Source organism: Pseudoalteromonas sp. SR44-5 (genome assembly GCF_014163675.1).
GTDB lineage: Bacteria > Pseudomonadota > Gammaproteobacteria > Enterobacterales > Alteromonadaceae > Pseudoalteromonas > Pseudoalteromonas rhizosphaerae.
Genome location: NZ_JACJDT010000024.1, coordinates 1 through 57,671 on the forward strand (window position 1 = coordinate 1; position 57,671 = coordinate 57,671).

Sequence of the window (57,671 nt, forward strand, 5' to 3'; positions counted from 1 at the left end):
TAACAATTTACCGTGGGTGAATAATATCTATTAGATCACAGCGGACAGGTAGATTCAAGGTTAGAAAACAATCAAGCCGAATATGTAAAATCAGTTCCTAGAAAGAGTAATTCTACAGCCTCAACAGCTTATTCAAAGGATCTAAACCCACAAGTTGCAGAGAGAAAATCCTTTGAGTTTTTTAATACTTTCAGTCTAACTCTGTATCTAAATGTAAATCAAGGGATTTATATTTGTTGTTTTTTTGTTGTTGTAAAATACAAGAAATAATCCCGCGAGTTGTTGAAAAAAAATACAACGACTGTTTATTTATGGTTATGTTGTAGTTAAGTGTGGCAAGGCGAGAATTCATTTTATAAAGCCTCTTTTATCCATGTTTGATCTGAGAATTCCGTGTTATCTTCCATGGTTCTAAACCAACTCAGATAACTCTCAATATAGTCAGTATCTAATTCGTGTGAATCGCAATGTGGACAATGAGATATTGTTTCTTCATGGTCAGCAATGGCTTGACCCAGTTGGTTATTAGCAATATTAGATTCAAATTCATGACGGAGTTTTTTAGTTGGGAGTAGTTTAAGTTAATAACGTGACGTAATACATTTTGAAACTGCTTTTAAGCCATACAGCATCTGCCATTGTTGGGTTTCAGTACATTAAGTATAGTTCACCAACAAATCTTGACTTCAGATATCAAAATTCTTAACTGTCCGCTTCACGCTTAATCCCGCTGCTCAGATCGTCACGGACAACTAATTAAATACCACTACATACGACTAAGTACCACACACCATAAAACCGGGATTCCCCCCACGGCAATTTTTACTTTGAATTTAAGTGCTTTTTGTATAGCTTTGAGTTTTTCGCGGTCGTCGCCTTGTATTTCGATGATGCCGTCTTTTATTGCTCCGCATTAGCCCCTTTGGCTTTGCTGCTATCTATTAGTTTATTTTGACCTGAATTTAGCACCACATTTATGGCAGAGTTTAGGTCTGATTTCTACGCCTTCACTACCTGATGCAAATGGAATCGAGTTACATTTTGGACACCTGTAATACAACCAAATACCAATGTTAAATACGAGCACTCCGATTAATGCACCATAAAAAGGATTTAGAAACTCAATATCAAAATATTGAAGAATAAAGCCACTTGAAAAGCATACAACAGTTAATAGCAATATGAGATAAAACCGTTTATTTACTGATTTAAATTGCTTCGATACATCATCCATAATTGAGTGTTGCTCCAGTTAAATTAACGCTGCAATTGGCGGTAAAATGAGAGTGGCTAAATCGCGAGGAACAAGCGAAGCAAGTTACCACGCTACTTTATTACTTTGTTTTATTGTATCAACAGCACGGATAAAATTTTGTGCTATTCATATTCGCTGAATACTTGGTGTACCCTTGCTGGTGTTATTTTATTAAAGTCATCTTGGTAGTAGTCCTTCGCATACTCAATAAAACATTCTGGAGTTATAGTGATTGCAGGGAGCAGCCAACTAGCTCCGTTATCTTCATTGTTTTGGAAATTAACTGTTCCTTGTTGCCATGACCCTGAGTTGGAAGTACGCCAAAAACAAAAGGTCACATGAGCTATTTCGAAGAAATCGTTATCTAAAACGCAGAGCAGTTCTTCAGGAGCCCCTTCATACATCCCTGGCCAAATTCTAAACTCTTCTTGAGCATGAGGACTAACTTCTGATTCATGATCGAAACCTTTAATTAAAATAGCATCACCTTTTATGACAATGACGATTTCATCACCACCACCATTTTCATATGAAGCAACGTCTATCCCTGGCGCCCAATTAGCTTTGTAAGAAAAGCACCTCAGGTATTCGTCTTCACAAAGCTCTATATCCAAAGCTGCACTAGCTTTTAGAGCAGAGACTAGTTTTTTATTGGGTAGATTATCTAATATCATTTAAGCTCTCTTTGTGTGGGAGTAGACAATTTTATCTCCGATGTTTTTCTTTGTATTACAATATATTGATCATAAATTAAGAAAGTACATATATGCAATTAGGTCATCAAGTCTCTGCTTTTTATAGGCAAGCCGGCGGCTCACCCTCCGGCAATTTTCACTTTGAATTTGAGTGCTTCGAGGATGGCTTTGAGTTTTTCGCGGTCGTCGCCTTGTACTTCAATGATGCCGTCTTTTAAAGCGCCGCCTTGGCCCATTTTACTTTTAATGGTTTTGGCGAGTTTTTTTAAATCGTGTTGCTCGCTGTCAATACCAGTTACCAACATAACACCTTTACCTTTACGGCCTTTGGTTTGGCGTTCGATGCGCAGGGCGCCGTCTTTAAATACTTTACTAGCCACTTCTGTGCTTGGTTTTGGTTGGCTGATACGGCCTGTTTCGGTTGAATAAACGAGATTATTATCACTCATGCTTAACCTGCATTTAAAAAGTTAAATAAACAATGGCCTAGATAATATCAAATCTAAAACAAATTTGTGCATAGGGTGTTTTATTTTTGGTGATTTATCATTAACAAGTTATATTTAATACTAATTAAGAATGGATAATCTGAGCAGGAGTTAACTAATGGGTCTAAGTAAGAGTGCATCAGCAGATGGTGCTACACTGACTATTCAAATTAAAGGGAAGTTCGACTTTAATTTAGTGCAGTCATTTCGACAGTCGTATTCCGATATCAATGAAAAAACCGCTAAGGTCGTAATTGACTTGCGAGAAACAGATTACATGGATAGCTCCGCCCTTGGTATGTTACTGAATATGAAAAAGACCTTGGGTACCTCAGTTGATGCAATTCAAATCAGTAATTGTCAGCCGCAACTGAAAAAAATCCTGCAAATATCACGTTTTGATAAAAAGTTTGATATTGATTAATGCATATTCTCGTTGTTGATGATCAGCCACTTAATTGTACGCTTTTGAAAGTAATGCTGGTGCAACAAAATTACGAGGTATCAACTGCTGCCAATGGTGTTGAAGCATTAGCAATATTAGCACAGCAGAGCATTGATATTGTGCTACTCGATGTAATAATGCCAGTGATGGATGGCTATGAAACAGCGACAAAAATTAAGCAGTTATACAACGATGTTCACCTACCAATTATTTTTATAACTTCTTTGGAAGATCATAGTAGTTTTGAGCACTGCTTGGAAGCCGGTGGTGATGATTTTATTCATAAACCGTTTGATAAAGTAATTTTAACCGCGAAAATAAAAGCCCACAGCCGTACCCGTAAGCTGAGCTTAAAGACCCACGAACAAAATAAGTTATTAGAATATCATTACAATCAAACCGAGCGCGAGCACGAAATAGTTGAGCATATTTTTAATAATGCCTTAGAAAACCAAAATAAGTTTACCAACAACATTGATTTTCATCTTTCACCGGCTTCTATGTTTAATGGTGATATGTGTTTGGTTGGGCAAAGTCCAATTGGTAGTTTGTATTGTATGCTTGGGGATTTTACTGGCCATGGTTTAGCAGCTGCGGTGGGGGCATTACCGGCATCGAAAGTGTTTTACACTATGGTTAATAAAGGCATGGCGGTCAGTGATATTGCCGCAGAAGTTAATGCCGTATTAGTACAATTATTGCCCGGGCATATGTTTTGTGCCGCGACAATTATTGAGTTAAGTAGCTCCGGGAAAAGTGTTTCAGCTTGGCTTGGTGGCTTGCCTGACGCTTATTTAATTGATCCACAAGGAAGCGTATTAAAAACCTTAGAGTCACAGCACATGGCTTTAGGGATTTTAGCAGGCGACGAATTTGAACGTGAATTAATTCATTTTGAAGTCGATAGCAGTATGCGTTTGGCGCTGGCCACCGACGGTATTATAGAAACCACCAATGAAAACGGTGAATTTTTTGCAGAGCAACGCTTTATAAAGGCACTTGCAAGCAAGCCTAAAGTGACTAGTCAAGATGTGATCGCGCAAGTGACCAAGTTTGCTCATGGTAGCAAACAACAGGATGACCTTAGTTTAGTGCTTTTTAATTGCATGGCGGTTCCTGCTGCGGCTGAAGAGCAAGCCGCTTACTCTCGGTTACCCTTTAATTTTTCTTTAACGCTTAATTCACAGCAAATAAAACAAACCGACCCGGTGCTTGAAATCGTTGAAGTGCTCACTCAAGTTGGCGGGCTAAAAGAGCACCGCTCTGATATTTTTTTACTGCTCTCTGAGGCATATAACAATGCACTTGATCACGGTGTATTAGGACTCGATTCAGCGATTAAAAATAAAGAGGATGGTTTTATTGAGTATTATCAACTTCGAGAAGCAACATTAGCTAAGCTCGTTGATGCATTGATCATTGTGGATATACGTTATTGCCCTGATACATTGAGCCTGTATTTTATAATTTGCGATTCTGGCAATGGTTTTGCAAGCACCGACAGTAATGCTAACAGTAATAATCGCGAGCACGGTCGTGGGTTATCGATATTAGAAGAAATAGCAGAGCAGGTGACTTATAACTCATCGGGTAATCAAATTGAAATGTGTTATCGATTGGTGCAACAACAAAGCTAGTCGTGATTGTTTAGCCATGCTATGATTCATTTTTTAGATGTTTGGATGGCTAAATGGTTTCTTCTTATTTATCTCTTGCGCAATTAGATGTGTCTGCTCAGTTAGTCTCTGCTGAGCTTAGTAAGCTCGAAAGTTATTTATCAAATCAGTCGCTTCCTGCGGTACGCTGGCAATATCAAATACCAGAATTGGGTGAAGGCGGGGCGTGCAGTTTATTTGGTTACTTACAAGATGAGCCGTTTAAACTCACTGATTTTTTACCGCAAGATCAGCACACCACGCAAAAGCTTGCTCAATTACAACTGATTGTTGATTACGTTGTAGGGCAAACTAAGGTTGATTGGTACGGCATTTACCAAAGTACAGCAACACCTGAGGGTCAGCAATTACTTAAACTGGCTTACTTTGGCGCGCCAAGCCGACCGCTTTTTCCGCTTACTGAAGCATTTGCTGCTGGTAGTAATAATGTGCAGGTGGCACTGAGTAGTAAAGGGCGAGTGATCAACAACGTTGAGCAGTATTTGGCTGCGGGTGGTGAATATTATACTTGCGACCCTAAAGTAAAATCAGAAGCCTGTTTACCGCTTTTTGACAGTGCAAATCGCTGCGTTGGTATTGTTGATGGCGAAGCCTTTAATAACGATTTTTTCAACCAGCAAACATTAGCGCTATTAATTGCGTGCTGTATTAAAATTCCTCACTTTTTAGTGTAAATAACACTAGTCAATCTAGTGAGCTTTTATGTTAAGCTAAGTGCAACAGCTAACCCCTAAATAATGAAAGAGATAGTCAATGTTCTCAGTATTAAAACCATTACCCACTGATCCTATTCTTGGCCTTATGGCGGCCTATAAGCAAGATACTAACCCAAATAAGATTGACTTAGGGGTTGGTGTTTATAAAGACGAATTCGGTAATACGCCGGTATTAAAAGCAGTTAAAAAAGCTGAAGCGTTCCGTCTTGAAAACGAAACTAGCAAATCATACATTGGTTTGGCGGGTAACTTAGATTACTGCCAAAAAATGGAAAGCCTACTATTAGGTGAGCACCAAGCGTTATTAGCTAATCGTGTTCGTACAGCACAAGCTCCAGGCGGTACAGGTGCACTGCGAGTTGCAGCTGAATTTATCGTTCGCTGTAATCCAGGTGCGACTGTATGGGTTACTAATCCTACTTGGGCAAACCACATTAGCTTGTTTGAAGCCGCTGGCCTAACAGTTAAAGAATACCCGTACTACGATTATGAAAACAAAGATTTATTATTTGATGAAATGATCGAAACCCTTACCCAAGTGCCAAAAGGTGATGTGGTATTACTGCACGCATGTTGTCATAACCCAAGTGGTATGGACTTAAACGAAGCACAGTGGAACACGGTTGCTGAACTGGCAAAAGATGTTGGCTTTACACCGCTGGTTGATATTGCATATCAAGGTTTTGGTTCAAGCCTTGAAGAAGATGCAAACGGTTTACGTATTTTAGCCAATGCAGTTGATGAGTTAATCATTTGTTCTTCATGTTCGAAAAACTTTGGTTTATACCGAGAGCGTATTGGTGCATGTTCAATCATTGCGAAAGACAGCGCAACAGCAGACATTTCAAACTCTGTTATGTTAAGTGTGGTACGTAGCATTTATTCAATGCCACCTGCGCACGGTGCAGATATTGTAAATACTATTTTAAGCAGTACAGAACTGACACAGCAATGGCACAGTGAACTTGATGAAATGCGCAACCGTATCAATGGCCTACGTACTTTGATCAAAGACAGTCTAGCGGCAAAAGAGATTGCTCAAGACTTCTCATTTATTGACCGTCAACACGGTATGTTCTCTTTCTTAGGTATTAATAAAGAGCAAATTGAGCGCCTACAAAAAGAATACGGTATCTACATTGTTGGTTCAAGCCGCGTTAACGTAGCGGGTATCAGTCAAGCTAATATCGATTACTTTGCAAATGCTGTTGCAGACGTTTGTAAATAATCTTATTTAAATAGCGTTTATTGAAATAAAAAACCGCACTAACTTATTGTTGTGCGGTTTTATTTTTTAACCTAGAACCTAGAACCTAGAACTACGCGTCAATTAAATCTTCAACACCAACAATCAGCCAAGGCGCATCATCGCTGGTGGCACGCTCTAAGTTCCAAATTTCTAAAATAGGCTGTTCTTTATTATCGCCTAAGTCACGGTACTTCCCTTTAAAACGTACACTTACTTGCCATTTTTGTGCATCGGTATCGGCACGTACAAGTTCTGCATCAATAAACATCACGTCAGTTGCAACGCTGTCAATCGCCTCACGTTCCGCTTTAAATTCAGCGACTAGTTCAGGGCTTAAGTATTCAGCCATCGTTGCATAGTCAGCATTATTCCATGCTGTTTGCAAAGTATGATAATGGCTACGCGCACCTTGTAAAAAGCCGTTAGTATCAAAGTTAGCGGGTAAATTAAACGGTACGTCATTGGTTTGACTAAATCCACTTGTAGTGGTGTGCTCAGACGCAGTTTGTTTCATTTGCGGTGCAGTAAATGCTCCTTGCGCATGCGCCATTACAGGGGCGTTTTTACGACGTATTATACCGATGATAAGTTTAAAGATAATAAAGGCAATACCTGCCATTAAAATTATCTCAAGCAGTTGCATCCCTTCAAAGTCATCGCCCATCATTGCGGCGATTAATCCACCGGCTAATAAGCCGCCAAAAATACCTGCCATCATGCCTTTTTTGCTTGATTTTGGTTTTGCAGCAGGGGCGAGGGTATTGGTATCTGTTTGTTGTTTTTGTGCGGTTTGTTGTGTTTCTGGTGTTTGGCCACGTTTTTTACTACCAAACTTTTTACGTGCTTGTGCATCAAAACTTGCAGTACATAGTAGAGCAAGCAATGAAAATATAACAATCAGGTTTTTCATGAAGTTCCTTAAAACAAATTAGAACGGCGATTCTAAAGTAGTTCAGGAATTAGATAAATAGCGACAAACTGAATTAGCTCTAAAATGCTCAGTAGCTTGGTCAATAGACTAATTTAAAAGCAATTATTGGTTAAAGCGGGAAGAATATAACGATTGTTTCGTGAAGGTATAAATTGCATTGCCGCCTAATAACGGCAATGCAAAAGGAAGGTTAATTTAACCAGCGGATCGCACCATTGATACGATCATTATAATTTTCTAATGGCGCACCAAGACTTGCTACTAAAATAGTATCTGCGTCAGCACCACGGTTAATATGGCCTTCAAAACGATCGTCTTGAAAATCATCGTCGCCGATGCCAAACGATTGCTGTTTTGATGGCACTATAAATACCGTCATCGGGCCATAGTCTGATTCAAAAACCAGGTGCAACCCCTTTTGGCCCTTAAAGTCACAAAACATTAAGTAAGTCACTTTACCTGGCAATTCATCTAAATGGCCACCTAACACAGCAAATTTTTCATTTACCGTTGCTAAGCTGATTGCTTCGGTCTTTTGCAGCGAATTAATTTCATAGTAAACATGAGCAAGCGCATGTTCGCCAGCTGCGTACGCGACATTTTGTTCGCTGCTAAATAAAAATGCTCCCACAGCCACTAATACTGAGGCTGCCATGGCAAGTGGTAAACGAGCACGTTTAAAACGTGTACTTGCCTCAACTACATTATCTGTTCGTTGCGGCGGTGTTTGCGCGCTGATATCAGCTGGTGCTTGGTTGAGTTGCTCAGTTGTGAGCGACTCGTTTTGTGCATGCGCTGCGGTATTTGCCAAAATACGCTCGGCAAGACCTGCTGGCACCGGTACGTCAAGTGCATTGGCAAGCTCTAAATCAAAGGCCTGCATATCATTAATAAATTCTTGTCGCTCAGAGTGTTGCTCTGCAAACTCCACAAGCTCCTTATCTGTGCTGTTTGGCTGTGCGCTAATTCGGCGACGAAACTCGAGATCATCCATTAATTTGATGCCCCTTTAAGTTGTTCATCATCACGGCTCAATGCCTCTTTTAACTGGTTTCTGGCGCGGTATAAACGCGTCATAACCGTGTTTTTATTTAAATCTAATATTTCTGCTATCTCTTCACCGGAGCAGCCCATAACTACTTGTAATAATAATGGCTCGCGGTATTCATCAGGTAACTTAGCGATGTGACGTTGGATCACTGTTTGTTCCATTTCGTCATCCAAGGTGACGCTTTTTTCGTCAACTAAGGTGTCGTTTTCAACATCGCTATAATCAAATTGTTTGCGTTCAAAACGACGGGCATTTTCCCGGCGTAAAATCGTCAATAGCCATGGCTTAGCTGCTTTTTGATCTAATAATGAATCCAGAGATCGCCAAGCACGTAAAAATGTTTCTTGGACAAGATCTTCGGCAATATTAGGGTCGCGGCAGAGCCAATAAGCAAAGCGATATAATTCGCTATGATAAACATGAACAAGTTTTTCATAGCGTGTTTTTTTCTCTGCCATATCAACTAAGACCTGACTTTTAGAGTTTTCATTTCCAAGCATAAGCACTTTTTTTATTTATTTTAAGTTATTTACTATTTGAGCGCGGGGATTGCTCCCCGTCACTTAAACTCTATTTATAAAGTCCTTTTAATACAGCTTGTTGTGATTTTTTTTGTACTTTACGTTGCTCTTCTAACATGCCGACAATCGCAATTAAATCAACATCTGTATCATTAGGACTATAGAGTGCAGCCCGTAGTTTAGCAATATGTTGACTAAGCTGTGCATTATCAGCTAGTTGTTCAAGCTTGTCTATTGCACCGCTCGATTGTTTTGTTAAGTGCATTGCGTAACGATTTAGCGCCTGATAAAAGGCACTTACATCATTGCTTTTAGCGTGTTTCTTTAATTCATCTAATGAAATTGATGAATCACTATGGGTTACTGTCGGCTTTGCTTGCATCAAGCTGCGCTGAGATTGACTGCGCCACCATAAAATCAAGGTAATAAACCATAATAAATAACCAATCACACTGATAATAATTAACCATAGCGGATACTGATTTATCGGCGTTGCTTGATAACTTATTGCTGCAGCATCTGTTGTTGCGCTTTGTGATGGCGTAAGTGGCTGCGCAGCAACGGCTGCTGGAGTGCTTGTGCTACTAGGTGTTACTGTAATAGTACGAGCTGGTAATGTTGCATAACTGATCCGGTTAATCTTAGTGTTATACCAAGGCACGCTTACCTCTGGCAGTGTATAAGTGCCTGGCATCTGCGGTAACAAAGCGTACGAGGCTGTTTGTTGTGATATTACCCGACCATCGCGAACCAAATGATTATTTTCTTTTTCATCTGGGTAACTGCGAATACCTTTGATTTCAGGTAGTTCAATATCAGGTAGTTGCTCTTTGGTGATACCAAGTGCAGTTAAGGTCAGCGTTCGCGTAATAGGTGTACCCACTTCTACTGTGTCGTCAGCGGGTTGCCATTGCTCATCTAAATTAACTAATTCACTAGGCAGCCATGCACCTTGGTAGTCACTTGGTATCGGTTTAATTTCAATATCGACATTATCACCCAGTGCAGATACATCTAATTGGCGATAGTCTTGGCGAATTCGACCTTGAAAAGTTGGTGCTTGAATCGTGTAACTACCACTTTTTTGGGGCTGTACTAAATACTCGCGAGTGATCACTAAGTAACGCTTACCATCAACAAGTTCATAGTTTTCAGTCTGCTTGCCGATTTGACTTAGCTGCGCATCGGGCATCGCAGGGGCACTTAAATTACCATCAAGTAACTCTTTGGCAAGATATAGCTTAACCGTGTAAAGCCCTGCCTCTTGAACAAATAGGCTGTCACTTGAAAGCGATGCTTTAATAAAAATATCGTTGTTTTGCTGCGCATCTTTACTGCGTTCAGCCACTTTTAATGCAATGGGCGCAGAGCTGGCACCTGCTACACTAAATGCTGGGATTGTATAATCACCGGCAGTGCGGGTCATAAGTTTAATAGACCAGGTGGTTTCTTTTGAAATACTACCATTAATGATGTTTGTGCGGGTGCTGACACTGGTGCGGCCAACCACGAAGTCTTTTAACAGGACAGAGGTATCAGGTTGATCATTTTTTATGGTGTCATCTGCACTGATATTGAGCATAAAAAATTCACCCGCTAGTACCGGGTTTTTATCAACACTGGCTTGTAATTGCGTAACGGCCCACGAGGGCATAGCGCTGATAAGCAATAAACAACAGATTAATCGCATTACCATGATTTTTCGACTCCTTGTGGACGGCGTTGATTGTTTCGTTTTTGGGCTTCTAATTGCATTTTGTTACGTAACAGGATTGCGGGATCATCGGGTACTTTTCGCAATAACTGACTAAGCTGCTGCGCTTTCTCTTTTTCTTCGTTGGTAAGCTCTGCGGTTTGCGCTTGCACAGCTTGTTGCTGTTGCTCAGGAGTCATTTGTGGCTGCGCCTGCTTATCATCGTTTGCAGAGTCATCTTTGGGCTCGGTTTGCGCATCTTGTTGCTGTTGCTCATCAGTTTTATCACCTTGCTGAGGTTCAGCCTCCATTTGTGGATCGTTTTGCTTATCAGTTTGTTGATCAGATGGTTTGCCATCTTGCTGTTTATCATCAGTCTGCTGTTCATCACTTTGCTCAGATTCATCGCCTTGTTGAGATTGCTGATCCTGATTTGGCTGCTCACCTTGCTGTGACTTATCTTTATTTTGCTGATCTTGACCTTGTTCACCATCTTGGCTTTTTTGGTCTTGATCTTGGTTTTGTTCGCCGTCTTGGCCTTGTTGATTTTGCTGCTGTTGCTGTTGATTTTTCAATTGCTCAACAAGTGCCTGATTTTCTTTTGCTTGGGTAAAGTCGTCTTGCAAAGCTTGTGCTTGCTGATAGGCGACAATTGCTTCGTCGAGCTTGCCTGCCTTTGCTAGAGCATTACCGTAATTATATAAACCAGTGGCGCTTTTATCTTGGCTAAATTGTGCCAATGCAGCATCAAAATTACCTTGCTGGTAAAGCGCAGCGCCTTTTAGTTGACTAGAATTTGCTGTGGCAGCTTGCTCATATTCACCTTGTTGATAAGCGTCCAGCGCACGTTGATCTTGATTTTTAAAGACCGAAGGCAGCTCTACTGCATAAGCATTGTGTTGCGGTAAAAAGCTCACCACTAAAAATGCAGCTGCAAAAGCTCCTCGGCGAAAAATCCACAGCATCATTGGCAGTAAAATAAACAAGCCATAAATCCCCGCATCAATACGCCAGAGCGCTTGACTTTGTTTTTCATTTTTCAGTATTTCACTATTTGCACTGGGAGCAAAAATTTGAATATCGCGGGCACTCGGTTGATAAGTCGCAAATTTACCGCCACTGTTTCTTGCTAGACCATTAAGCATACTGATGTTGATGGTGGGCACCACAATTTGCCCGTAACTATCTTTTAAAAACCCACCTTCAGGAAGTTTAATTGGCGCGCCTTGCTCTGTTCCGATACCGTAAATGTTTAATCGATAAGGGTTAGCGTCTGTAAATTGGCTGATATCTTGTTGCTCACTTTGTTCAATACCATCTGTTACTAAGATAATATCGCCTTCAAGGTATCCGGCTTGTGTTAATAACTCTTTTGCAGCATCAAGCCCAGCAAGTACGTTGGAGCCTTTATCAGGCATGATATCTGGGCTTAAACTTGGGATCAGGTTTTCAAGCGTCGCGGCATCATTGGTTAGCGGCGAAATGGTATAAGCAGTGCCTGCATAGGCCACTAACGCAGTGTCACCTTCTTTAAATAGTTTGATCATATCCAGCGCTTTGAAGCGCGCTTGCACTAAACGACTGGGCGCAATATCCGTGCTGTACATCGATAGCGACATATCCATCACAATTACACGGGCATTTTTGCTTTGAAATACCGGCACTTGTTTTTCTTCAAAACTGGGCCCTGCGCTAAAAATAACGGCTAACACTGCAAAGAGGGCAATTAGCCACATGGGTTGCGTGTTTTTTTGGTTGTTGGTGTTGATCACAAATTTTGCTAAGTGAGCTGCTATTAATTCACCTTGGCTGGTTTTCTTGTGCTTTATCATTGCAATAGTAAACACTAAACACACAGGAACTAATAACCACAATACGGTCGGGCGGATAAATTCAAAGTCCATTAGGCCTCCTGTCTTAATGCTTTTGCACTGATAAACATAACGCGCAGACCAATCAAGGTCAGTGCAATTAATAAAGGGAAGTAAAATAACGCACTTTGTGGGCGAAAGGTTTGCTCATCAGCGCTGATCGGCTCAAGTTTATCAAGTTCTTGATAAATTTGTTGTAAGCCGGCAACGTCTTTTGCGCGAAAATAAAGGCCGCCAGTTTGTTCGGCAATACGTTTTAGCAGGGTTTCATCTAAACTACCTCCGCTCATGCCACCCATATTAAATAAGCTAAAGCCACGCGGATTATCAGAGCCTACGCCGATGGTATACACTTTAATGCCTTCTTCGCGGGCAAGCAGTAGGGCTTCTTCTGGATCTAAGTTACCGGCGGTGTTTTGACCATCTGTTAATAACACCACAATGCGATTGCTTTCATCTTTACTGGCAAAACGTTTTACTGATAAGCCCAGCGCATCGCCAATGGCGGTGGCACGGCCAACCAAGCCTATTTGCGCTTCTGATAGCATTTGGCTTACGGTTTTAACGTCTCGCGTTAGTGGTGTTTGTAAAAATGCCGTATCACCAAATAAAATCAGCCCTAAACGATCGCCTTGACGTTGCTCAATAAAGTCACTTAATACCGCTTTTACCATAGTTAAACGGTCAACATATTGGCCCTGATAAGCCATATCTTGCTCGGTCATTGATCCTGACAAATCCACAGCTAGCATGATATCGCGGCCTTCGTTAGGTAAGGTAATTGGCTCATCAAGCCAGGTTGGGTTAGCTAAAGCGGTGACTAAAAGCAACCAAACCAACCATTCAAATATACTAATACCACGCGCCTGTTGCTGGACAACTTGCGCGCCTAAATTGTGTTTGGCGAAGCTTGGAATACGTAAGCGGGTATTGCCTTCACTGTGCACTGGCTTAAATAAGCGCAACAACCAAGGCAGCGGTAATAATACAAATAACCAAGGCCAGCTAAATTCAAACATTCAGCGGCTCCTTTAATTTAAATTGCACAATGGCGAGTTTTAATTTCTGTGCCAGCGCAGTTTGATTGCTTTGTGATTGATAAAGGCTCATCAGCTCGTGTTCAGTAAATTGTTGTCCGGTCAGCTTATTTAGAGTAATACACCATTGTTTCGTGCCTTGTGATGCAGCACTTTGCTGATAATAGTGTAAAACCAGGCGTTTAATTAAAATATGTAGTTGCTGGGCATCTTCTGCGTGTTGTTCACTGAGGGAAATAGCTTGGCGTTTGGCTTTTTTAAACTGCCGTGCCCGGTACAACTGGTAACTTATAAAGCTTACAGTTACGAGTAACACGACAATGATGAGCCACCAAATAGGTGCTAAAGGCCACCAAGAAACATGGCTTGGCACAATCACATCATGGAGGCCAGCTAATGGAGAGGTTTGCATATTACTTTCTCACTAATTGCAGCTCAAGAGGTGTGGCTGCATTGAATGATATTAAATTAAGACCCGATTTAGTTAAGCGTTGCATTCGTGTGGTAAATGCTTGCTCAGCAGTTTTAGCAAATTTATCACGAAAACTTTTATCCATCAGCGGTAACGCAAAGTCACTGCCGTTGGCGCTCACCGTGACTGTTTGTTTAAACGCCGGTAGCTGATGCTCAAATGGGTCGCTAATATGGCAGCCGATCAGTTCACAATGTCGACTCAGTATTTCGAGTTGTTTAAAACTGGCATCATCAAGGGCGCTAAAATCTGACACTAAATAGACTAAGCTGCCCGGCTTGGCTAAATGATTCAAACGTTTTAGGTTATCACTGAGTTTATTGTCTGCGGGCTCATCAATCTGCGCGAGTGCTTGCTGGTGGTTATTACACAAATTGTGGCATAGTTTTAACACGGCTTTTTCGCGGGCGCTGGGCTTGAGCTCTAAATGACCGTGTTGATTAAACACTATGCCACCGATGCGATCGCCGCGTTGGCACGCTGACCACGCAACCAAGGCACTGATATGCGCCGCTTGCACAGATTTAAGTAATAGCTTTGAGCCAAACAGCATTGAATTAGAAAAGTCTGTAAACACAAACACTGGCCGTTCTTTTTCCTCTTGAAACAACTTAGTGTGTGTTTCGCCAGTACGTGCTGTAACGCGCCAATCAATTGAGCGAATATCATCGCCTTGTTGATAATGACGTACTTCAGCAAACTCCATACCACGGCCTTTATGAGGCGCGAGATATTGGCCGGTCAGGCTATTTCTAATTTTAACTTTTGGCGCAAGCTCTAATAAGCGAGCTTTCGCTTTATAATACATCAGCTCTTTCAAGCCTAAGTCGACCCCATGGCTATGACTTAGGCTGAGCCACTGTTGGTTATCTAATTGGCTTTGCATGGTTTATGGCACGGCAACAAGTTCTAAAATACGGCTAATGACTTGATCTTTAGTAATACCATCGGCTTGTGCTTCATAGCTTAAAATAATGCGATGGCGCAGAACATTATGTAACACAGCTTGAATATCATCTGGAGCAACAAAGTCACGACCTTGTAACCATGCATGAGCACGGGCACATTTATCTAAGGCGATGGTGGCACGCGGACTTGCGCCATATTCAATCCAGCTGCCTAATTGGGCGTCTAGTTTTGCGCCTTCACGCGTTGCAATAATAAGTTGCACTAAATATTGCTCAAGTGGCTCGGCTAAATACAGCCCTAAAATTGCTTTGCGAGAGGCAAATAAATCGCTTTGACTAATTTGTTGTGCTGGTGCTTGATGCTCGCTCAACGCTTCGCCACGGGTCAGGCGTAAAATATCAAGCTCATGCTCGGCGCCTGGATAATCAATACTTAGGTGGAGTAAGAAACGGTCTAATTGCGCCTCTGGTAGCGGGTAAGTACCTTCTTGCTCCAGTGGATTTTGGGTTGCCATCACCATAAATAAATCCGACAGCGGATAAGTGTTTTTACCAACCGTGACTTGGCGCTCAGCCATGGCTTCTAATAAGGCTGATTGCACTTTAGCTGGGGCACGGTTAATTTCGTCGGCTAAAATAAGGTTATGAAAGAGTGGGCCTTTTTCAAAAACGAATTCGCTGGTCTGTTGGCGATAAATATCAGTACCGGTTACGTCAGCAGGTAATAGATCTGGGGTAAACTGTACGCGTTGGAATGAGCCTTCAACGCCTTTGGCTAATGCATTTACTGCGCGAGTTTTAGCAAGCCCTGGAGGGCCTTCTACTAATAAGTGACCATCGGCTAAAATAGCAATAAGTAGTGCTTGCGTTAATTCTGGCTGGCCAATAATTTGGCTATCTAAATAAGTTTTTAATTGTGAAAATACGTTAGTGGCCATAGTAAAAAAACTGTCCTGATTTGCAAGGTTTATAAAAGCTTAACTAGTAATATGGGTAAATAGTTTATAACACAAGTGTTAGACTCAAGTTTTCAAAATAGTTCGTTATTTTTTAACGATTTTTACCCTAGCATAGAAAGCGCAGTATTTTTTGTAAATATGCTAAAAAAAGCCTATGGTTGGTAACTAATTATACTATTTTCAATTTCGCTATTGGCTTTAGCACACGGGTTGTTTAGAATCGAGGAAAACAAACAGGTCAGACCTGTCAGCGGGAGAGCATTAATGTCTGAGCAAAATATACTAAAAACAGCAAAGGGCGATCGTATTGCCATCGTCAGTGGTTTACGTACGCCATTTGCTAAACAAGCAACTGCATTTCATCATGTACCAGCCCTTGATATGGGGAAGTTAGTCGTTAACGAAATGCTTGAACGCCTTAACTTTGATAAATCTGAAATTGATCAATTAGTGTTTGGTCAAGTAGTACAAATGCCAGAAGCGCCAAACATTGCCCGCGAAATCGTATTGGGTACTGGCATGCCAGTATCTGTTGATGCGTACTCCGTATCACGTGCTTGTGCCACTAGTTTTCAGGCGATTGCTAATGTGGCTGAATCAATCATGGCAGGTTCGGTGCAAGTGGGTATTGCTGGTGGTGCAGACTCGTCATCGGTATTGCCAATCGGCGTAAGTAAAAAATTAGCAGGTAGCCTTGTTGATCTTAATAAAGCACGTACCTTAGGGCAACGCTTAAAAATATTCTCTAAGCTGCGTTTAAAAGATTTATTACCAGTACCGCCTGCGGTTGCAGAATATTCAACTGGTTTATCTATGGGTCAAACTGCCGAGCAGATGGCAAAAACTCACAGTATTAGCCGTGAAGATCAAGATGCCTTAGCACATCGTTCACATACTCTTGCTAGCCAAGCATGGGCAGATGGTAAACTTGCTGATGAAGTGATGACTGCACATTTACCGCCGTATAAAAGTTTTATCGAACAAGATAATAATATTCGCCATAATTCAACGGTTGAAGGGTACGCTAAATTAAAACCAGCGTTTGACCGTCAGCATGGCTCAGTCACTGCTGCAAACTCAACACCGCTAACTGATGGTGCAGCAGCGGTATTAATGATGAGCGAAAGTAAAGCCAAAGCATTAGGCTATAACATTTTAGGTTATGTACGTAGCTTTGCATTCTCTGCCATTGGTGTGAATGAAGACATGCTAATGGGGCCGGCTCATTCAACGCCTGTTGCCTTAGCGAGAGCTGGCATAACGCTTGCCGATCTTGATTTAATTGAAATGCACGAAGCCTTTGCAGCACAAACGTTAGCGAACATGAAAATGTTTGCCTCAGATAAGTTTGCGCAAGAAAAACTCGGTCGCAGCAAAGCGATTGGTGAAATTAACATGGATAAGTTTAACGTTTTAGGCGGTTCGCTTGCATATGGTCATCCATTTGCAGCCACCGGCGCACGACTTATCACCCAAAGTTTACATGAACTCAACCGCCGTGGCGGTGGCTTAGCACTAACAACTGCGTGTGCCGCAGGTGGCTTAGGTGCAGCCTTTGTATTGGAGAGTGCGTAATGACACAGTCAGTATTTAATTTAGACGTTGATGATAGCGGTATTGCCGTTGTCACCATTGATGTGCCGGGCGAAAAAATGAATACCCTGCGCGACACTTTTGCAGATGATTTAACAGCCTTACTTGATGACGCAAAACAGCAGTCAGTGAAGGGCATGGTATTCATTAGTGGTAAAAGCGATAACTTTATTGCTGGTGCTGATGTAAAAATGCTTGATAACGTGCAAAGTCGTGATGATGCACTGGCGATCAGCGAATTATGCCACCGTGCATTTTTTGATATGAAAAAACTGCCATTTCCAACTGTTAGTGCCATTCATGGTGCGGCATTGGGTGGTGGTTTAGAATTTGCCTTGGCGTGCGATTATCGCGTATGTACAGACAGTGATATCACTAAACTAGGCTTACCTGAAGTACAACTTGGTTTATTACCCGGTGGTGGTGGAACGCAACGCTTGCCTAAACTGGTTGGTTTGCAAAAAGCCCTTGAGTGGACGTTAACAGGTAAACAAATTCGCGCGAAACAAGCTAAAAAATCGGGTTTGGTAGATGATTGTGTACCACAGACCGTATTGCTAAAAGTAGCAAAAGAATTTGCTTCAAAAGGTAAAGCGAAAGCGGCCAAGCCTAAGCTTGATCGTATTAGCCAATTATTAGAATCGAATCCGTTTGGCCGAAACTTCATCTTTAAAAAAGCACAAGAAAATGTACTGAAAAAAACCGGTGGTCATTATCCTGCGCCGTTGGCTATTATCAAAGCAATACGCGCAAGTGTTGAGCTGGATGAACTAAAAGCTTATAAAACAGAAGCGGAAGGTTTTGCTACTTTAGTAATGAGTAGCGAATCAAAGTCATTACGTGGGATATTTTTTGCCACCACTGAAATGAAAAAAGAGTGGCGCAACGACGACGCTCCAGCAATCACTAAAACAGCCGTACTAGGCGGCGGTTTAATGGGCGCAGGTATTGCCCATGTTAGTGCTGTAAAAGCCGGTGTACCAGTTCGTATCAAAGATGTTGCAGAGCAGGGCATAAGTAATGCCATGAATTACAGCTATAAAATTTTAGATAAAAAGCAAAAGCGCCGTATTTTATCTAAGGCTGAACTGCAACAAACTATGAACCGAATTACTGGTACAACTAACTACAGTGGTTTTAAACACATTGATTTAGTGATTGAAGCGGTATTTGAAGACCTAAGCCTTAAGCAAGGTATGGTGGCAGATGTAGAACGTGAATGCCAAGCAAACACAATTTTTGCTAGTAACACGTCATCATTGCCTATCTCACAAATTGCGGCAGAAGCTGCCCGTCCAGAGAATGTAATTGGCTTACATTATTTCTCACCAGTTGAGAAAATGCCATTGGTTGAAATCATTCCACACGAAGGCACCTCAGAAGAGACTATCGCCCGGATTGTAAATTTTGCCCGTAAGCAAGGTAAAACACCAATCGTTGTTAAAGATAGCGCAGGCTTTTACGTTAACCGTATTTTAGCGCCTTATGTGAATGAAGCGGCTAACTTATTACTGGCAGGTGAGCCAATTGAAAAGATTGATGCGGCACTCGTTGAGTTTGGTTTCCCTGTTGGACCATTAGCACTATTAGACGAAGTCGGCATTGATATCGGCTCTAAGATTGCGCCAATTCTTGAAAAAGAACTCGGTGATCGTTTTAAAGCACCCGATGCGTTTTCACGTTTAATTGATGCCAAACGCTTAGGCCGGAAGACTGGCCGTGGTTTTTATCTTTACGATAAGAAAGCTAAAAAAGTAGACGAATCAGTTTACGAATTACTCGGCGTGAGCCCATCACCACGTTTAAATAAAAGCGAAATTGCTAAACGTTGTGTGGCACAAATGCTTAACGAAGCTGCCCGCTGTTTAGACGAAGGCATTATTGCCAGTCCTCGTGATGGTGATATTGGCGCAATCTTTGGTATTGGCTTCCCGCCATTTTTAGGTGGTCCATTTAGCTATATGGATAAACTTGGCGCAAACAAAGTAAGCTCAGAAATGGCTACTTTTGCTAACTTTAACCCGGTATTTGCGCCGTGTGCAGCTTTAGTTTCGATGGCTGATGCTGGTGCAAGCTTTTATCAGCCTGAGTCTGCACAGCCAAGTAAAGCAGTTGTGGTAGAACAAACCGTGGCGGCTACGCAAGACGTTACCGATGTAGAACCTGTCGAAGCGATTGAGGCCCAAGAAGTTATTGTTCCGCCAGCGCCAGCTACTGAAGCTGAATCGGTAACCGACACGCCCCCAGCCGATGCAAGCGATGATAAAGTGAAATAGTATTTAATTGCTAGTTATAAAAACGCACGGATAGTTTGAAGTGCGTTTTTTTATGCCTAGAATTTAAAAAATTTAGTTGCTGAAATCATTTTGCTTTGTTGTTATAACAGGGGCATCCCTAACTGATACCGCGTAAAGACGAATAATGAACATCAGCACTGCAAGATTACAATTGAGGCTCCTTGAACAAGACGATTGGGCGTTTTTTTTAGCTTTGCATGATGAGCCATGCGTTATTGAAAAATGTTTTGACAGGCCTTCTGATACGCAAATACGTAGTAAGTTTATGCAGCGGTTGGCGCCGGGGCACCCTACAGCCAATAAGTCTTTGTGTTTGATGATCATTGAAATAAAAACAGGCAAAAAAGTGGGCGTTACAGGGCTTACAACATCCTCATCAAACACTCCCGAAGTTGGTTATCTGTTAATGCCTGAGTTTTATGGTCAAGGTTATGCAACTGAAGCACTACAAGCATTTTTAACATGGGCGACGACAGCGTTTAACATTCAACAATTTACTGCTGTGGTTACAAAAGGGAATGTAGGCTCAGAAAAAGTGTTGGCTAAATGTGGCTTTAAGTTAGTTAGCGTTGAACCGTCAGCTTACGAAATTGGTGGGGTATTATTTGATGATCATCATTTTTTACTAACGTGTACGGAGTAAGGCTAAGTTGTACTGAACAAGTAGCTTGCGCAGTACAACATTAAAATTGTGACTTACATATGAATTTCAATCGCTTTGCGATCTTTTTCCGGCATATTGGCAACCACTAAGTTAAATGAATTATCAATCATACGTTCAATTTCACCTTGCGGGATTGAGCCATCTAAAATAACAGTATTCCATAACCGTTTATTCATATGATAGCCCGGGATCACTGAAGGAAAAATATCACGAAGTGATTGCGCTTCATCCGGGTCGCATTTTAAATTCATCCACCAAATAGGGTTGCCGTCTTCGTCAGTTTCCCCTTCGTTGCCAACCGATAAAGTGGCAAACATTTTATGGTTTACTTTATATACATCAACTTCTTGGCCGAAAGGTTTGGTAACCATAACCAGAGGTTTTTTTGCTAAATACTCATGTGCAGTGTGCTGATCCATGATCCAGTCCTTGAGGTCATTTTTGGTAGTTTAACCATAGCAGCTTTTTCGTAGTTTAGTCATGAAAAATCGATTAATAGGTAAAATTTATGAGTAAATACAGGCCCTACGAGAAAAATAGCGGTATGTGATATTTTCTTATTGAAGAAAATCCAGTTCGTGGTATGTTTCTGGGGATTTATAAATTATAGGAAATACACTGATGCCAAAGGCAAGTGAAGTTAAAAAAGGTACTGCGATTGAGTTTAATGGCCGCGTTTTAGTGGTTAAAGATATTGTTCGTTCTGTACCACAAGGCCGTGCTGGTGGAAGTTTGTACCGTATGCGCTTGTACGATGTAGTAACTGGTAGCAAAGTAGATGAAACATTCAAAGATAGCGACATGTTAAAACTAGCTGATTTAACTCGTCGTGAAGCAATGTTCTCGTATTTAGATGGCGAAGAATACGTATTTATGGATAACGAAGATTACACGCCATATAATCTTAATAAAGAAGCGATCAGCGAAGAAATTTTATTCGTCAACGAAGAAACCCAAGGCGTGCATGTCATTGTAATTGATGGCGCACCAGTGGGATTAGATTTACCATCAAGTGTTGAACTTGTGGTTGAAGAAACAGACCCTTCAATTAAAGGTGCTTCAGCGAGCGCTCGCTCTAAACCTGCACGATTATCAACTGGTTTGATCATTCAAGTGCCGGAGCATATTTCTACAGGTGACCGCATCCGTATTAATACCGCAGAGCATAAATTTATGGGCCGTGCTGAAAAATAATAATCTTTACGTCTTTTGCAGTATTAATCCATCAAACACCCAAGCTATTTAATTAATTTAAGTAGCTTGGGTGTTTTATGGACTTCGTAGGTATATTCTTTATTTAAAGCAGGGTGAGAAAAAACTCTTGAACTAAATTGAATAATCAATCCCCTCCACACTTAAATCCCCTCTATGTTTTGTTATTTTTACCGAGTTTATAAATACCTCAAAAGTAAACTAGAAATGTGTGAAATGGCTGAAGCGGTTAAGTCCAGCTACTTAATGTTTTTCATGATTAAACATTTTATACTAAAGGAATATTGAAAAATAACACAAAAACGCGCATTATAACGCGTCATTTCCTTGGTTGAATGTTACTTCTTTCGATACGTTCAACTTTATCTAATCATCAAATTTGTAGTAAATGTAATGCTAAACCATGGATTGGAAAATAGGGCGTTTGTTAAATTACCTGAAGGTGTGGATATAGCTATCACATCCGCTGGATTGGTTTCGCGTAGTTACGCCTACATCATCGATTTTATTCTTCGCACAATTTTGATAGCCATTATCGCTACTGTGCTTATGTTATTCGGCGATTTTGGGGAAGGTATTTTACTTGTCATGTATTTTTTAATTTCATGGGGGTATAACATCTTTTATGAAGTTAAAAATGGCCAGACCCCAGGTAAAAAACGTCTAAAAATTCGTGTTGTTCAAGATAATGGCTTACCTCCAACCTTTTCACAAATTGTTGTAAGAAACTTAATTCGCCCCGCAGATATGCTGCCTGTTGGTTATTTTCTTGGTTTAATTGTTATGTGTTTTAATCCCCGTTTCAAACGCATCGGTGATTGGGCTGCAGGAACTATCGTAGTTTACGAAGAAGACGCTATGAGTCGGGAGTTATTACCAGACGGGCCAGCTGAAGTACCTAGCATTGCGTTTAGTACCGAAGAGCAATTAGCTGTTTTAGACTTTACTGAGCGTGCCCATGAACTTTCTCCTGCAAGACGTCAAGAAATAGCAAATATTTTATCCAAGCCATTAAATATCGAAGAAAATGATAGTGTTGAAACATTATTTAATTACGCAAGGCATTTTGCTGGGCAGAATAATATCAACAGTGGTCGCTCCAATAGTGAGAGTAAGCAATGAAGCAAACTCAATTTGTAAATTTAAACAGCCAAATATGGCAACAATTTCAAGCATATTGCGAACTAAATAGTACTTTTCCTGAAGACTTTCCTAAATTATATCGAAAAATTTGCAACGATTTAGCCATCGCAAGAAGTAGGCAGTACAGTCCTTTACTAATTCAGCAGCTAAATCAGCTGGTACAACACGGTCAAAAAACACTGTATTTATCCCGCAAAAACCAATTTTCAGAAATTTGGCAAATAGCCCGCACTGCTTTTCCTCGTGCTTTGTACGAAAACCGTTTCATGTTAGGCGCTAATTTGTTGGCATTTTGGGGGTTGGCGGTTATTGCTTTTATTTGGGTCACCCTTTATCCAGATGCCGTTTATACTTTTTTAGGTCAAAGTACGGTGCTTGAAATTGAAAAAATGTATAACCCAACTGGAGCTGTTCAAACGGAGACTCGTGCTCCTGACAAAGATATATTGATGTTTGGTGTCTATATATATAACAACATTGGTATTGCCTTTCAAATGTTTGCAGGGGGAGTTTTACTTTGTTTCGGTGCTGTATTCTTTTTGCTATTTAATAGTTTTTATTTCGGCGCCATTGGTGCGCATATTGTCAATGTTGGTTTTGAAAAAACATTTTTCTCGTTTGTTATTACTCACGGTTCGTTTGAATTAACAGCGATTATTATTGCCTCTGCCGCGGGATGTCAGATTGGCTACGCGTTATTAAACCCAAGCCAATTTACACGCAGTTATGCTATGAAAAAAGCGGCTAAAACAGCACTACCATTAATTGTTGGTGCTTTTGTTATGTTAGTTTTAGCTGCCTTTATTGAAGCATTTTGGTCGCCCCGTGCCATTGCTCATGAAATTAAATTCGTCGTAGGTACTGTTTGTTGGATATATGTAATTTATCGATTGTATAGAGGTATGCGCTATGGAACTTAATCGTCTTAGCTTTAATCCTCGAAAACGCGGCGCCTATGAAACGTTTGATTTGACGGTATTACTTACTAAACAACATTTTTTACCATTATTTAGTTTGTATATTTGTTTAGCTGTGCCAGTGTTCATCCTTGCCGGTGTATTGTTTGGTTGGTCATGGAGCGCCTTTATTGTATGGTTTTTTAAACCGTTATTTGAACGGCCAATTTTAGACTACATGTCAAAAGTAGTGTTTAATCAACAGGCAACCATTTCGAGTAGTTTAAAATCAATCCTGAAGCTGCAAGCGGGTGACATATTCATCAATATGACGCTTTATCGACTGAGCCCTAACAGAGCTTTTTTAGCACCTGTAACACAGTTAGAAAGGCTAGATGGCCGTCGTAAAGAAATGCGAAAACAGGTGCTGTTTGCAACATCAAAGCCCAAACAAACGCTTTGGATGATGTTTTGCGTACATTTTGAGTTTATCTTAATGATCGGTATTTCTGCGATTATTTTTACCCTTATTCCAACGTCGCTATCACTTGAAGAGCCATTGTATCAAATATTAGAAAGCCCTTTGTGGATGGAAATTGCATTTAATAGTGTGTATGTGATCAGTGTCGCTTTAGTCGCACCATTATTTGTCACCGGAGGTTTTATGGCCTACTTGCACCGCCGTATAGATTTAGAAGGCTGGGACATTGAGCTAACCTTCAAAAATATGCGTGCCAGATTAAATACTTTATTATCAAGTGCTTGCTTGTTTTTTGCTTGCTGTTTGTTTGCTGTGCCGAGTAAGTCAATGGCAGAGCCAATAGATAAGTTAATTATAAAAGAGCAAGTTTCTACACTTTATGCGCAGGATGATGTTATCGAAAAGAAAACCACTTGGGTACCAAATTTTGATTTAGAAAAGGACTCTTCAGCGGATGGTGATTATCGTTGGCTTGCTAATTTTTTCAAGAGCTTAGGCAATTTTCTTAGTTATTTTATTTGGTTGCTAATTGTTTTATTTGTGTTGTGGTTGGTGTATTTATTAGTTAAAAAGCGTGGCTTCTTCTTAGCACTAGAATTACCGAAAAGACAAAAAAATCAGCATCGAGAACATATAATCCCAACCATGTTTGCTGATATTAAACCGCAAGACTTACCTGAGGATTTAATTGCAGCAGCAAGGTCAGCATATCATGAGAATAATCAGCGTCTAGCGCTTGCTTATTTACTGCATTTTTCGCTTCGCTGGGCGCAGAGCACTCATCAAGTAAAATTACACCGTTCGATGACTGAAACAGAGTGTAAATCAGCAATTGATGCAAAAGTCACTGAGCAAAGCAAAGATGTTTTTACTCAACTTTTTTCTGCTTGGGTAAAAGTGGCTTGGGGCCATCAATCACTTAATTTTGATTTTAACGTATTAATAGCACAAATAGAGGCTATGGCATCAGCAAACAAGGAGCAAATAAATGAAGCTTAAGTTTGTGGTGGTTTTTTTGTGCTGTGTGTTAGTTTTTTTTATTGGCTCAGCGTTGTTGTCAGCTGACTGGCAAAAAGAAGAGATTGAAATAGGTTTTCACTCCGAAGTTAGCAAAGATAATTTCACAATGGCGCAGAGATTATTAGCTGAACATGGGGTGCTATGGAAAAAAGAAAAGCAATTAGATAACAATAATCAACAACCACTTATTATTGATCACCGCAGCATGCTAATTGTCGATGAAGCGGCGCTTAGTAATTCGCACACACTTGATCAGCAATTGTCCCAATGGGTGAGTGAAGGTGGGCGTCTTGTTTATATATTAAATAAGCAAAGGGATGAACTTGGTTTAGACAATACTTTTACCTTTCAAGATCTTGGGATTAGTGTAAACACGAGTGAAGGGATTTTTGAAAATCATTTTGTGATGGTAAAAGAGGGGCAGAAAAATAGCGTGTTAACGCTCAATGAAAATACCCAACTGGATTTAGAATTGAGTCAGGCATTTGAAATTGAAAACTGCCCAGGTATAGCCACCAAAAATAGTGATGATCAAGTTATCATGTGTGATTTTAAATTTGGTGATGGCCGTATTATTGTGATGCCGTCTCTAGCTCCCTTTACAAACTATCAGTTGCGCCATTTAGATCATGGCAGTTTACTGGTTTGGTTGAGTCAGGGGGTTGATGTAATAACTTATGTTCCTTATTTAAGTTACCCTAATTGGTTTGCTAAGTTATGGCAATGGAGCTGGCAGTGGGTGATCTGTGTGATGCTATTGATGTTATTATTTATTTGGCATATTAGTAGTCGTATTGGTCGCGCTTATGCGCCTGATTTAATTTTAACCGTAGGCTTTAAACACCACATTCGAGCGATTGCTAATTTTTATATAAAGCACGGTTTTGAGCAACGCTTGTTTACTGCATTAAAAAAAGATTTTAACGCCAAAGTAGAAACTAGGATCCCTCACTTCAAATCACTAACCGAAGTTCGCCAAGCAGAGATAATCGCTAACTTAGTGCATTTTGATAAGCAACAGGTAGCTGAGCTTCTAAGTGTTGAATTGCCAGAATCTCAGCAACAACGAACAGAGTATATCAAACTATTTAAACAATTAAGGAATGCCCTATGAGCACCGAATTTGCAACAGGACAAATAAGCTTAACGGATGCGGCGCAAGCAGTTAAGCAAGTTAAGGATAATATCTCCCGTGTGTTAGTTGGACAAGATGCCATTATTGAAGATGTGTTAACTGTGTTATTTGCAGGAGGTCATGTATTACTTGAGGGAGTACCGGGCCTTGGCAAAACTTTACTTGTAAGAGCATTAGCGAAGAGCTTAAGTGTGTCGTTTTCACGAGTGCAATTTACACCCGATTTAATGCCATCTGATGTTGTAGGACACAGTATGTATGATATGAAGTCAGGCGATTTCAATATAAAAAAAGGCCCTGCATTTACCAATATTTTGCTTGCTGATGAAATCAACCGAGCACCTGCTAAAACTCAGTCAGCTTTATTGGAAGTAATGCAAGAACAACAAATTACCATTGATGGCGAAACCTTATCTATTGACTCACCGTTTATGGTACTTGCAACGCAAAATCCGCTTGATCAAGAGGGGACTTATCCATTACCTGAAGCTGAGTTAGACCGTTTTATGATGAAAATTGAATTGGGTTTTCCATCATTAGAGGCCGAGGTTGAATTATTAAAGCTCAACACCAAAGTTGTTTCGAATGAGTCAGAAGTTAGCCAATTGCCGGCAGTATTAAGCGTCAGTAATATTGCTCAGATTAAGCAATTATGTGCTGACATTTTAGTAGATGAAAAGATTTATAATTATGCGGTGGAGTTAGTTCGTAGTTCGCGAACATGGCAAGGAGTATTACATGGTGCAGGACTACGAGCATCAATCAACATTATTAAAGCAGCAAAAGTAATGGCATTGATGAATGGCCGAGATTTTGTTACCCCTGATGACGTTAAGCTAGTGGTACCTAATATTTTACGCCACCGCTTGATACTTTCAGCCGATCTAGAGTTAGAAGGGGTGTCTTTTAATGAAGTGATTTCAGCAATACTAGCCAGTGTTGAAGCGCCTAGATCATGATCCGCACTAAGTTACGACCAGCAAAGCTTTTGTTGCAGCTGGTTTGCGCATTAGTTTTGCTGTTACCCATATTAATCTTTACTGAGACAGCGAGTTTATTAACTACAGTACTCATTGCTGGACTGCTTGTACTAGCGTTATTAGATTATTTGCCTACTCGCTTCAAACATAAATTAAGTATTGAGATAAACACCAATCAAAACATGTCATTGGGGCGTTGGCAACCAGTAAAACTAAGTATTAAAAATACTTCAGAGCAATTATTAATTACTGATATAAGTTTGCACCTAAGCAATGCGATTGAGCTATCTGAATTATATACCAGCGTAACTCTGGCAGAAAATGAGCAAGCTCGTTTACAATGGAGTATGTGCGCACATCAACGCGGAGATGCGCAATTGGCTGCCGTTGAGCTTAGAATTAGTTCACGGTTAAAGCTGTGGCAGGCAAATTGGATAATACCTCAAGATTTAGCGTTAAAAGTTTACCCAGATTTTAGTCGAGTAGCACAAAATCAAGCGCTTAATGGGGTGACAAACACACCAATAAGTGGTTTAAAACTGACAAAAAAACGAGGTGATGGTATTGAATTCCATCAACTTAGGGAATACCGACAAGGTGACAGTATTAAACAGATAGACTGGCAGGCTACAAGTAAACGTCGCAAACTAATTTCTAAAGAGTACCAAGAAGAACAAAATCAGCACGTTGTTGTAATGCTTGATGCATCGAAGAAGATGAATATAGATACCATTGCGGGTACTCACTTTGATCACGCATTAAATGCTTTGCTCTTACTTGCTCATACAGTACTCAAACAAGGGGATTGGTTTAGCATGCAAAGTTTTAATCATGATATTCGCTGGTTACCTAATGTTAAAGGTGCACAGAATGTATCGCGTGTGATGAATCATTTTTATGATCTGTACCCTGACCAAAGTATCAGCGATTACCTTGTTGCAGCTAATCAATTAATCGCAAAAAGAAGTAAGCGTTCTTTAGTATTACTTGTTACTACATTTGATGATCAAAGCTTAGATGAGGTGCTTCCAGCTATAAAGTTATTGCAAAAGCATCACCTTGTTGCAGTTATTAACCTCTCTAATCATGCATTGACAGAAGTACTTGCAGAGCCAATAGAGAATTATGATGATGCTATGACCTATTGTGCTGCATTAGATTTATTAAATACGCACAAAGCTAATATGGCAAGGCTTAAAAAAGAAGGCGTTATCGCAATTGATACACAACCACAAAAGTTGCTTCCTAATGTGCTAAATACATATTTGAATGTAAAGCACTCAGGAGTGCTTTAGAAACAGGTTGAGATGAAAAAGGCATTAAAATAATGCCTTTTTACTTTTTATTTCTGTTGATCAATTGCTTCGTTAATTTTGTACTGGAAGTAAATTATATTAAAGAAGAAGGTTAAAACGCCATTGAGCTTAACGGGTTCACTACTACCTTTATTGATTAGTTCTGAAATAGAAGAACGTAACGAAAAAATAAAGATTAATCCGACCACGATAGAAGCTAGCGAAATAATAATTGACAACACTGGCAGTGCTCCCGTAAAAGAGAGAATTAAATTCACAACGTATAAAGCTAAATAACCATATATCAATCCTTGACTAATTTGTTTAGTTGCTAATGCATTGGCTTTATTGGTTCTGCTTATTAGCCAATATACACCATAAATTCCAAAAGTAATGACGGCTAAAAAGAACACTCCCCAAGCCGAAAAACGATCAAAATTTAAAACAGGTTTATCTCCGCTTTCATTATTTTTGGTTAGGTTTGCTGCTGGTGCTTCGTATACATTTGAAGTATTTTCTGACATGATATCTCCTAGAAATATTTAATTATCCTTTAAATGTGTATTGCACACGCAAATACACGGGTAGATAATAGCAACAGTAATAGTTTTTGTATATCATTCTTGTTACTGAAAGAATTAAATATTCTGATTTTATTAGTGAAAATAAAGAACTAATTATTGTACATTACAGGTTAATTTTAAGCGGTATGGGTGTGGTGAATTTGCAATATTTATTGATCAGTGTTGTATCTATTGTCGTTATGTATGCACAGGCAATTAAAAAAGGTATGCCAGTTAAACGCTGGTTGCTGCTAGCAGGGTTGTTAGGCCCCGTTGCATGGTGCTTGTTTAACTTACATTATCGTCGTGCACTAGTGCGCTGTGTGGGTATACAAGCGTGCACATGGCGACCATAGGCTGTCATTTATGCCTGTTGTACTAAACTAAGTGCCGCTTGGTTTTGTTGTTTCTTCAAAAATTCTGTAAATTCAGCTCGCGATAAAGGTTTTGAATAGTAGTAGCCTTGCATCGTTTCGCAATTAAGCTCTTTTAAGATTGCAATTTGCTCTGCTTGCTCAACCCCTTCAGCCACCACATGTAAGTCTAAGTTATGTGCAATGGTAACTATTGAGTCAACCATATTACGGCCTCGCTCTGTTTGCATATCATCAATAAACGCTTTATCAACTTTTAGGGTATTAAGTGGAAACTGCTTTAAATATGCAAGTGATGAGTAGCCAGTGCCAAAGTCATCCATGGCTAAATGAATACCACGGGCACTGAGAGAGCGCATGATCGAAATAGCATCTTGTGGGTCGTCCATTACCGTACCTTCCGTAATTTCAAGTTCTAAAAAGTACGATGGCAAGGCGTGATTTTGTAAAATCACATCAATACGAGTAGTTAGATCCGGTAAGCTAAATTGTTTAGCAGACAAGTTTACCGCAACTCGGCCATTAAATAAGCCAGCATCCAGCCAGGCTTTAACATCACGGCATGCTTTATGAAGTACCACTTCACCAATTTCGATGATTTGCCCGGTTTCTTCTGCGATGGGAATGAACACGCCAGGACTAATAATGCCTTTTTTCGGAGTAATAAAACGCACTAAGGCTTCCATTCCAGTGAATTTACCGGTGCGGATATTCATTTTTGGTTGGTAGTAAACTTCAAAATGATCTTCTTTTAAACCAAATCGCATTAAGTTTTCAATTTGCAGGCGTTTTACTGCTTGGCGGTTCATGGTGTCGTTAAAGAATAAGTAGCTATTACCTTTCTTTTTCGCATGGTACATCGCAGTATCGGCATTTTTAAGCAGTAGTTCTGGGGTATTGCCATCTTCTGGGAATAACACAATGCCGACACTTGAAGTGATCACTAATTCGTGACCTGCCATTTTAAATGGCGTGGCAATGGCGGCTAAAAACTGTTTTGCCATTCTGGTAATGGTATGAATATCGTTAGTGCCAGACATAACTAAGGCAAATTCATCGCCACCTAAGCGGTAAAACACATCTTTTTCACGGGTGAGTTTACTCAACCGCATTGCTAGTTTTGCCAGTAAACTGTCGCCTAGTTGATGCCCTAATGAGTCATTAATTTTTTTAAAGTTATCTAAATCAAATACTAGTAATGCATGGTGGCTGTCTTGTTTTGCCAGCTTTTTAAGATCGGTAAAAAATAGATTTCGGTTAGGTAAGCCAGTTGTACGATCGCGATTTGATAAGTTATGTAGTTGTGATTCGGCTTTTTTACGCTCGGTTAAATCTGAATATACAATGACATAGTTACAAATTTGATTATGTTCATTCTTAATTTCATCGATTGAGATTTCAATCGGTAGTAGTTTTCGCTCACTGTTGCGCAGTTTAACTTCTTGTTGCCAATGGTCGGTAAGACGAACAGTATTTTTAATATCATCAATATAACTTTGCTCGTAACCTGGTAAGGTAAATGGCTTGTTTAAATAGTTATCTCGGTTCCCACCAAACTGCGATAAAAAGCTGGGATTAAGATCAACCAGGTTAAAGTTTTTATCGTAAATGGCTAATGCATCAGTGAGTGATTCAACACATTTAGCGAATAAGTTAAGGCGTGCCTCGGTTGATTTTAATTGCGTGATATCGCGTACCGTGCCAGTCATTCTTAGCGGGTTTAAATTGGTATCTTTTTCAATGATCTTGCCTCTGTCGAGTACCCAATGCCAGCGATCAAAGCTGTCTTTAATGCGATAGCTGGCTTCAAAGAAAGCGGTTTGCTCCGCAAAGTGTTGCTTTAACAGTAATTCAACTTGCGCTATATCATTAGGGTGAATAAGGGCTTTATTAGGTGGAACATCAATGATGGTATTTCTATCCATCATGTATTTATCGTTAATGCGCAGTACTTCACCAGTTTTGATATTCCAATCCCAAAGTGTGTCACCACTGCCTTCAACCGTGCTTTTTAAACGCCGTTCAGAAATACATAATTGGCGTCGTGAGCGGCGTAATTTGTAGATTGTGAATAATAAGTAAGGCAGCACTAACGTAACAAATGCACTCGGTAAATAAAGCATTAAAGTTTGCTGATCGACTAATTGCTCGCTATAGCCCAATGGGCTAAAGCAGAGTAATAATGAGGCGAATATGAATGTGTTGAATATTATTTTTATTATTATCATAGGGCACTTCTGTATTTTGCACTAGATAATCTAATTGAAGCACGGTGTTGTGTCAAAGAGAATGAGAAGAAATCAGCTTTTTTGTCGTTTTGTTTGTTTTAGGTACGCTTAGTAGCTCATATCTTGGTCTATGTTCTGCAAATGTCTCGCGAATATAAGTAACTATCTGCGCAAGACTAAGGTTTTCCAATGCTTCTAACAATTTTTGTTGCATATGAAAGTGATGATCTTGATTACCAATGGCAAGCCACAAGCGTTGTGAACGCAGCCGGAGGTTTTTATCTTTTTCGGCGATGTGGGTGGTTAAGCCATGTTTTTGTTGCTGCCATTGCTCTTCATTTAATTGCTCTAATGAAGCAAGGAATTGCTCAAGAAACGCATTATGACGCTCAAAAATCGCGGTTGCACTGTAGTTAGGTGACTGCACGTAGAAGGCGATGCCCGCACGAGTATTAAAGGGCGCATAACCTGCGCCCACTAGGTAGCCTAACTGTTGTTTGGTACGAAGTTCATTAAAGTAATCTTGATTAATAAGATGGTTTAGCGCCATCATTTTTACTTTTTCAACAACGTCATCGGTTTGTGCTTGGTAATAAATAACCATCGCATGATCGCTACAATTTAGGGTCAGTTGCGAGCGGGTTATTTTGTCTATTTCAAATAACGGACGGGTTAGATCTTCAATCGTAGCTGATTTAGCTAAGTGGTGAGCAATCTTTTTTTGAAACTCAATTGCATCACTTTCTCGCCAATTACCGTGCAAAAATGACTCTACATGCAAGGCATTAAAAAACTCGCGGCGAAAACAATTAAACTGATGAAAGCTGGTATCTTTAAGTGCCACAGCAAGCTGCTCTGGTTCTGGATTCCACGGCATTATTTTTGCACCCAGCACGCTAAATAATTCACCAACGGGTTTATTTTGATTGCTGTTACGCCAATGGCGGACTAACTGTTTTTTATACTCGGCAAAACGTTTAGCGCAAATATCGACGTTAAATAACGCTTGGAGTAATTCATCAACTAATTCTAATTGGCTCGATGAGAGTCCCGCAGTGTGCAGGGTTAAACCACCTTGATGTGAGGTTAAGTGATAACTTAAACCAGCTAACTCTGCCGGGTAAAATTGTTCTGCAACACTATCCATAAATAAGTCTGCAAATAGACGAGTAAGTGCCATGTGTTTGATATCTTTAACAGCAAAGTCAGAATCCATCGCCAAATAAAAGTGCCCCTTGGCAACTCGAAAAGTGTTGTCTTGTTTAAACCAAAAATCAAAGCCAGGTTCTTTTACTAATAATAGTGGGTGATTTTGTGGCTGCTCAACGTCATACAATGACACTTCTTTGGTTAGATAAGGGTTTGCTGTAGGTAATAGCATTTCTGGTAGTGGAGTATTAATTTCGCACAGCGCTTCCAGCCAACAGCTAGAAATACTTTCGATCCGATAGGGCGTGTGATACCACTGAGTGGTATGCTCAGGTTCAACATCAGGATGGATCAACACCAAGCGCATATTATGCGGCGTTAACCATTGCATTGCAGTTTCATGAGCCGTTTGATTAAAACCATCCATGAGATAGTCACCTTGCACATAATTGGCTTCATCGTAGTGTTGCATGTTGATGCTTAAATTACTGACCCAATCGATTAAGCGGGCTTTTTCTTGGTTATCAAAGGCGATTTGTAATAGATTCTTTTTATCTTGATATAAGCGCGGTAATTTATCGATGTTTTGATTAATTAAACAAATATATTCAAACACCATTTCAACGATGTCTTCATAGTATTCAATTCCTTCATCGGTCAGTGCCATGCTGATATTAAAATCTTTAAAGTTGCTACCGTTGATGCCACCTCCAGCAGAGAGGGCATTGATCCAACCTTGCGCTTTTAAAATAGAGTAAAGCGATCCTTGCCCTTCATACCCTAATAAATGCGCAATAAAACTAACGGTTTTATGGCGATAAAAATCATCAATATTAGGCATCGCAAAACTTACTATGAGTTTTTGCATATGCTTATGCGGTTCTATATGCAGCACTTTGCAAAGATCTTGCGCGCGATAAAGTGATGCCTCAATGACGGGTTTTGGTTGCTGCTGACCTTTAATATCATTAAATAATGTAGTTACCCATTGCACCATAGTGTCAATTTTTGCATCAGCGCAGATCACTAAGCTCATCCACTGGGCTTGATAATGGGCGTTAAAAAAATCTCGCAATTCTTTGCTTACACAGCCATTACGATCCGCTAAGGTTTGCTGATTACCCACTGAAAATTTAGCAAATGGATGAGCAGGATTAACGGTTTCTTTGTGTGCTTGATAGATGCGTCGGCCATCGTCTTTTATTTTTAATTTAAATTCAGCATCAATGGCATTACGTTCTTTTTCAGTTTCGCCAGGGTTGAGAGAAGGTGCAATAAAAAACCGGCTAAATTGGCTCAGTGCTTGTGCAAACTCTTGATTGTTAATATCGAAGAAATAACAAGTGTGCTCGGTGCCGGTCCATGCGTTGGTGTTGCCACCGGATTGGGAAACAAAATTACCAAACCCGCCGGATTCCGGAAATTGGTCTGTGCCTAAAAAAAGCATATGCTCTAAAAAGTGCGCGAGCCCTTGTCTATCAACAGGATCGTCAAAGTGACCAGCATTCACGGCCATCGATGCAGCGGCTTTAGTTGAATCTTTATCTTGCACTAACAGGACTTTTAGACCATTGTCCAGTGTGAGGGCACGGTATGTTCTGTTATCATTGCGGCTGATATTCAAATGATGCTCCTGAAACGTTAAGTTTACTCGTTAACAACAATGATAACTTCAGGGCTGCGATTAAATTGCTTGGCGATTTTTACCTGAATATCATAAGCGAAATGTGTGACGTTGTTTTAATATAGCGGACAAACAGGCAAACTGGCTACTGTTTTATATTCTTTAATCGGTTGATTTTTTATGAAAACAATCTTAATAATGCGCCACGGCGAAGCAACACCGATGCAAGCTGACGATGCAAGTAGAAATTTGACCTCGGTTGGCCAACAACAGGCCGAAAAAATGGGTTTATGGTTGCAAGCAACGCATACCCCAACGGCATTGTTAGTAAGCCCTTACATTCGTGCTCAGCAAACAGCGGAAGGAGTAAAAAAGCATAACGCTTTTTTATTCGAAGAAACTTGCAGCGATATAATCCCTGAAGGCAATCCACAAATTGCCGCCGATTATCTAGAAACTCTCATCGCGATGCATCCACAATGCGATACCTGGTTGGTCGTAGCTCACATGCCAATAGTTAGTTATTTAGTTGACCAATTGAGTGCTGGGAATATGCCGATATTTAACACTGGAGCGGTTGCCGTATTGAGTTACGATGAAAGTCGCCATAAAAGCCAATACCTCAGTATTCATGCACCTAATAACGTAGCAGTTTAGCCTCATACCCAAACCTTGCGTTCCTTTTTAAATTTGCTAAATTAGCGACACACTAATTTAGCAAAGACAATTTTATGACAATTGAACGTATTCAAACCGCAACTCGCATGAGTCGTATCGTTAAGCACAATGGTACGGTGTACTTATGTGGCCAAGTATGTGCTGACGCAGAGCAGGGCATCACCGAACAAACGCAAACTATGCTTGATAAAGTTGAGTTACTTTTAAATGAGGCGGGAAGTTCAAAAGAGCATATGCTCAGCGCCACTATTTATGTAAAAAGCATGGATTACTTTGCCGATATGAATGCGGTTTGGGATGCGTGGGTACCAGCAGGTCATGCGCCCGCACGTGCCTGCGTGGAAGCTAAAATGGCCCGCGATGCTTTGTTAGTTGAGATTTCAGTTGTTGCTGCAATCAAGTAACCCCCAAGCAATTGAACGACTTATAAATGAATTTAATCACGCCTACAGTCGTTCAATCACAAAGCTCCCGGTTTGGCACTTTTGTGATAATCAAATTGATGCCGATGAATGTGCAGCACTGGTTTTAAAGGGCATAAAGCAAGCAACTACAACATCACTTTATTGGTTTGAGCATAGTAAAGAAGCGCTTCCCAAAGTAGGTGATTTAGCCATTTTCACTAACTGGCATGGTGAGCCTTTAGGGATTATTGAAACAACGAATGTCGCAATCGTGCCTTACAACGAAATAACCGCTGAATATGCGGCGTTAGAAGGTGAAGGAGATAAAAGTCTTCACTATTGGCGAAAAGTGCACTGGACGTATTATCAGCGGGAACTTGCCGAAACTAAATTTGAACGTAGTAATATGATGCCCTTAGTTTGTGAACAATTTAAATTGGTTTATGTGGCGTAATATTATTTTGTATAGATAAGGACAGACAATGAAATCTAACCCAGTAGTACTTATAACCGGAGCAAGCCGAGGAATTGGTGCTGCAACCGCAATTTATTTTGCTCGTCACGGTTATGATGTTTGTATTAATTATAAAACGGATCAACACAGCGCAGAAAAAATAGCAGATCAAGCACGCGGCTTTGCTGTAAAAGCCGAAATAGTGCAAGCCGATGTGTCTGATGAAACGCAAGTGCTGACCCTGTTTACAAAAGTAGATGAGTTATTTGGCAAATTAGATGTGCTTATAAATAATGCAGGTATTTTGAAACCGCAAATGCCATTACTTGAGATGGGAGCCTCGCGTATAAATGAAGTGCTAACCACCAATGTAACAAGCGCTTTTTTATGTGCCCGTGAAGCGATTAAGCGAATGCCCAGTGGCGGCAGTATAGTTAATGTATCATCGGCAGCGGCTAAAACCGGTTCACCAAATGAATATATTGATTATGCCGCATCTAAAGGAGCAATGGACACGTTAACCATTGGTTTAGCCAAAGAAGTAGCCAAGTTAGGTATTCGTGTTAACTCAGTGCGCCCAGGATTAATTTACACCGATATGCACCGCGATGGTGGTGAAGTAAATCGGGTGGAGCGTATTAAAGACAAGCTGCCATTGGGTCGAGGTGGACAACCTGAGGAAGTTGCCGCTGCAATTTACTTTTTAGCCTCTGAGCAGGCATCATTTACCACAGGTAGCTTTGTTGATGTAGCTGGCGGTTTGTAAAGGTTAAAGCAATACCGACAACCAAAAACTAAAGCTAATCACACTTAAAACCGTTGACAGTACTACTGCACCGGCTAATGTCACCTGATGTTGACCTATTTGACTGGCAATAAGGTAAGCATTTACACCAACCGGTGAGGCGCTTAATAGCACTAACACGTTCAAAATCTCTCTATCTAATTCAAATGCGTATGCACCGATTAAAAATACCCCAGCAGGAAGTAACAAAATCTTCATTAACGAGGCGATTAATGCGGGTTGCCAGTTAGCTGCAATTTTGTAAAACGCTAAGTTGGCGCCTAATACAAATAACGCGCAGGTAATGGCGGGGGTCGCTAAAAGCTCTAAACTCTTTGCTAGGTTATCAAACAAAACAATGCCGCTGACATTTAATATTAGCCCGCAGCCGATGCTCAATACAATCGGATTCAGTACCATGCTCTTAGCAAAACTTGACCATGAAAATGCATGTTCGCTGCCCTTTGCGCCGATTAAATAGGTGAGTGCAAATAGCAATGTGCTATGAAAGGTAATGATCATAAAAGCGATGGCGATCATTTCTTTGCCAAGGGATGCGATGATGATAGGAATGCCCACCAACACCATGTTTGAGTAACTCGACGCTAAGCCAAATACACTGTGTTGTTGATAATTTTTTTGCTTAGCTAAATAACAGCGGTCAACCAAAATACCTAAGGCAAATACGCTCAGTACAGGAATATAAAAACTCAGAAAGGCCGATAAACTAATACTTTGCTGTAAATCGATTTGCGACATATTTAAAAATAAAAATGCCGGCAGGCTAATGTAAAAAGTAAACTTACTTAGCCCTGCAATGTGTTGCTGTTCAAAAAACTTTAATTTACAACAACTAAAACCAAGCGCAACAATGAAAATCAGCGGAAAGATGATAGAGAAAATATGCACTGCACTGTTGCCTTGAAATAGGGATAACGTTAACGCTTAGCGTCTAAATTCATCACTTTGTGGTAAGTTTATTAAAATAAGTACCGCACCTTTACCACCGTATTCAAGTGGCGCTTGGTGTATTGCTATGACATCTGGATGCTGTACTAAATATTGCGGCACTTTGTGTCTGAGTATATGTCCACCAATACCATGTACTACACACGCACAGTAGTAATGCTTCTTTTTGCACTCATGGATCAGTCCTGCGAGTTCATCTTTTGCCAACTCCTTATTTAAACCATGTAAATCAAGGGTTAAATCAGGTACAAAGTCACCTCGGCGTAACTGCTTTGCTAAAAAACGATCTTGACCGTCTTGCACATAATTAACCGTTCCGTTGGTATCAATATCTGGCACATATTCATCAGAAAAGAAAAATTCTGCCTGATGTTGCTTTTTTTGCTGGGCAAACAGCTTAGCTTGTGAGATTTTAGGTTTGTTAGCAAAGCGATGCGTGTCTTGTTTAAATACACGGGCACCATTAATACTTTGACGAAACATATCGATGTCGTCAGGGCTAATATCTGCGTTTGAGAGAGGATCTTTTTTCATAGCGGCAGTCTAAACAAAAAAACGCTAGAAATCGAGTGAAAACAGAGTAAAAACTGTGTAAAAAAGCGTTACAATAGGGCAATCATGGGGCCTTAATTGCGCCTCGATTGAATTGATATTTTCTAAAGCAGCAGGTAGATAACGAATATGAGCGAATTATTAATAGAAGAAGCAACCTTAGATGAAGCTGTAGCAGAACTGTCAACGTTACACGATTGGCTACGGTGGACCACGAGTCAATTTGCCAGCAGTGGTATTTTCTTTGGTCATGGAACTGATAACGCATGGGATGAAGCAGTCAACTTGTTACTGCCCGCGTTAAGCTTACCCATTGATGCACCAAAAGAATTAATGCATGCCCGGTTAACTAGCACCGAAAAAAACCGCCTTGCGGGATTAATTGCAGAACGTATAAATGATTTCACGCCAGTACCTTATCTGACTAATATTGCATGGTTTGCTAATATGCCATTTTATGTCGATGAGCGCGTATTGATCCCACGTTCACCTTTTGCAGAGTTAATACATAATCGCTTTTCACCTTGGCTAGCTGAGCCTGAATCGGTAAATCGTATTTTAGATTTATGTACCGGTTCTGGTTGTATCGCGATTGCATTAGCACAAACTTTTGCAGAAGCGCAGGTTGATGCCGTTGATATTTCTTATGAAGCACTCGAAGTTGCTGATATCAATATCACTGATTATCAGTTAAGTGACCGTGTATTACCTATTCAATCCGACGTATTCAGCGGTGTACCAGGGCAGAAATATGACCTGATCGTGGCAAACCCTCCGTATGTAGACGCCGAAGATATGGCTGATTTACCGCGTGAGTTCCACCATGAGCCAGAGCTTGGCTTGGCATCAGGCCATGATGGTCTTGATGTAACCCGTACTATTTTGAGTGAAGCGGCCGATCATCTAACTGATAACGGTTTGTTATTTGTCGAAGTTGGTAATTCTATGGTACACATGGATGCCCTTTATCCAAATGCGCCTTTTGAATGGGTTGAGTTTGAGCAAGGTGGATTTGGCGTATTTGTGATCAGCAAAAAACAACTCGTTGCATATTTCGCAGACTGATCACCACAAAAATCAAAGCCGAGCCTCAGGCTCGGTACTTAGTAGTCATTAGGAATGAGGAAAGTTAATGGCAGGTAATAGCATAGGGCAGTTATTTAAAGTGTCCACCTTTGGCGAAAGCCACGGCGTCGCCTTAGGCGGTGTTGTGGATGGCACGCCAGCAGGTCTTGAAATCACTGAGGCAGATTTACAAATCGATTTAGATCGTCGTAAGCCAGGGCAAAGCCGTTACACTACGCAGCGCCGTGAGAGTGATCAAATTAAAATTTTAGCGGGTGTTTTTGAAGGTAAAACCACCGGCACCAGTATTGGTTTATTAATTGAAAATACCGACCAACGTTCACAAGATTATGGCAAAATTAAAGACGTATTTCGCCCAGGTCATGGTGACTACACGTACTGGCATAAATACGGCCTACGCGATTATCGCGGTGGTGGCCGTTCATCTGCTCGCGAAACCGCTATTCGTGTTGCCGCAGGCGCTATTGCTAAAAAGTATCTAAAGCAATTTCATGGTATTGAAGTACGTGCGTGTTTGAGTCAACTTGGGCCAATTAAAGCTGAAAATTACGATTGGGATGAAGTTGAAAATAATCTTTTCTTTTTCCCAGATGCAAGCAAGTTAGACGCGCTTGACGACTATATGCGCGAGCTTAAAAAGCAAGGCGACTCAGTGGGCGCGAAAGTCAAAGTGGTCGCTAAAAATGTGCCTGTTGGTTTAGGTGAGCCGGTATTTGACCGCCTTGATGCTGAACTTGCACATTCATTAATGAGTATTAACGCAGTAAAAGGCGTTGAAATTGGCGACGGCTTTGATGTGGTTGAGCAAAAAGGGTCAGAGCATCGTGATGAGTTAACGCCAGCAGGCTTTACCTCAAATCATGCCGGTGGGGTGCTTGCAGGTATCTCTACAGGGCAAGATATTATCGCGTCAATTGCACTCAAACCGACATCGAGTATTACCATTCCAGGTAATAGTATTAACACGAGTAATGAATCGGTTGAGATGATCACTAAAGGCCGTCATGACCCCTGTGTTGGCATTCGTGCAATCCCGATTGCCGAGGCGATGATGGCCATTACTTTAATGGATCATTTACTACGTCAACGCGGTCAAAACCCGCATGTTCATCATGAGCATGGGCCAATTAATGGCTCTGTTTAGGGGTTAGTTAAAAGCATTTAGAATTATTTAAAAGCGCGATGTTAATCGCGCTTTTTTGTTGTGGTTATTTTAAGATAGACATCAAAGTTTCAGGAGCGGGATCAGGCTGTGCTTTTGATCTGTCCATTGCGCCAAATGTACTGTTGAATAAGGTGTTATCGGTGATAAGTCTGTCATGGCTATCGAATCTAAAAATGCTTGGTTATTCGTCATTACGACCCATTGTGAGCCTAACTGCGTACCGCTATAGTTAAATTTGATCAGAGATTTATCGAAGCGCTTACTGTGAGCTTGGAGTACTGGCATCAAATCAATATGATTATTGGATATATGGATAATTAATAAGCCGCCTTTTGTTAGTCGCTGCCAATATAACTGAAAAGCTTCCTCAGTCAGTAAATGGGTAGGAATAACATCACTTGAAAAAGCATCAATAATTAACGCATTCATTAACGGTGCATTATTTTTTTGCTCTTCAGTTAAGGTGATTCTGCCATCACCAATAGCCACATCAATGCGTGCAGGACTATCTGTTAAATATGAAAAATAATTCATGGCCATGTTATAAACCGCAGGGTTAAGTTCATAAAAGCGGATTTTATCGAACTTATCGCCAAACTTTGCTAAAACTCCAGCACCTAAACCAATAATACCTATATTTAAATCTTGTTGCTTTTTTAATGCTGACAATGATTTAGCGATACCAGTATGGTGATGGTAATAGCTGTTTGTGAGTTCAGTTTGTTTATTAAGTGGCTGTGAGCCATGAATCGTTGTGCCATCGATTAGGCGTCGTTCAGCAAGATCAGACGTTGTAATGTCTTTGACAGTGACATAACCGTAAAAATTTCTCTCAGACGCTAAGTTGTATTGATTAAAATTAACAAAAAGATAGCTATATCCTGTGCCCCAAATAACCAGCGTAGCCAGTAAAGCTATTTTATAGCAAGAGGACGTTTTCGTCGTCTGGGTGAGTAGCGTGTATATAAATAATGAAAGCGCTACAGCTAACGCCACAATGAATTCTGTTATTTGTTCAAACAGTAGCGGTGCGACTAAGGCACTGAGTAAACTGCCGATCACTCCTCCTAAAGCGATATATAAATAAAATACAGTAAGCAGTGAGCCATCTGGCGCGAGTTTTCGAAGTTCACCATGACAGATCATACAAACAATGAATAAAATAAAGCTGTAGATCACCAGTTGAGCTAAAGCATTAAATTGGCTGCCAAGGAAAAACATCATCAGCCCTGCGAATGCGCTAAATATTAATAAGTACGTCCAATGGGCGCGATTATAGCTTTTTGCGGATGCAAACGCATAACTGAAGGTCAGCAAATATATTACCAATGGTAAAGCCCATATCAGAGGCATAGGCGGGATGTTGATGCTGATCATCTGAGTTGTCGCGATCAACATCATTGAACTGGTTGCTGAGAACACAATCCACAGCCAATTAGGTTTGACGAGCAAAGTCGTTTTTGACTTAGTAATAGCTTTATCAGCGATACTGCCATTACTAAATAATACATAAATTAGGCACAATAACAGTATGCAGTATGCAAATAACCCCACTGTCCAATAGCTCTTTTGCTCATCGATTGAAAATAAAACTTCAAAAATAAATGGGTAACTCAGCAAAGCAAGTAGTGAACCCAGATTCGAAAGCGAATACCATTGATAAGGTACAGTCATAGCGGTCGATTCAATATACCAGCGCTGCAATAGTACGCTGGTGGCACTTAGTAACATAAAGACTAAGCCAACCTGTAAAAACAATTTAGCAATCACTGACCACGCTGGTGTTAGTGATAAAAATAGACTGACTTCAATTGTGTTAAAAGTAATGATGCTCGATACAGCCACTAACAATGTGTGTATAAATAATTGTCGTTTGAGCTGATAACGGCTTAACAAATGAGCATATAAATAGCCGAGTAACAGCATGCTTTGATAAAAAAATAGGCTGGTTGACCAAACCGAAGCGCCACCGCCAAACTCGGGTAGTAGCTCTTTAGATAAGATAGGTTGAATTTGAAAGAGTAGAAACGCGCTCACAAAAATAATGAATGTCGATAATATCCGTTGCATCTTTTTTATTACTTAGTAAATGGTGCCTAACCATTAACTGAACTAATTAATGCGGCAATGTAATAACCCTTGAGTTTATCTTAAGAAAATCTTAATCTATGATTTGTATGAATTTATTGGAGTTGTAAGTGGGTAGGTTTCGAATCGGGAATTTTGACGTCGATGTTAGCCGTGGTAAAATTTCCTCAGCTGAAGGCGTACAAATTGTCGAACCTAAGGTTATGGATGTGCTCCAATTTTTGTACTCTCATAGGGGCAATGTGGTTAGCCAGGAAGAAATTTTTGCAGCTGTGTGGCCTAATTCAGTGTTTAGCCCAAGTAATGTGCAACGCAATATTGCACTGCTGAGGAAAGCATTAAATGAAGATTCTAAAAATCCACAATTCATCATTACCCACCCGAAACGGGGTTATTGCCTTGAGCTTAACGAACAAACACGTTCTCACTGTGTAAAGTGGCCGTTGTTGGCTTTTATCGCCGTGACAATTGTATGTTTGGTTGGTGGTTGGTTCGCATTTGCAACGCAGGTTGTTAAAACTGATTTCTCTGCGTTGGTGCCTGTAACATCAAATGAAGCCAATGAATCCTCTCAATCGCAATCTAATAACGGCAATTATTTAGCATTTGTTCGCGGTGACAATGATAATCAGCATATCTGGCTAAAAGAATTAACGACAGGTAAAGAGGTACAATTATCCCAGCACCCATCGACCTACTATAGTCTAGGGTGGAGTGCGGATAATCGCGCATTGGCTTTTATAGAAAAACAAAATGATGTTAGCCAATTAGCGTATTTTAATTTAGACATGGTAACTCTAACGAGTTTAAATTACGCCAACGTACTGGAATTTAAAGAATATTTAGTTACCAGCCAGCAATTACAATGGACTAATAACAATCAGGTTTATTTTATTGAGCGACGAAAACATAAAAATGATACGCAGCTTTCGACCGTCAATATAGAAACTAAACAAAAACAGGTAATCAAAGCCTCAATGGGTCAAGACTGGTTAAAGTTACATGCGTTGTCGCCAGATCAAACGCAACTAGCGCTTGGTTATGAAGCAGGACAAAATAACTACCGTATTGAAATACTGAATTTAACGGATAATAGTAGTAAAACAATTGCCGTTATTGAAGATGGTATTCAGGGGCTTAGTTGGCACCCAAGTGGTGAATACTTGCTGATAAGCAGCACAAATAATCTATTACTTATTGATCGTCAGGGCAACTCAACTGATATCGAATTTAATAATTATCAAGTTATTCGAGATGCTGCATTCACGCCATCTGGTGAGGAGATATTGATGGAGCTTGTAAATATTGATGTTGATATTTTGCGTGCAACTAGTGCAACACCTCAGCAGTATGAAAAGCTCGTCGATACCTCGTCGGTTGATTTTTTGCCGGTATTCTCACCTGATTCAACTAAGTTTGTCTTTGAATCCCATCGTTTTGGTTTAAAACAGCTATTTTTATATGAGCAAGGTAAACAAACGCTGATTTTTGCAAACCCTAATAATGAAGAACTGTTTGGGGTTGTTTGGTCAAAAAATGGCGAAGAAGTGATCACCGCAAGCAAAGATAAACTGTTTCGAATTGATTTAAAAAGTGGCGATTATCAAGAAATAGCCCACCATCATCATTCGTTTTATCTCAGAGAGAAGTTTTATAATGAAGATGCGATCTTGGTTTCATATCGCGCTGACGATGGCGTTACATTTCACCCAGCAAAATTAGACATGCAAACATTAAGTTTATCGCCATTCACTGGCCAAGGAGAGCGGCTGGCTTGTTATGCAATGGCTTTAGACAAACACGATCAGATTTATTTTTCAAATAACAAACAGGTATTTCGACTCGATCAAGATGGCAATTTTGCTCAAGTATGGCACGCAGATGATAGTGATATTATTGGTCTGGCGGTCGATGAGCAAACGTTGAGTATTACCTTAGAGCAAGAAGATGGTTATGAGCTTAATATGCTTGATTTACAAAGCGCTCACTCAGAAATACGCCATATCGCGAACGAGAAAGGTAATATGTTAATTAATGCTTCACACGATAATACGCAACTTTTATATCTTACTGAGCCAAAGCGAAAACGCACCTTAGTAAGGCTGCGATAGTCTTTAAAACCCAAGATTCACAAGGTAAGTGCATAATCTGCTGCTATTAGCTTTACTAACTCTCGTTTTATCGGGTTATGAGCGTGGTTTGCGTGTAATAGTACGATATCAATAACGGGCAAGGGCGGCAGAGTTGAGTCAGTAACCGTCACCAGCTTATGAGTGTTACTTACCTCAGCCATCACACCAACGGCTAGATTGGCTTTTACTAATGCTGTGAGCGCACTGAGCGAGCCGCAGCAAGCAACAATGTTAAATGGGCGTTCAGCCTTTAGTAACCCTTCAATAGCCGCTTGATGAAATTTACAATCCCGTTGAAATATTGCAACTGGCAGGGTCATAGCGGATTGATAGTTAAATTCGGCACTTTTAACCCACACACCTTTGCTTGATTGTAAAAAATAACCTTCTTCAGAGCTGGGCGAGCGCGTCGCAATCACCATGTCTAGCAAGCCTTGATCTAGCTGTGTTTTGAGCTGGTTGGTCGGCGCGCAACTGATTTGTAAATCAAGTTGCGGTATATGTTTATGTAATAAAGCCACAACTTTAGGTAATACTGTGCCTGCATAATCGTCAGGACATGCTAAGCGCACGCGAGTTTGCCCACCACCGGTTTTAAGTTGTTTATAGGCTTCATCATGCAGTGCTAATAATTGTTTTGCGTAGCTGGCTAAGTGAACGCCACTTGACGATAGTACAAGCTGCCTGCCTTGTTTGATAAATAATGGATTACCCAGCTCTTGTTCGAGCTTTTTCATTTGCATGCTCACTGCCGATTGGGTGCGGTATACTTGTTGAGCAGCGCGAGTAAAGCTGCCCGTTTCAACAAAAGCGCAAAAAGTACGTAGGGCGTCTAAATCCATATTTAACTCATCTATCAATTTTATTTATGTATTGTATAAAAACTATTGGTAAGTAATTAATTTACTACTGCTCTATATTAGGGATATTAAACACTACTAAGGAACGCAAATGCAATTATTTATCGGTAATAAAAACTATTCGACATGGTCGCTTAGAGCATGGTATTTAATGAGTAAATTCAATGTTATTTTTACTGAGAAACAACTCGTATTAGACACCCCTGAGTTTTATGAAACGCTTAAAAACAGTTTTGCAGTACAGAAAGTACCCGCCTTAGTCGATGGCGACTTGCAGGTATGGGATTCATTGGCAATTTGTGAATACATCAATGATGCTTATTTATCAAATACAGCTTGGCCTATTGATACTGCGCAGCGAGCGACAGCCCGCAGTTTAAGCGCTGAAATGCATACCGGCTTTATGGCGCTGCGTAATGAAATGCCAATGAATATTCGTGCAACTCGCCTAATTGAGTTATCTGCGGCGGCTAAAAAAGACATTAGCCGCATTGATGAAATATTCAGCCAGCAACAACGTAGTTACCCAAATGCGTGGTTGTTTGGTGAGTTTAGTATCGCAGATGCTATGTATGCGCCTGTAGTACTTAGGTTAAAAACCTACCAAATTTCACTTTCAGCTTTGGCGGAGCATTATTGTCAGCATGTTTTAAGTTGCCCTACATTACAACAGTGGATCACCGAAGCGCTAAAAGAAACTGATATTGTTGCTTGCGATGAAGCAGGGGTTGATGTTACTTAAAGTAACTTGCCAAGCGATAAGGTTATGAGGACGTATGGAACAGATTAAGCTATCACACCAAGATACATTAAAGCGGCTAGAAAGGTTTAGTCGCTTTACCGACAGCAGTATTGGCATTCCTTTTACTCGGTTTAAGTTTGGCGTAGAGGCACTGATCGGTATTCTGCCTGGTATTGGAGATCTAGCTGGGCTAATTTTATCTAGCTATATTCTATTTGAAGCCCAGCGTCTAGGAGTTAGTAAGCGTATAAAATTACGTATCGTAATAAATATGTTGATTGATTTTTTTGGTGGCCTAATTCCGCTTGTCGGTGATATTTTTGACGCTTACTTTAAAGCAAATACCCGCAATACCCGTCTACTGAAACGCTACTTAGTAAAACAATAACGATAAAAATAAGTTAGTTTTTATCGTTATTAAAAAAGTATTCTGCAATCACTTGTTTCTGTTGGCCAAACGGGTCTGAAATGCCAATCCCAATGCCGATTATTTTACCCTGCGCTTCAGGCGGGTGGACTTGCATTTGTTTATTTAAAATAACGAGCTTAGGGCTTTTCTCGTTAGCTAATAATGTTAAATGCGGCTGAAAGTTCTGAAATACATTGGGGCTACCATAGCGCTCAAATGCCGTTAATTTGTTGGGGTAGTTTTTAACCCAGCTAGGGATTGTGGCATTTGTGTCGCGTAATGGCTCAATCGCCATTGTTACTTCATCTGCTAGCCTTTGTAACTTAGGCGAATACTGTAAGTTAATAAATGCCCAATTACTTTGCGTAACACTAAAACCTTGCGCTGTTATAGCAAACTCTTGATGTTGCTCGGTGATACTTTTTACAGCACGTTTAATGTCTTCTTCTGAGCCTTCAACAAAGTCAGTTAAATACAAAGTAGCGTGCACTGGCTTACCTTTTTCATAAAAACTCATGATCCCTTCTTTTTTTAATGCATCACTAGTTTGCTCAACTAAGTTAATGATTGACTTGGAAGGGATTGCAAACACATTGATGCTGACACTTTTTGCAAATGAGGGCAGGGGGATACTTATCAGCGTAATTAAAGTAACAACTAAAAGCTTCGGTCGTTTTATAAAAAGTAATTTGAACATGGGTTTATAATTTTATTCTTAAATTCGGATAGTAAGTGTAAAGAGGATAAGGGTTATTACTTGAACAGTAAATAAAAGGAGCTAGATTGCAGCGAATACATATTTTTGGCTTAGCTAAATTTGCAAAGTAAAGGCAAGACAATAACGCATGGCTGCTTAGTCGTTATCAACTTTTACATTCTTGCTAAAAGCCCGTACAATTCGCCTCGATTTTAATGTGCATTTGTTGCATTTTACCGAGGCGAATTAATCAGACTTTTATGCATCAAATAGCCGATTTAACATCTATTTTTGAACGCACTTTTTACCACAGCCATAATACACGCTTGGTCAAAGGTGAGCATGAGCCTATTTATATTCCCGCTGATGTTAAAACGCCGTATCATCAAATTGTGTTTGCCCATGGTTTTTATGCCAGTGCACTGCACGAAATTGCTCATTGGCTAGTGGCGGGTGATAAACGTCGTTTACTCGAAGATTACGGTTATTGGTATTGCCCAGATGGCCGTGATAAAGCTCAGCAAGCAGAATTTGAAGCCGTTGAAGTAAAACCGCAAGCAATCGAGTGGGCGTTGAGTGTTGCTACAGGTTTTGAGTTTAATGTTTCGGTTGATAATTTAAATGGTGAACAAACCTGTCGGTTTGATTTTCAGGCGCGAGTACACAAGCAACTTTTACAGTTACTAAAAATAGGCTTTAATCCTCGGACTACTGCACTTTTAAAAGCATTAAGCGAATTTTACAATACGCCATGGCCATTGAATGCCGGGCAGTTTGTATGGCAACATCCTCAGGAGTTAAGTAATGCAGTTTAAGTTAGGACTAATTGTAAACCCAGTTGCTGGTTTAGGTGGCAGTGTGGCGCTCAAAGGTAGTGATGGTGTTGCGGCTAAAGCTCTGGCGCTTGGCGCTGAGCCAAAAGCTAATTTACGCACTAAAGCAGCGCTTGAGGTGTTATTGCCTTATCAAGATAAAATAACAATTTATACTGTTAATCACTCAATGGGTGAAAGCACCGCGGCAGATCTTGGTTTTAATACCGAAGTTGTGTATCAAAGCGAGCACCCCAGTAGTGCAGATGATACTGAGCGTGCAGCCAAGGTATTGCAACAGCTAGGTGTTGATTTAATTTTATTTGCTGGTGGCGATGGCACTGCGCGCAATATTTGTCATGCGGTTGAAGATAGCGTACCGGCACTTGGCATTCCTGCTGGCTGTAAAATTCATTCAGGGGTTTATGCAATCACGCCAAAGGCCGCAGGGCGGGTAGTCGAAATGCTGGTCAAAGGTGAACTAGTTACCTTAGGCGATGCCGATGTGATGGATATTGACGAAGATGCGTTTCGTCAAGGCACAGTTAAAGCAAAACGTTATGGTGAAATGCAAGTACCCAGTGAAGTACGTTATGTACAAGCGGTAAAAAATGGCGGTAAAGAAACCGACGAGCTGGTACTTGCTGATATTGCCGGCTATGTCGTCAGTGAAATGGATGAAGATACGTTATATGTAATGGGCAGTGGCTCAACAGTTGCAGCTATTATGCAAGAAATGGGACTTGAAAATACCTTATTAGGTGTTGATTTAGTTGCAGATCAAAGCTTAATTGCGCAAGATCTTACAGCTGAACAATTATTAGCGATGACCCATCAGCGCGACACTAAATTAGTGATCACGCTAATTGGTGGCCAAGGCCATATTTTTGGCCGTGGCAATCAACAGTTAAGCCCAGCACTTATTCGCGCGATAGGGCTGGATAATATTATTGTGGTGGCTACCAAAACTAAATTACAGGCTTTAAACGGCCGCCCGCTCATTTGCGATACAGGCGATAGTGAGCTGGATGATGAATTAAGCGGTTATATTCGTGTAACCTGCGGATTTAACGACCATATTATGTATGCAGTAGGCCATCAAGATTGATTGGTAGAAGACCCTGCAAAATCAGGAGAAGTAGAAGTGAGTTTAGTAAATTATATTGACGCAGCCCAACAGTATTTTGATGACTTAGTGATCAAAGCCACTGATGATGAGTTATTTGCCGGTGGTTATTTACGAGGCCATTTTGATTTAGCAGTAGGCTATGCGCAAGTTGAAGAGCTTAATCTTGAAATAGATGAGCTCAATGAAACCGTTGAAAAAAGTTTAGTGAAAGCGTATCGCAATGGTGAGCTTAACGAAGAAGATAAAGCCCTAGTAGTAAGATTATGGGAAGAAGTAAAAGCACTCGCTTAAAAGACTAAATAAAAAGTTATTTAAAAAAACGGCAATAGTGCCGTTTTTTTGTGCATTGAGCCTATTTAGTTCCTATAAAATGTATTTTCTGTTCACTTAAAATTTACCTCATTCCCTAGATACGCTAAAGTACCACTGACTAAACTCTAGGGAACAAGTGAAATGAATAATAATAAAGATGCGGCAATGCCCTCGGGCATAGTTGCGCGATTTTTAAATTTTGTTGAGCGGGTAGGAAATAAACTGCCTGATCCGGCAATCATCTTTTTGTTTGCCATGTTACTAATTTGGCTACTGTCGTGGTGGTTCTCAGGTGTTACTTTTGACGCTATCGACCCTCGTACCGGTGAAGCCATTATTATTAATAATATGTTGGCGAGTGATTCGTTGGCGACCTTTTTATCATCAATGGTAAAAACTTTTACCGGTTTTGCACCGTTAGGTGTGGTGTTAGTGGCCATGCTGGGTGTAGGGGTTGCTGAACATTCTGGCTTTATTAATACTGGCCTTAAGTTAATGTTAAAGGTGACACCTAAAAAACTTTTAACACCGTCAATTATTTTAGTCGCCATCGTCAGCCATACAGCAACCGATGCAGGTTATGTGTTAGTCATTCCGTTAGCTGGTGTTATATTTTATGCAGCAGGGCGCCATCCATTGGCGGGTATTGCGGCGGCATTTGCGGGAGTCAGTGGTGGCTTTGGAGCAAACTTTATTCCGTCGGGGATTGATCCACTACTGCAAAGCTTTACCCAAAGTGCGGCGCAAATTATTAACCCCGCGATGTCGATTAACCCATTAAATAACTGGGCGTTTACCTCGGCTTCAAGTTTATTCATTATTTTATTAGGCTGGTACATCACCGATAAAATCATTGAACCACGGTTAAAAAATACCGAATTAGATGGTAATAAAGAAGATTTACCTGCATTTGAAGATGCCCGTAGCGACGAAAAACGCGCGTTTTTTATTGCAAGTACAGTGATGATTGCAGGTCTTGCGTTATTAGCCTATGTGTCAGCCCCTGCGGACTCTGCAATGCGAAGCGAAGATGGCTCTTTAACTAATTTTCGCTCGCCTTTAATGCAATCTATCGTACCGCTAATTTTCCTACTGTTTTGGATACCTGGTGCAGTGTATGGTTTTACCGTTGGCACCTTTAAAAGCTCTAAAGATATGATAGATGCCATGAGTAAAGCAATGGGCGGCATGGCGTATTATATTGTAATGGCGTTCTTTTGTGCCTTGTTTATTGCTGCATTTAGTAAATCAAACTTGGGAGCTCTGCTGGCAATTGAAGGCGCGCAGCTGTTAAAAGCCATGGAGTTACCAAGTGCGGTGACTGTTGTCGGTATCATCTTTTTAACTGGTTTTGTAAACTTGTTTGTTGGCTCAAGTTCAGCAAAGTGGGCGCTACTGGGCCCGGTGTTTGTGCCTATGTTAATGCAGTTAGGTATCTCGCCAGATTTAACTCAAGCGGCTTATCGCGTGGGCGATTCTAGTTCAAACATCATCACTCCTTTAATGCCGTATTTCCCATTAGTTGTGGTGTACTGCCAAAAATACGTCAAAGGCACGGGTATTGGCACGCTTATCGCGATGATGCTGCCATATTCAATCGCTTTTATGATTGGCTGGAGCTTATTTTTACTCGGTTACTGGGCACTGGGTATCCCGCTTGGATTAGACGCAAGTTACGTGTACCCAGCAGTCGCGCCTTAATAAATCACGGCTAAATATTTATGTGTAAAAACCTCGTCATTATAATGGCGAGGTTTTTTTGTGGTTAGTTTTATCCAGCCAGTTGTCAATTCGATCGTATACCCAGCTTGGTACGTATAAACCGGTAAATATATTCGTTAACTAGGTTTTAGTATGGCCAATGAACGCGCTGTTCCTACATCTCGATTTTCACGCTTTGCAAAGTTAGGCTCATTAGCAACCAGTGTCGCGAGTAATATGTTATTTGAGGGAGCCAAAAGTACTCTTTCAGGAAAGGGTTGGGATAATAAGAGCTTATTACTGCAGCCTAAAAACATAAAAAACCTAGCGACAGAACTATCACACTTACGCGGTGCGGCAATGAAATTAGGGCAGCTACTGTCAATGGATGCTGGGGATCTACTCAGTCCAGAGCTTGCTCAATTACTTGCATTACTTCGATCAGACGCTAACCCCATGCCACATAAACAACTCATTACTGTATTAAAAGAGCAGTGGGGAGATGACTGGTTATCGCGTTTTTCACATATTGAGCTTAGGCCATTTGCTGCCGCTTCTATTGGTCAAGTGCATTTGGCCTACCATGAAAACGGCGAGCAATTAGCTGTAAAAATTCAATACCCGGGGATCGCAAAAAGTGTGGTCAGTGATGTTGATAATGTTATATCGCTGCTTACACTGTCTCGTTTACTACCTAAAGATCTTGATATCAAGCCACTCGTCGCAGAGGCTAAAATACAATTATTAGCGGAAGCTGATTATCACCGTGAAGCGCAGTATTTATTACGTTATAAAAATGCATTGGCAAATAACCGACACTTTATTGTTCCTAACGTCTATAAAGAGCACAGTACTAAACAAATATTAACGATGCAGTATATTGAGGCTCAGCCTATAGAGGGAATTACCGATCTACCCAAAGCAGAGCAAAGCTTTGTGGCACAGCAACTTATTGCGTTATTTTTTAAAGAAATGTTTGAATTTAGACTGATACAAACAGATCCAAACTTTGCTAATTTTCATTATCAACCAGCCACACAAAAAATCGTTTTATTTGATTTTGGGGCAACCCGTGAGATTTCGCCTCAGTTGAGCCAAGCTTATCTAGCTTTATTTAAAGCAGGCAGTGAGAATAATCGTGATGGGGTATTAAATGCGGCCACTCAGATTGGTTATTTTAAAGATACATTGCGTGACAGTTATAAAGATAATGTTATAGAGCTATTTTTAATGGCGTGTGAGCCACTGCGTCACGATGGTGATTTTGATTTTAAAAATAGTCAACTGGCAGCAAATATTAAAGATGCTGGGTTGCAACTTAGTGCACAAGCACAGCAATGGCATACACCACCAGTGGATGCATTATTTATTCACCGTAAACTTGCTGGTTTATATTTGATTGCGGCTCGCTTAGAAGCAAAAATAGATGTTAGAGCGTTATTTATGCCAATTTTATTAAAAACATGATTATTTTAGCGAATTCAAATACTCATTCATTCAATGCAATTGCTATCAACGAATATTGTGACTTCACAAAATCTTCCCCTCACGAATATTTACTTTATTCCAAACACAAAAAAACCTTGTCACTTTCGTGGCAAGGTTTTTTTTATTAAAGAGTCGTTGCTTATTTAGCTGTGAAGCTTACTGGGCGACGTTCTTTACGAGGACCGCTACGCTTATCACCGCGTGCACTGTCATCTTTGTTAAAGCTGCGTTTTTTGTCACCTGATGGACGCTCAGAGCGTTCAGCACGTGGTTCAGCAGGACCTTGATCTTGTGTTAATGTTAAGCCCATTGGACGTTTACAAATAAACACTTTTTGGAAATGATCAAGTACATCTTTAGGCATGTTTTGCGGTAATTGAACCGTACTGTGATTGTCGTGTAAACGAATATCACCAATAAACTTGCTTGAGATGTCAGCTTCGTTAGCGATAGCGCCAACAATGTTCTTAACTTGAACACCATGTTCACGACCTACTTCGATACGGTAAGTATCCATAGGGCCTGCATCACGGCTATTACGTTCACGTGGTTTAGCATCACGGTCACGTGCAGGGCGTTCGCTGCGTTCATTACGACGACCACGGTCACCACGATCATTACGCTCACGTGGGTTACGGTCATTACGTTCGCTACGCTCACGTTGTTGGATCTTAACTTCTTCAACCTTAATTGGTGATTGTTGCTGTGCTAAGCACAGTAACGCACCTGCTAGGTCTTCAGGAGCAAGTTCAAGCTTTTGCGCCATATTAGCTGCTACTTCATTAAAGAAAGTAATATCTTTATTTTCAAGCGCAATAGCTAATTTAGCTTGTAACGCTTCGATACGTTTTTCTTCAACAACTTTTGCAGTTGGTAGTTCAACTTGTACAATATCTGAATTCGTATGACGAATGATATTTTTAAGTAAATAACGTTCGTTATGTTTTACGAAAAGAATCGCTTTACCAGTACGACCAGCACGACCTGTACGGCCAATACGGTGAACATAAGCTTCAGAATCTTGTGGGATATCGTAGTTGATAACAAGGCTTAAACGGTCAACATCTAGACCACGTGCTGCAACGTCTGTTGCGATAACAACGTTTAGCATGCCACTTTTTAAGCGTTCTACTGTGCGTTCACGTGCTTGCTGGTTCATGTCACCGTTAAGTGGAGCTGCAGAGAAACCTTCGCGCTCTAATAATTCAGCAAGTTGTACTGTATCGTTACGTGTACGTACGAAAACAATCGCGCCTTCATATTGTTCAGCTTCTAAAAAGCGAACAATCGCTTTATTCTTGTGTACGCTGGCATTCCAAAATACTTGCTCAACAGATGATACTGTTGAGTTACGCGCAGATATATGAACCTGTTCAGGGTTATTCATATATTTGCTGCTGATGTTTTGAATTTGCTTAGGCATGGTCGCAGAGAAAAGACATGTTTGCTTTTCGCGCGGCGTTTTTTCCATGATGTTTTCAACATCATCGATAAAGCCCATACGTAACATTTCATCGGCTTCATCAAGTACAAGAGCTTGTAAGCTGTCAAACTTGATAGTGCCACGGTTAATATGATCGATTAAGCGACCTGGAGTAGCGACAATAACTTGCGCGCCACGACGAAGTGCACTTAATTGGATACTGTAGCTCTGGCCACCATAAAGTGCCAATACTTCAATACCACGAACATGTTTAGCATATTGTTCGAATGCCTCAGCTACTTGGATCGCAAGCTCACGGGTTGGTGTGAGTACAAGGATCTGCGGCTGCTTCACAGACGGGTCAATATTATTAAGTAATGGCAGTGCAAATGCTGCGGTTTTACCTGTACCCGTTTGAGCTAGTCCCAGTACGTCCTTTCTTTCTAGCAATAACGGTATACATTGAGCTTGGATTTCAGATGGTGTCTTGTAACCCAACTCTTCAACTGCCTTCAAAATTGCAGGAGAAAGATTTAGAGATTCAAACGTGACTGGTTCTGACATTAATACGCCTCAACGAATTTAAAGAGGCGCGCATTGTATAGGATTTACGAGGCAAATGCTTGTATAAATTGAAACTAATTTGTATGTAGTTGATGTTGGTCATAATTTAATCAATTTGATTGTGGGTAAATCAAATTGATTAACAAATTTTATACAGAACTTATTGATAAAGTCCAAGATTCTCTTTAGCGTAAGCTTCAAACTCAGTGAAACCACCGATGTGTGCTTGGTCAATAAAGATTTGTGGCACGGTTGGGCAAGGCTTACCTGCTGATTGTTCTAAATCGGCTTTACTCACGCCTTCTTTAATAATATCAACATAACGATATTTAAAATCATCACGTTCATTTGCTAGTTTTTCAGCAACATCTTTAGCACGTACACAATAAGGGCAGCCTTCACGGCCAAAAATTACAGTTAACATATCGCTCTCCTCGATTTTATTTACATTCATCTTAACTAATTGAGAAAAAATAAACAGCGTAAAAAAACGATTGATGAATTCTATTTTAATGATTACATACACCTTTAATCAATATTAAAGGTGTATGTGGGGTGGCTAATTAAAACTTAACACTAAAGCCAATTGAAGGGCGCATTTCAAAATCATCCTCGTTTTCTTTGATAATTAAATCATTAGTCGAGGTTACTTTCTGATAATCTAAATCAATGCTACTGGTGTTTGCTTGGCCGTAGGCGTTCATTAATTCTAAAATTAACACACCGTCTAAGCCCCAAAAGTCGGTTTGACGTTCAAAACGAAGATCAAGCCGATGATAAACATCGAAACGCTCAGAAAATGGATCACCATATTGTGGTAAAAAACGTCCTTCGAATTCGGAATTTTCTGTGACGCCAACAATCGGGGTGTAAGCTTGACCGCTGCGGGCAGTAAAGTTAAAGCCGCCTTGCCATTTTTCACTGATTTGGTAATTAAACACCATGTTGACAACTAAAGGGGTATCAGCGTAATAATCCCGAGTGATATTTTGGCGTTGGTCAGTACGTTCACTTTTGGCATAACTAACTGCAAGCCAGCCATACCATTTATCAGTTTTATTTTTGTTTATTAATAGATCAACACCGTAAGCTCGCCCAGTTACATCATTACTGTAACGAATTGCTGCATCGGAATAATTGTTTAATGCCAACGGTAAATCGTCCATGGTTTTGTAATACCCTTCAATAGACCATGTCCATTCATCGGCAAGTTCTTGTGCAAAACCCAAACTGCTGTGTTTTGAGGTTTGCGAACGTAAATTCGGGTTGCCGTGTTCAGGCAATAGAGTGTCAATATCTTGCATGCGATTATAATGCCCGTATTTAGCATTGATGCTATTGTGATTATTAATAAAGTAGCTAAGCGCAAGGCGCGGCATCACAAAATCTTCATCAGTGTAATCATTGCTTTGATATTGCACGCCGACTTCGCTTTGCCATTGTTCGTTAATAACCCAAACATGGCTAACACCAACAAAGAACTTATCAAGGGCTAGCTTGTCTTTACCCGTTATTCGCTCACCTTTGTTTAGATCGCAATCAGGATCGAGCTCGGTACAAAGATATTGAAAACTATCGTAACTGTAAGTACTGTCGTTATCAAAATAGGCGGCATCAAACACCAGTTGCTGGGCTTTAGTAACACGCCAATTTAATCGTCCTTTATAAGTGATTTGCTTTTGTTGTTCTTCATCAAAATAGCCATCACTTAGCGTGGCACGTTTAGCGTATTCCAATCGGCCAGAATGTTCGAGCGAACCAACGCCTAAGCGTAAATGAAAGTCTTTATTAAAGTGATCCCATAAAATACTTTGGCTGGTAAATTCACGAATAAAATCAGCATCGCCTTGATACTCAGGATTTTTTAGTGAAAGTTCAGCGCGTTGATTAAAGCCTGCTGCAACCGAGTCTTTTGCGCCTGTAAATGACACTGTTAGGGCGTTTTGATTGTTTATATCCCAGATCCATTTGCCTTGGTAATCATGATCATCTGGGGGATCATTGATGGTGATACCACTGAGTTCACCATCGTCGTTTTCAAGCTCTTCACCTTTAGAGAAGAACAGTGGTAATGTACTTTTACGTGCTGATAAATAAAACGCGGTGTTCTGCGTGAGTTGCCCTTCAACAAAGACACCGGCATTAAACATTGTAAGATCAAGCGTGGTAGTAATCGGTTGATATTTAGGGTTACGCAGTGTTACGTCAAATACGGCACCGGTGGCGTTGCTGTAACTGGTGCCATAGCCTGCTGAGTAAAGTTGAAAATCTTGAATAATGTACTTGTTGAAAATAGAACTGCCGAAATCATGAAAAATATAGCCTGCAGGCATAAAATCCACTTCAAACAAATTATCATCGGGCGATGAGCCACGTACCGCCGGTTCACTCATTGAGCCGCCAGCGGCGACAACGCCTGGTAATGCAAATACTGCCCGCAGTGGATCGCCCATAGCACCGGGCATAGTGATCAGTTTTTCAGTATTTTCGGTTATTTCACTGGTAATGCTACTGCGTTTATAAACGGTTTCAAGACGCTCTATTATTTCTTCATTAGCATCAACGTTGGCGTGCGTTAAAAATGGCAAACACAACGCCAGT

The 57,671-nt window shown here is 40.5% G+C and carries 52 protein-coding genes (1 of these 52 running past the window's edge); 29 read left to right on the forward strand and 23 right to left on the reverse strand.

Annotation, left to right across the window (positions count from 1 at the left end):
- Nucleotides 1-1,377 precede the first annotated feature (1,377 nt).
- Both H5154_RS13495 and H5154_RS13500 read right to left on the reverse strand, forming a co-directional pair.
- The gene (locus tag H5154_RS13495) at nt 1,378-1,929 is read right to left on the reverse strand and encodes a hypothetical protein (RefSeq protein WP_182718601.1); all 552 of its coding nucleotides are present in this window, start codon (nt 1,927-1,929) and stop codon (nt 1,378-1,380) included.
- A 140-nt stretch (nt 1,930-2,069) separates the two neighbouring features.
- Entirely contained in the window at nt 2,070-2,399 is a 330-nt protein-coding gene (locus tag H5154_RS13500) for a stress response translation initiation inhibitor YciH (RefSeq protein ID WP_182718602.1), read from the reverse strand.
- Nucleotides 2,400-2,556: 157 nt separating this feature from the next.
- Between H5154_RS13500 and H5154_RS13505 the strand changes: the two genes are divergently transcribed.
- The 4 genes from H5154_RS13505 to H5154_RS13520 all read left to right on the forward strand — a co-directional run bounded on the left by H5154_RS13505 (nt 2,557) and on the right by H5154_RS13520 (nt 6,503).
- On the forward strand, nt 2,557-2,862 hold the full coding sequence (locus H5154_RS13505; protein ID WP_145240332.1) for an STAS domain-containing protein: 306 nt from the start codon (nt 2,557-2,559) through the stop codon (nt 2,860-2,862).
- A complete protein-coding gene (locus H5154_RS13510) occupies nt 2,862-4,520 on the forward strand; it encodes a fused response regulator/phosphatase (protein WP_182718603.1) in 1,659 nt (552 codons plus the stop codon). The genes H5154_RS13505 and H5154_RS13510 overlap by 1 nt, the downstream gene beginning before the upstream one ends.
- A gap of 53 nt (nt 4,521-4,573) precedes the next feature.
- The gene (locus H5154_RS13515) at nt 4,574-5,233 is read left to right on the forward strand and encodes a histidine kinase (protein ID WP_182718604.1); all 660 of its coding nucleotides are present in this window, start codon (nt 4,574-4,576) and stop codon (nt 5,231-5,233) included.
- A gap of 79 nt (nt 5,234-5,312) precedes the next feature.
- A complete protein-coding gene (locus tag H5154_RS13520) occupies nt 5,313-6,503 on the forward strand; it encodes an amino acid aminotransferase (RefSeq protein WP_182718605.1) in 1,191 nt (396 codons plus the stop codon).
- Nucleotides 6,504-6,594: 91 nt separating this feature from the next.
- Here H5154_RS13520 and H5154_RS13525 read toward each other — a convergent pair whose 3' ends face one another.
- The 9 genes from H5154_RS13525 to H5154_RS13565 all read right to left on the reverse strand — a co-directional run bounded on the left by H5154_RS13525 (nt 6,595) and on the right by H5154_RS13565 (nt 15,946).
- Complete coding sequence (locus H5154_RS13525) at nt 6,595-7,434, reverse strand: Tim44 domain-containing protein (protein WP_182718606.1); 840 nt, start codon at nt 7,432-7,434, stop codon at nt 6,595-6,597.
- Nucleotides 7,435-7,645: 211 nt separating this feature from the next.
- A complete protein-coding gene (locus tag H5154_RS13530) occupies nt 7,646-8,449 on the reverse strand; it encodes a DUF3379 family protein (RefSeq protein ID WP_182718607.1) in 804 nt (267 codons plus the stop codon).
- Nucleotides 8,449-9,006 (reverse strand): sigma-70 family RNA polymerase sigma factor, encoded by a 558-nt coding sequence (locus H5154_RS13535; protein ID WP_182718608.1) that lies wholly within the window; start codon nt 9,004-9,006, stop codon nt 8,449-8,451. Before H5154_RS13535 ends, H5154_RS13530 begins: the two co-directional genes overlap by 1 nt.
- A 70-nt stretch (nt 9,007-9,076) precedes the next feature.
- The gene (locus H5154_RS13540; protein WP_182718609.1) at nt 9,077-10,723 is read right to left on the reverse strand and encodes a BatD family protein; all 1,647 of its coding nucleotides are present in this window, start codon (nt 10,721-10,723) and stop codon (nt 9,077-9,079) included.
- Nucleotides 10,717-12,624: a VWA domain-containing protein gene (locus H5154_RS13545; RefSeq protein WP_182718610.1), complete on the reverse strand. Its 1,908-nt coding sequence runs from the start codon at nt 12,622-12,624 to the stop codon at nt 10,717-10,719. The genes H5154_RS13540 and H5154_RS13545 overlap by 7 nt, the downstream gene beginning before the upstream one ends.
- The gene (locus H5154_RS13550; RefSeq protein ID WP_145240351.1) at nt 12,624-13,610 is read right to left on the reverse strand and encodes a VWA domain-containing protein; all 987 of its coding nucleotides are present in this window, start codon (nt 13,608-13,610) and stop codon (nt 12,624-12,626) included. Before H5154_RS13550 ends, H5154_RS13545 begins: the two co-directional genes overlap by 1 nt.
- On the reverse strand, nt 13,603-14,040 hold the full coding sequence (locus H5154_RS13555; protein ID WP_145240353.1) for a DUF4381 domain-containing protein: 438 nt from the start codon (nt 14,038-14,040) through the stop codon (nt 13,603-13,605). The genes H5154_RS13550 and H5154_RS13555 overlap by 8 nt, the downstream gene beginning before the upstream one ends.
- Before the next feature lies 1 nt (nt 14,041).
- Nucleotides 14,042-14,986: a DUF58 domain-containing protein gene (locus H5154_RS13560; RefSeq protein ID WP_145240355.1), complete on the reverse strand. Its 945-nt coding sequence runs from the start codon at nt 14,984-14,986 to the stop codon at nt 14,042-14,044.
- A gap of 3 nt (nt 14,987-14,989) precedes the next feature.
- Entirely contained in the window at nt 14,990-15,946 is a 957-nt protein-coding gene (locus H5154_RS13565; RefSeq protein WP_182718611.1) for a MoxR family ATPase, read from the reverse strand.
- A gap of 285 nt (nt 15,947-16,231) precedes the next feature.
- Between H5154_RS13565 and fadI the strand changes: the two genes are divergently transcribed.
- From fadI to H5154_RS13580, 3 genes are all read left to right on the forward strand, one after another.
- The gene (gene fadI, locus H5154_RS13570; protein WP_145240359.1) at nt 16,232-17,542 is read left to right on the forward strand and encodes an acetyl-CoA C-acyltransferase FadI; all 1,311 of its coding nucleotides are present in this window, start codon (nt 16,232-16,234) and stop codon (nt 17,540-17,542) included.
- On the forward strand, nt 17,542-19,836 hold the full coding sequence (gene fadJ / locus H5154_RS13575) for a fatty acid oxidation complex subunit alpha FadJ (protein ID WP_182718612.1): 2,295 nt from the start codon (nt 17,542-17,544) through the stop codon (nt 19,834-19,836). Before fadI ends, fadJ begins: the two co-directional genes overlap by 1 nt.
- A 145-nt stretch (nt 19,837-19,981) precedes the next feature.
- A complete protein-coding gene (locus H5154_RS13580) occupies nt 19,982-20,500 on the forward strand; it encodes a GNAT family N-acetyltransferase (RefSeq protein WP_182718613.1) in 519 nt (172 codons plus the stop codon).
- A 53-nt stretch (nt 20,501-20,553) separates the two neighbouring features.
- Here the strand turns inward: H5154_RS13580 and H5154_RS13585 are convergent, their stop codons facing one another.
- Nucleotides 20,554-20,940 carry an MmcQ/YjbR family DNA-binding protein gene (locus H5154_RS13585; protein WP_182718614.1) on the reverse strand — a complete coding sequence of 129 codons (387 nt, stop codon included), beginning with the start codon at nt 20,938-20,940 and terminating at the stop codon, nt 20,554-20,556.
- Nucleotides 20,941-21,142: 202 nt separating this feature from the next.
- On the opposite strand from H5154_RS13585, the gene yeiP reads away from it, so the two are divergent.
- From yeiP to H5154_RS13620, 7 genes are all read left to right on the forward strand, one after another.
- Nucleotides 21,143-21,715: an elongation factor P-like protein YeiP gene (gene yeiP, locus H5154_RS13590; protein ID WP_145240366.1), complete on the forward strand. Its 573-nt coding sequence runs from the start codon at nt 21,143-21,145 to the stop codon at nt 21,713-21,715.
- 411 nt (nt 21,716-22,126) lie between these two features.
- Nucleotides 22,127-22,855, forward strand: coding sequence for an RDD family protein (locus H5154_RS13595; protein WP_149983038.1), 729 nt, complete (start codon nt 22,127-22,129; stop codon nt 22,853-22,855).
- A 302-nt stretch (nt 22,856-23,157) separates the two neighbouring features.
- Complete coding sequence (locus H5154_RS13600) at nt 23,158-23,796, forward strand: stage II sporulation protein M (protein WP_182718615.1); 639 nt, start codon at nt 23,158-23,160, stop codon at nt 23,794-23,796.
- On the forward strand, nt 23,786-25,252 hold the full coding sequence (locus H5154_RS13605) for a hypothetical protein (protein ID WP_182718616.1): 1,467 nt from the start codon (nt 23,786-23,788) through the stop codon (nt 25,250-25,252). Before H5154_RS13600 ends, H5154_RS13605 begins: the two co-directional genes overlap by 11 nt.
- Nucleotides 25,242-26,387, forward strand: a complete 1,146-nt coding sequence (locus H5154_RS13610) for a hypothetical protein (RefSeq protein ID WP_149983035.1) — start codon at nt 25,242-25,244, stop codon at nt 26,385-26,387. Before H5154_RS13605 ends, H5154_RS13610 begins: the two co-directional genes overlap by 11 nt.
- Nucleotides 26,384-27,367, forward strand: a complete 984-nt coding sequence (locus H5154_RS13615) for a MoxR family ATPase (RefSeq protein WP_182718617.1) — start codon at nt 26,384-26,386, stop codon at nt 27,365-27,367. The genes H5154_RS13610 and H5154_RS13615 overlap by 4 nt, the downstream gene beginning before the upstream one ends.
- The gene (locus tag H5154_RS13620) at nt 27,364-28,683 is read left to right on the forward strand and encodes a DUF58 domain-containing protein (protein ID WP_182718618.1); all 1,320 of its coding nucleotides are present in this window, start codon (nt 27,364-27,366) and stop codon (nt 28,681-28,683) included. Before H5154_RS13615 ends, H5154_RS13620 begins: the two co-directional genes overlap by 4 nt.
- Nucleotides 28,684-28,730: 47 nt before the next feature.
- On the opposite strand, the gene H5154_RS13625 is transcribed toward H5154_RS13620, so the two are convergent.
- Nucleotides 28,731-29,207 (reverse strand): DUF4234 domain-containing protein, encoded by a 477-nt coding sequence (locus H5154_RS13625; protein ID WP_149983032.1) that lies wholly within the window; start codon nt 29,205-29,207, stop codon nt 28,731-28,733.
- A gap of 86 nt (nt 29,208-29,293) precedes the next feature.
- On the opposite strand from H5154_RS13625, the gene H5154_RS24185 reads away from it, so the two are divergent.
- Nucleotides 29,294-29,602 carry a hypothetical protein gene (locus H5154_RS24185; RefSeq protein ID WP_182718636.1) on the forward strand — a complete coding sequence of 103 codons (309 nt, stop codon included), beginning with the start codon at nt 29,294-29,296 and terminating at the stop codon, nt 29,600-29,602.
- A gap of 8 nt (nt 29,603-29,610) precedes the next feature.
- On the opposite strand, the gene H5154_RS13635 is transcribed toward H5154_RS24185, so the two are convergent.
- Nucleotides 29,611-31,743 carry a bifunctional diguanylate cyclase/phosphodiesterase gene (locus tag H5154_RS13635; RefSeq protein ID WP_257326390.1) on the reverse strand — a complete coding sequence of 711 codons (2,133 nt, stop codon included), beginning with the start codon at nt 31,741-31,743 and terminating at the stop codon, nt 29,611-29,613.
- Between the two features lie 157 nt (nt 31,744-31,900).
- Complete coding sequence (locus tag H5154_RS13640; protein ID WP_182718619.1) at nt 31,901-34,621, reverse strand: insulinase family protein; 2,721 nt, start codon at nt 34,619-34,621, stop codon at nt 31,901-31,903.
- Between the two features lie 180 nt (nt 34,622-34,801).
- Between H5154_RS13640 and sixA the strand changes: the two genes are divergently transcribed.
- The 4 genes from sixA (at nt 34,802) to H5154_RS13660 (ending at nt 36,923) form a co-directional block, all read left to right on the forward strand.
- Nucleotides 34,802-35,278 carry a phosphohistidine phosphatase SixA gene (sixA, locus tag H5154_RS13645; protein ID WP_179959228.1) on the forward strand — a complete coding sequence of 159 codons (477 nt, stop codon included), beginning with the start codon at nt 34,802-34,804 and terminating at the stop codon, nt 35,276-35,278.
- A gap of 74 nt (nt 35,279-35,352) precedes the next feature.
- Entirely contained in the window at nt 35,353-35,703 is a 351-nt protein-coding gene (locus H5154_RS13650; protein WP_149983028.1) for a RidA family protein, read from the forward strand.
- Nucleotides 35,684-36,157 (forward strand): ASCH domain-containing protein, encoded by a 474-nt coding sequence (locus H5154_RS13655; RefSeq protein WP_182718620.1) that lies wholly within the window; start codon nt 35,684-35,686, stop codon nt 36,155-36,157. Before H5154_RS13650 ends, H5154_RS13655 begins: the two co-directional genes overlap by 20 nt.
- A gap of 28 nt (nt 36,158-36,185) precedes the next feature.
- Nucleotides 36,186-36,923: an SDR family oxidoreductase gene (locus H5154_RS13660; RefSeq protein ID WP_182718621.1), complete on the forward strand. Its 738-nt coding sequence runs from the start codon at nt 36,186-36,188 to the stop codon at nt 36,921-36,923.
- Between the two features lie 3 nt (nt 36,924-36,926).
- On the opposite strand, the gene H5154_RS13665 is transcribed toward H5154_RS13660, so the two are convergent.
- On the reverse strand, nt 36,927-37,850 hold the full coding sequence (locus H5154_RS13665; protein ID WP_182718622.1) for an AEC family transporter: 924 nt from the start codon (nt 37,848-37,850) through the stop codon (nt 36,927-36,929).
- A gap of 36 nt (nt 37,851-37,886) precedes the next feature.
- A complete protein-coding gene (smrB, locus tag H5154_RS13670) occupies nt 37,887-38,444 on the reverse strand; it encodes an endonuclease SmrB (protein ID WP_145240381.1) in 558 nt (185 codons plus the stop codon).
- A gap of 147 nt (nt 38,445-38,591) precedes the next feature.
- Here smrB and prmB point away from each other — a divergent pair, with 147 nt between their 5' ends.
- Both prmB and aroC read left to right on the forward strand, forming a co-directional pair.
- On the forward strand, nt 38,592-39,527 hold the full coding sequence (gene prmB / locus H5154_RS13675) for a 50S ribosomal protein L3 N(5)-glutamine methyltransferase (protein ID WP_145240383.1): 936 nt from the start codon (nt 38,592-38,594) through the stop codon (nt 39,525-39,527).
- Between the two features lie 67 nt (nt 39,528-39,594).
- Nucleotides 39,595-40,692 carry a chorismate synthase gene (gene aroC / locus H5154_RS13680; RefSeq protein ID WP_182718623.1) on the forward strand — a complete coding sequence of 366 codons (1,098 nt, stop codon included), beginning with the start codon at nt 39,595-39,597 and terminating at the stop codon, nt 40,690-40,692.
- An 81-nt stretch (nt 40,693-40,773) separates the two neighbouring features.
- Here the strand turns inward: aroC and H5154_RS13685 are convergent, their stop codons facing one another.
- Nucleotides 40,774-42,783, reverse strand: coding sequence for a fused MFS/spermidine synthase (locus tag H5154_RS13685; RefSeq protein ID WP_182718624.1), 2,010 nt, complete (start codon nt 42,781-42,783; stop codon nt 40,774-40,776).
- A 128-nt stretch (nt 42,784-42,911) separates the two neighbouring features.
- Here H5154_RS13685 and H5154_RS13690 point away from each other — a divergent pair, with 128 nt between their 5' ends.
- Nucleotides 42,912-44,912 carry a winged helix-turn-helix domain-containing protein gene (locus tag H5154_RS13690; protein ID WP_182718625.1) on the forward strand — a complete coding sequence of 667 codons (2,001 nt, stop codon included), beginning with the start codon at nt 42,912-42,914 and terminating at the stop codon, nt 44,910-44,912.
- A 17-nt stretch (nt 44,913-44,929) separates the two neighbouring features.
- Here the strand turns inward: H5154_RS13690 and H5154_RS13695 are convergent, their stop codons facing one another.
- Nucleotides 44,930-45,775, reverse strand: a complete 846-nt coding sequence (locus H5154_RS13695) for a LysR family transcriptional regulator (protein ID WP_182718626.1) — start codon at nt 45,773-45,775, stop codon at nt 44,930-44,932.
- Between the two features lie 109 nt (nt 45,776-45,884).
- On the opposite strand from H5154_RS13695, the gene H5154_RS13700 reads away from it, so the two are divergent.
- Together H5154_RS13700 and H5154_RS13705 are read left to right on the forward strand one after the other, a co-directional pair.
- Nucleotides 45,885-46,535: a glutathione S-transferase family protein gene (locus H5154_RS13700; protein WP_145240393.1), complete on the forward strand. Its 651-nt coding sequence runs from the start codon at nt 45,885-45,887 to the stop codon at nt 46,533-46,535.
- A gap of 34 nt (nt 46,536-46,569) precedes the next feature.
- Nucleotides 46,570-46,923 (forward strand): DUF4112 domain-containing protein, encoded by a 354-nt coding sequence (locus H5154_RS13705; protein ID WP_145240395.1) that lies wholly within the window; start codon nt 46,570-46,572, stop codon nt 46,921-46,923.
- A gap of 13 nt (nt 46,924-46,936) precedes the next feature.
- Here the strand turns inward: H5154_RS13705 and H5154_RS13710 are convergent, their stop codons facing one another.
- Nucleotides 46,937-47,641: a DUF1045 domain-containing protein gene (locus tag H5154_RS13710; RefSeq protein ID WP_182718627.1), complete on the reverse strand. Its 705-nt coding sequence runs from the start codon at nt 47,639-47,641 to the stop codon at nt 46,937-46,939.
- Between the two features lie 260 nt (nt 47,642-47,901).
- On the opposite strand from H5154_RS13710, the gene H5154_RS13715 reads away from it, so the two are divergent.
- From H5154_RS13715 to H5154_RS13735, 5 genes are all read left to right on the forward strand, one after another.
- Nucleotides 47,902-48,456 carry an elongation factor P hydroxylase gene (locus tag H5154_RS13715; protein WP_149983018.1) on the forward strand — a complete coding sequence of 185 codons (555 nt, stop codon included), beginning with the start codon at nt 47,902-47,904 and terminating at the stop codon, nt 48,454-48,456.
- Entirely contained in the window at nt 48,446-49,561 is a 1,116-nt protein-coding gene (locus H5154_RS13720; protein WP_182718628.1) for an ATP-NAD kinase family protein, read from the forward strand. The genes H5154_RS13715 and H5154_RS13720 overlap by 11 nt, the downstream gene beginning before the upstream one ends.
- Before the next feature lie 36 nt (nt 49,562-49,597).
- On the forward strand, nt 49,598-49,873 hold the full coding sequence (locus H5154_RS13725) for a YfcL family protein (RefSeq protein WP_145240403.1): 276 nt from the start codon (nt 49,598-49,600) through the stop codon (nt 49,871-49,873).
- 162 nt (nt 49,874-50,035) lie between these two features.
- The gene (locus H5154_RS13730) at nt 50,036-51,595 is read left to right on the forward strand and encodes an AbgT family transporter (protein WP_149983016.1); all 1,560 of its coding nucleotides are present in this window, start codon (nt 50,036-50,038) and stop codon (nt 51,593-51,595) included.
- Nucleotides 51,596-51,748: 153 nt separating this feature from the next.
- Complete coding sequence (locus H5154_RS13735) at nt 51,749-53,062, forward strand: AarF/ABC1/UbiB kinase family protein (protein WP_149983015.1); 1,314 nt, start codon at nt 51,749-51,751, stop codon at nt 53,060-53,062.
- Nucleotides 53,063-53,222: 160 nt separating this feature from the next.
- Here H5154_RS13735 and H5154_RS13740 read toward each other — a convergent pair whose 3' ends face one another.
- The 3 genes from H5154_RS13740 to H5154_RS13750 all read right to left on the reverse strand — a co-directional run.
- The gene (locus H5154_RS13740; protein ID WP_145240410.1) at nt 53,223-55,070 is read right to left on the reverse strand and encodes a DEAD/DEAH box helicase; all 1,848 of its coding nucleotides are present in this window, start codon (nt 55,068-55,070) and stop codon (nt 53,223-53,225) included.
- Between the two features lie 160 nt (nt 55,071-55,230).
- Nucleotides 55,231-55,494 (reverse strand): GrxA family glutaredoxin, encoded by a 264-nt coding sequence (locus tag H5154_RS13745; RefSeq protein WP_149983014.1) that lies wholly within the window; start codon nt 55,492-55,494, stop codon nt 55,231-55,233.
- Between the two features lie 139 nt (nt 55,495-55,633).
- Nucleotides 55,634-57,671: the 3' portion of a TonB-dependent siderophore receptor gene (locus tag H5154_RS13750; protein ID WP_182718629.1), read on the reverse strand. It continues 41 nt past the right edge of the window; the window shows 2,038 of its 2,079 coding nt (coding positions 42-2,079); its start codon lies beyond the right edge, outside the window; it ends in the stop codon at nt 55,634-55,636.

Coding starts and splice junctions, on each gene's coding strand:
- H5154_RS13495 (WP_182718601.1), bottom strand. CDS start 1,929: ATGATATTAGATAATCTACCCAATAAAAAACTAGTCTCTGCTCTAAAA.
- H5154_RS13500 (WP_182718602.1), bottom strand. CDS start 2,399: ATGAGTGATAATAATCTCGTTTATTCAACCGAAACAGGCCGTATCAGC.
- H5154_RS13505 (WP_145240332.1), top strand. CDS start 2,557: ATGGGTCTAAGTAAGAGTGCATCAGCAGATGGTGCTACACTGACTATT.
- H5154_RS13510 (WP_182718603.1), top strand. CDS start 2,862: ATGCATATTCTCGTTGTTGATGATCAGCCACTTAATTGTACGCTTTTG.
- H5154_RS13515 (WP_182718604.1), top strand. CDS start 4,574: ATGGTTTCTTCTTATTTATCTCTTGCGCAATTAGATGTGTCTGCTCAG.
- H5154_RS13520 (WP_182718605.1), top strand. CDS start 5,313: ATGTTCTCAGTATTAAAACCATTACCCACTGATCCTATTCTTGGCCTT.
- H5154_RS13525 (WP_182718606.1), bottom strand. CDS start 7,434: ATGAAAAACCTGATTGTTATATTTTCATTGCTTGCTCTACTATGTACT.
- H5154_RS13530 (WP_182718607.1), bottom strand. CDS start 8,449: ATGGATGATCTCGAGTTTCGTCGCCGAATTAGCGCACAGCCAAACAGC.
- H5154_RS13535 (WP_182718608.1), bottom strand. CDS start 9,006: ATGCTTGGAAATGAAAACTCTAAAAGTCAGGTCTTAGTTGATATGGCA.
- H5154_RS13540 (WP_182718609.1), bottom strand. CDS start 10,723: ATGGTAATGCGATTAATCTGTTGTTTATTGCTTATCAGCGCTATGCCC.
- H5154_RS13545 (WP_182718610.1), bottom strand. CDS start 12,624: ATGGACTTTGAATTTATCCGCCCGACCGTATTGTGGTTATTAGTTCCT.
- H5154_RS13550 (WP_145240351.1), bottom strand. CDS start 13,610: ATGTTTGAATTTAGCTGGCCTTGGTTATTTGTATTATTACCGCTGCCT.
- H5154_RS13555 (WP_145240353.1), bottom strand. CDS start 14,040: ATGCAAACCTCTCCATTAGCTGGCCTCCATGATGTGATTGTGCCAAGC.
- H5154_RS13560 (WP_145240355.1), bottom strand. CDS start 14,986: ATGCAAAGCCAATTAGATAACCAACAGTGGCTCAGCCTAAGTCATAGC.
- H5154_RS13565 (WP_182718611.1), bottom strand. CDS start 15,946: ATGGCCACTAACGTATTTTCACAATTAAAAACTTATTTAGATAGCCAA.
- fadI (WP_145240359.1), top strand. CDS start 16,232: ATGTCTGAGCAAAATATACTAAAAACAGCAAAGGGCGATCGTATTGCC.
- fadJ (WP_182718612.1), top strand. CDS start 17,542: ATGACACAGTCAGTATTTAATTTAGACGTTGATGATAGCGGTATTGCC.
- H5154_RS13580 (WP_182718613.1), top strand. CDS start 19,982: ATGAACATCAGCACTGCAAGATTACAATTGAGGCTCCTTGAACAAGAC.
- H5154_RS13585 (WP_182718614.1), bottom strand. CDS start 20,940: ATGGATCAGCACACTGCACATGAGTATTTAGCAAAAAAACCTCTGGTT.
- yeiP (WP_145240366.1), top strand. CDS start 21,143: ATGCCAAAGGCAAGTGAAGTTAAAAAAGGTACTGCGATTGAGTTTAAT.
- H5154_RS13595 (WP_149983038.1), top strand. CDS start 22,127: ATGCTAAACCATGGATTGGAAAATAGGGCGTTTGTTAAATTACCTGAA.
- H5154_RS13605 (WP_182718616.1), top strand. CDS start 23,786: ATGGAACTTAATCGTCTTAGCTTTAATCCTCGAAAACGCGGCGCCTAT.
- H5154_RS13610 (WP_149983035.1), top strand. CDS start 25,242: ATGAAGCTTAAGTTTGTGGTGGTTTTTTTGTGCTGTGTGTTAGTTTTT.
- H5154_RS13615 (WP_182718617.1), top strand. CDS start 26,384: ATGAGCACCGAATTTGCAACAGGACAAATAAGCTTAACGGATGCGGCG.
- H5154_RS13620 (WP_182718618.1), top strand. CDS start 27,364: ATGATCCGCACTAAGTTACGACCAGCAAAGCTTTTGTTGCAGCTGGTT.
- H5154_RS13625 (WP_149983032.1), bottom strand. CDS start 29,207: ATGTCAGAAAATACTTCAAATGTATACGAAGCACCAGCAGCAAACCTA.
- H5154_RS13635 (WP_257326390.1), bottom strand. CDS start 31,743: ATGCTTTATTTACCGAGTGCATTTGTTACGTTAGTGCTGCCTTACTTA.
- sixA (WP_179959228.1), top strand. CDS start 34,802: ATGAAAACAATCTTAATAATGCGCCACGGCGAAGCAACACCGATGCAA.
- H5154_RS13650 (WP_149983028.1), top strand. CDS start 35,353: ATGACAATTGAACGTATTCAAACCGCAACTCGCATGAGTCGTATCGTT.
- H5154_RS13660 (WP_182718621.1), top strand. CDS start 36,186: ATGAAATCTAACCCAGTAGTACTTATAACCGGAGCAAGCCGAGGAATT.
- smrB (WP_145240381.1), bottom strand. CDS start 38,444: ATGAAAAAAGATCCTCTCTCAAACGCAGATATTAGCCCTGACGACATC.
- prmB (WP_145240383.1), top strand. CDS start 38,592: ATGAGCGAATTATTAATAGAAGAAGCAACCTTAGATGAAGCTGTAGCA.
- aroC (WP_182718623.1), top strand. CDS start 39,595: ATGGCAGGTAATAGCATAGGGCAGTTATTTAAAGTGTCCACCTTTGGC.
- H5154_RS13685 (WP_182718624.1), bottom strand. CDS start 42,783: ATGCAACGGATATTATCGACATTCATTATTTTTGTGAGCGCGTTTCTA.
- H5154_RS13695 (WP_182718626.1), bottom strand. CDS start 45,775: ATGGATTTAGACGCCCTACGTACTTTTTGCGCTTTTGTTGAAACGGGC.
- H5154_RS13700 (WP_145240393.1), top strand. CDS start 45,885: ATGCAATTATTTATCGGTAATAAAAACTATTCGACATGGTCGCTTAGA.
- H5154_RS13705 (WP_145240395.1), top strand. CDS start 46,570: ATGGAACAGATTAAGCTATCACACCAAGATACATTAAAGCGGCTAGAA.
- H5154_RS13710 (WP_182718627.1), bottom strand. CDS start 47,641: ATGTTCAAATTACTTTTTATAAAACGACCGAAGCTTTTAGTTGTTACT.
- H5154_RS13715 (WP_149983018.1), top strand. CDS start 47,902: ATGCATCAAATAGCCGATTTAACATCTATTTTTGAACGCACTTTTTAC.
- H5154_RS13720 (WP_182718628.1), top strand. CDS start 48,446: ATGCAGTTTAAGTTAGGACTAATTGTAAACCCAGTTGCTGGTTTAGGT.
- H5154_RS13730 (WP_149983016.1), top strand. CDS start 50,036: ATGAATAATAATAAAGATGCGGCAATGCCCTCGGGCATAGTTGCGCGA.
- H5154_RS13735 (WP_149983015.1), top strand. CDS start 51,749: ATGGCCAATGAACGCGCTGTTCCTACATCTCGATTTTCACGCTTTGCA.
- H5154_RS13740 (WP_145240410.1), bottom strand. CDS start 55,070: ATGTCAGAACCAGTCACGTTTGAATCTCTAAATCTTTCTCCTGCAATT.
- H5154_RS13745 (WP_149983014.1), bottom strand. CDS start 55,494: ATGTTAACTGTAATTTTTGGCCGTGAAGGCTGCCCTTATTGTGTACGT.